The organism is Amycolatopsis melonis (assembly GCF_040064235.1).
GTDB classification, from domain to species: domain Bacteria; phylum Actinomycetota; class Actinomycetes; order Mycobacteriales; family Pseudonocardiaceae; genus Amycolatopsis; species Amycolatopsis melonis.
Genome location: NZ_JBDZYD010000013.1, coordinates 329,170 through 370,546, shown reverse-complemented (window position 1 = coordinate 370,546; position 41,377 = coordinate 329,170). Strand labels below are relative to the sequence as shown.

Sequence of the window (41,377 nt, the reverse complement as noted above, 5' to 3'; positions counted from 1 at the left end):
CACGACGGGGTTCTTGGCGGCCAGGGCCAGCAGGGGGACTGCCGCGGCCGCGTCGGTGATCAGCGTCGAGACCATGCCGGACCGGAGGACCGCGTCCACCGCGGCCGCCTTCGGGCGGCTGTAGCCGAGGGCGATCACCTCCGGGACCGCCATCAGCTCCTCGTGGCTGATCGCCAGGACGTGGTGGGCCAGGCCGGTCGAAAGCGCGTTCCCGGCCGCGTCGAACAGCCGGGCCGCGACCTCCGCCGTCGCCCCGCGGGCCGCGATCGCCGCGCGCTCGGCTTCGTCCAGCGCGTCGTAGACCGTCGACTCGCCCGGCTGCCACGCGCCGATGCTGACCACCGCCTTGGTCAGGTTGCGGAACTGGCCGAAGGTCTCCGCGATGCCCGGCTGCCGCCGCAGCGTCTCGGTCGTGCGGCGGTCGGGCAGCACCAGCGGGCCGAAGATCGGGTACGCGTCACCGCCGGACACCGACGTCACGCGGCTGACCGTCTCGACCGAGCGGCCGCGCATGTCCATCCCCGCCTGCACCCCGCACAGCTGGACGATCGGGCAGCGCGGCAGCGACCGGATCGCCTCGGTCATCGCGTTCACCGACCGCGCCCACGACAGCCCGATGACGTCCGACGGCGTCGCGATCTCCTCCAGCAGCCGGGCCGCGACCGCGCCGATCTTGCCGCGGACGACCTCCTTCGGCTCCCGCTCGGTTGAGCGGTCGAGCACCAGGGCGCGCTCCAGGCCGTACGCCGAGCGCACCTCGTCCGACAGCGCGAGGTCGACCGGCACCGGCAGCGAGAACTCGACCCTGACCAGGCCGGACTCCATGGCGGTGTCGAGCATCCGCGCCACCTTGAACCGGCTGACGCCGAACTCGTCGGCGATCTCCAGCTTGGAGCGTCCCTGCACGTAGAAGCGCCGGGCGACGGTGGCGAGCAGCATCGCTTCAGTGAGCGAAACAGCCTTACGAGAAGCGCTCATTTGAGCATAATAGCGCGAAATCCAGCCGAAAGGTTGACGTAACACCGACGTCAGACCTGTAATGCCTCCACATGTTCTCGACGCGATAGGTCAACGTTGCTCATATGAGCGCGAGGAAGGGGCAAGGCATGCGTGCCGCCATCGTCGACCGGCCCGGTGAGATCAGGGTCGGCGAGGTGCCCGATCCGAAACCCGCGGAACGCCAGGTCGTCGTCAAGGTCGGAGCGTGCGGCATCTGCGGCACCGACCTGCACATCGCGGACGGGCACTTCCCGCCCACCCCGTACCCGATCGTCCCCGGCCACGAGTTCGCCGGCGAGATCGTCGAGCTCGGCGCGGACGTGCCGGGCGAGTGGCAGGTCGGCGACCGCGTCGCCGTCGACCCGTCCCTGTTCTGCGGCTACTGCGGCCCGTGCCGCTCCGGCCACGGCAACCTCTGTGCCAACTGGAACGCGACCGGCGACACCGTCGACGGCGCCTTCGCCGAGTACGTCGCCGTGCCCTCGGCCAACTGCTACCGCATGCCCGACACGATGACCTGGGAGCAGGGCGCGCTGGTCGAACCCGTTTCCTGCGCGGTCCACGGCGTTCGGCGCGTCGGCGTCGAAGCCGGAGAGCGCTTCCTGGTCGTCGGCGCCGGGACGATGGGCCTGATCATGCAGCAGCTGCTGCAGCGCTCAGGCGCGCAGGTCACCGTGGTCGACCGCAACGAAACCCGGCTGCCGCGCGCGAAAACCCTCGGTGCCGTCGCGACCGCGCAAGACGTCGGCGAGCTGGACGGCGAGAAGTTCGACGTCGCCGTCGACTGCACCGGCGCCGCGCCCGCCATCGAAGCGGCCTTCGACTCGATCCGCCGCGGCGGCCGCCTGCTCGTCTTCGGCGTCGCCCCCGCCGAAGCGCGCGTCGCGCTTTCGCCGTTCCGCATCTACAACGACGAGATCACCGTCGTCGGCTCGATGGCCGTGCTGAACAGCTTCGGCGCCGCGCTCGACCTCGTGGCCGCCGGCGCGATCGACACGGACACGCTGCTCACGGACACGCTGCCGCTCGAGCAGTACCCCGAGGCGCTCGCGAAGATGCGCAGCGGCGCCGGGCTGAAGGTGCAAGTCCTCCCGGGAGGTGGCCGTGCGTAAGCTGCTGACACTGCTGGCGGCGACGTCCCTGCTGGTCACCGGCTGCGCGGGCGCCGGCTCGCTCGGCACCGGGACCAGCACGCTGGTCATCGCCATCGTGGCCAACCCGCAGATGAAGGACGCGATCGCGCTCGCGCCGGAGTTCGAGAAGGCCACCGGCATCAACCTGAAGTTCGTGTCGCTGCCGGAAAACCAGGTCCGCGCGAAGATCACGGCGTCGACCGCCACCGAGGGCGGCGAGTTCGACGTCGTCATGATCAGCAACTACGAGGCACCGCAGTGGGCGGCCAACGGCTGGCTCGAGAACCTCGAACCGCACATGGCCGCCACCCCCGGCTACGACGAAGGCGACTTCATCCCCAGCATCAAGCAGTCGCTGTCGTACCGGAACGAGATGTACGCGGTGCCGTTCTACGGCGAGTCGTCGTTCCTGGCCTACCGCAAGGACCTCTTCGAGAAGGCCGGGCTGACCATGCCCGCCAGGCCGACCTGGCCGCAGATCGCGGACTTCGCCGCGAAGCTCGACGACAAGGTCCACGGCGTCGCCGGAATCTGCCTGCGCGGCAAGCCGGGCTGGGGCGAGAGCCTCGCGCCGTTCACGACCGTGGCCAACACCTTCGGCGCGCAGTGGTTCGACAAGGACTGGAACGCCAAGCTGACGTCGCCGGAGTTCGCCGAAGCCGCGAAGTTCTATGTCAACCTGATCCGCGAGCACGGCGAAGTCGGCGCCTCCAGCGCCGGGTTCTCCGAGTGCGGCACGCGCTACACCCAGGGCCAGGCCGCGATGTGGTACGACGCGACGGTCATGGCGGGCACCAACGAGGACCCGGCGAGCAGCAAGATCGTCGGCAAGTCCGGCTACGCGCCCGCGCCGGTCGTGCGGACCGAGGCCAGCGGCTGGCTCTACACCTGGGCGCTCGGCATTCCCAAGGTCGCCAAGGACAAGGACGCGGCCTGGAAGTTCATGGCCTGGATGACCGACAAGGCGTACGTGCAGAAGGTCGGGCACACCTACGGCTGGAACCGCGTCCCGCCGGGCGTCCGCCAGTCGACGTACGCGATCCCCGAGTACGCCGAGGCGGCGAAGGCCTACGCGAAGCCCACCCTGGACGGCATCGCGGCCGCGAACCAGCAGAAGACCATGGCGAACCCGGTGCCCTACCCCGGCATCCAGTTCGTCGGCATCCCCGAGTTCCAGGACCTGGGCACGCGGGTGAGCCAGCAGCTGTCGGCGGCGATCGCCGGCCGTGAATCCGTCGAAGACGCGCTGAAGCAGTCCCAGGACTACGCGCAAACCGTGGGCGATTCGTACAAGGCGGTGCAGTGATGTCCACGCTGTCGGTCTCCACCCCCACGTCCGCTTCGCAGGTGAAGGTCGCGGAGAAACGCGGCCTGAGCACGGCGGCGAAGCGCCGGCTGCCGCTGCTGCCCGCGCTGGTCTTCGTCATCGCGGTGACGCAGCTGCCGTTCCTGCTCACCGTGTTCTACTCGTTCCAGTCGTGGAACCTGGTCCGGCCGGGCTCGCGGCACTTCGTCGGCCTGGACAACTACGTCGACGTCTTCAGCGACACGACGTTCCTGGTCGCGCTGCTCAACACGGTCGTGCTGACCGTGGTGTGCGTGTTCGTCGCGCTGCTGCTCGGCCTCGGCCTGGCGATCCTGCTCGACCGGAAGTTCTTCGGCCGCGGCGTCGTCCGGACGCTGCTGATCACGCCGTTCCTCATCCTGCCCGCGGCCGGCGCGCTGCTGTGGAAGACGACGATGTTCGACCCGACCTACGGGCTGCTGCACTTCGTCTTCGGCACCGACGTCGACTGGCTCTCGGAGTTCCCGCTGGCCGCGGTGATGGCGCAGGTCGTCTGGCAGTGGACGCCGTTCATGATGCTGCTCATCCTGGCTGGCCTGCAGAGCCAGTCCAAAGAGGTCCTCGAAGCGGCCAATGTGGACGGTGCGGGCCGCTGGCGGACGTTCGTCTCCATCACGCTGCCGCACCTGTCCCGGTTCCTGCAGCTGGCCACGCTGCTGGGCGCGATCTACATCGTGAACAGCTTCGACGCGATCTTCCTGATGACACAGGGCGGCCCGGGCACGGCGAGCACCAACCTGCCGTACTACATCTACCAGCGCGCGTTCGAGGGCTTCGACGTCGGCCAGTCCTCGGCGATGGGCGTGATCGTGGTGATCCTGACGATGATCGTCGCGACGTTCGCGCTGCGCCTGATGTTCCGCACGTTCTCGGTGAGCGGAGGAATCAAGTGACCACGGTTGCTCCCCGGAAAAGGCAGTACGGCAAGGGATCGCTGACCGTCGCGACCTGGGTGCTCGCGATCCTGTTCGTGTTCCCGCTGCTGTGGATGATCCTCACGGCGTTCAAGCAGGAGGCGGACGCCTACACCGACCCGCCGAAGCTGCTGTTCAGCCCGACGCTGCACCAGATCGGCAACGTCCTCGGCGGCAGCTTCCTGCCCTACCTCGCGAACTCGGCGTTCGTCACGGTGCTGTCGACGCTGCTGGTGCTGCTCCTCGGCGTCCCCGCGGCGTACGCGCTGTCCCTGGCGCCGGTGAAGGGGACGTCCAACGCACTCGGGTTCTTCCTGTCGACGAAGATGCTGCCGATCGTGGCGGCGATCATCCCGCTGTACGTGATCTCGCAGAACACCGAGCTGCTGGACACGGTGTGGGCGCTGGTCATCCTGTACACGTCGATGAACCTGCCGCTGGCGATCTGGATGATGCGGTCGTTCTTCCTGGAGGTCCCGCACGAGATGATCGAGGCGGGTCGCATCGACGGCGCCAACCTGCCGACACTGCTACGCAAGATCATCATGCCGGTGGTCGCCCCCGGCATCGCGGCAACGGCACTGATCTGCGTGATCTTCTCCTGGACGGAGTTCTTCTACGCGGTCAACCTGACGGCGGCCCGAGCGGGAACGGTCCCGGTGTTCCTGGTCGGCTTCATCACGAGCGAAGGCCTGTACTGGGCCCAGCTCTCGGCGGCGGCCCTGCTGGCCTCCCTGCCGGTGATGATCGTCGGCTGGATCGCCCAGAACCACCTGGTCCGCGGCCTCTCCATGGGCGCGGTCAAGTAACAGCCGTGGGGGGGGGGGGGGGGGGGGTTTACACCACGTCAAAACCAACACCCGCGCGGGGGGGCCCCCCCCCCGTGAGTGAGTAACAGTGTTAGAACACTGTTACTCACTCACGACAGGTGCGGCAGACCGGCTCCCGGGCGCCGGTGGGATCCCAGCCTTCGCGGATCAGGACTGTCCGGACCTCCGCCGCGACAGCGCACGGCGAGACGTGGACGTCTCGCCAGCCGTAGACAAGGCGGGCGCGACCAGCCAGTTCGGCCGCGTTGTCCCGGCGTCGGTCGCGGAAGGCAACGCCTCCGGTCGCGTGAGTGGCGCGACCGTCGAGCCGCACGGTGACTGCAGCTCCGTGGATGTCGTAGGTGACGTCCTCCCAGAGGGTCTTTCCATCCACGACGAACGGCGTCTGCCGGTCGCCTCGAGGTAGTCCGTGCTGCTCTTCGACCAGCTCCAGGTACTCAACCTCGAGGGCGGACATCAAGCCGTTGCCCACCAGGTCGAGTCCTCGGCGGATCGCCGTTCGGTACCGGTATGGAGGTCTCAGCCGGACACAATCCAGCACCGCCTGAAGCGGAATGGGACTACGGCTCACCAGGTCGACGATGAGCAACGTCGCGTCACGTGCGGTCTGCTGCGACACTGCCAGGTCGAGAATGGTGTCCGGGCCACGGGTACGTGGAAGCGTGGTGCCCACCGTCGTGTGTTGCAGTGCGCGTGAACGATGGACTATGACCAATGGGCGTTGCGAAACGGCCGAGCTGGTGTAGGGAACAGTGATCTCGACCGGCCGGTCGGTGACCGGGAGAAGCTGCCACTCCTCCGCGGCAGTGTGATGGCTGAGCACTGCGTGAGGGCCCCCGTAGAGCAGAGCGGCCCACAACATCGCAGACCGCGCGGGTGGCCCGGTGAAGGTCGCGTAGACACGAGGCAGCACGCGTTGCCAGCGTCCGGCCGCCAAGTTGGCCGAAACGGCGTCCGCGCTGTGGCCGTATGCACGGAGTTGCTGCAGGCTGATGATTCCGTGTTGTTCGGCCAGCAACGTCAGCCAGCCGGGTTGTGCTGCGCTGGGAATCTGGGTTGCCGACCAGCGGCAGTTCCGAGGCATGCACCCGACGATGCTGGCTCACAGCGTCGTGAAGCCTCCGTTCGCAGAATCTGTGGATAACCGAAGCCGATGTGGATAACTCGTCGACCGCGGTCCCAGGCTTGTCGTGAGTGAGAAACAGGGTTAGAACACTGTTTCTCACTCACGACAACCCGCGGGCGACCCACACCTGCCGGGAAAAGGCCGGGCGGGTGGTTGGGGGGGCCCCCACTGTGTTGAACACCAGGCCCCCCCCCCCCCCACACGCGGCGGCAGACCTACTCCTGCAGGGAAAGGGCCTGGCTGGGGCAGACGTGCACCGCTTCGCGGGCCTTCTCGACCAGCTCGCCCTGTGGCTCGTCGTCGAGCACGATGACCGTGCCGTCCTCGTCGCTCTGGTCGAACAGCGCGGGCTCGGTGAGCACGCACTGACCGGCGCCGACGCACTTGCCGGTGTCCGCGATGATCTTCATGGTCCTTCTTTCCTGTGGTGGGATGGCAGTCCGATCTCTACCAGGTCACCGGCAGCCGGTACAGGCCGTAAATATTCGCGTCGTCCTTGAACGGCAGGTCGGCCACCGCAGTGGCCAGCTTCAGCGTCGGAATCCGGCGGAACAGCGTGTCGAAGACGATCTGCAGCTCCATCCGGGCGAGGTTCTGGCCGAGGCACTGGTGCGGGCCGAAGCCGAAGGCGACGTGGTGGCGTGCGCCGCGCTCGATGTCCAGATCGTCCGGGTTCTCGAACGCCCGCGGGTCGCGGTTGGCCGCGTAGCCCAGCGCCAGCACGCCTTCGCCTGCCCGGATCAGCTGCCCGCCGATCTCCGCGTCCTCGACGCACAGCCGGGCCGTGGCGGCGTCGACGATGGTGAAGTACCGCAGCAGCTCTTCGACGGCGTCGAGCGTCTTGCCCGGGTCCGCGGTGATCTGCGCCAGCTGGTCCGGGTGCTCCAGGAGGGCGACCGTGCCGAGCGAGATCATGTTCGCCGTGGTCTCGTGCCCGGCCACCAGCAGCAGGAACCCGGTCGCGGCCAGCGCCGCCCGCCGGTAGGTGCCCTCTTCGCGCAGCTTGACGATCTGCCTGCCGAGCAGGTCGTCCGGCGGGTTGTCCTCCTTCGCGGCGATGAGGTCGCTCATGTACTCGCGCACGGCGTCGACCGCCGCCCGGCGCTCCGCGGGCGGGGTCGCCCGCTTGATCACCTTCGCCGTCTGGACCTGGAAGAAGCCGTGGTCGGCGTACGGCACGCCGAGCATCTCGCAGATCACCAGCGACGGCACCGGCAGCGACAGCGTCTCGACCAGGTCACCCGGCCGCGGACCGGCCAGGAGCGCGTCGATCCGCTCGTCGACGATCTCCTGGATCCGCGGCCGCAGCGCCTCCATCCGGCGCACGGTGAACTCGCCGAGCACGGCCTTGCGGGCGGGCCCGTGCTCGGGCGCGTCCATGGTGATCATGGTGCGCTCGTCGTCCGGCCGCCGCAGTCCCGGCACCAGCTGCGGGAAGTCCGGGTGCTGCCGGTCGGCGCTGAACCGCCGGTCGTTCAGCACGGCCCGGACGTCTTCGTGCCTGCTGACCACCCACGCCTGCTTGCCGTCGGGCAGCCGCACCCGGGTGACCGGGTCCTCCTCGCGGATCTCGGCGTACGCCTCCGGCGGCGCGAACGGGCACGTCCGGGTCATCGGGAACTCGTGTACCGCGGTCATGACGTCCCCCTCACCAGGTCACCGGCAGGCAGTAGAGACCGAAGACCGACGAATCGTGCTTGAACGGCAGCTGCTCGACCGGCGCGGCCAGCTTCAGCCCCGGGATGCGGCGGAAAAGCGTGTCGAAGACGATCTGCAGTTCCATCCGGGCGAGGTTCTGGCCGAGGCACTGGTGCGGACCGAAGCCGAAGGCGACGTGGTGCCGCGCGCCGCGCTCGATGTCCAGCTCGTCCGGGTTCTCGAACGCGGCTTCGTCGCGGTTGCCGGAGTAGCTCAGGCCCAGCACGCCCTCGCCTTCGCGGATCAGCTGCCCGGCGATCTCGACGTCCTCGGTGGCGACGCGCGAGGTCGCGAACTCAGCGATGGTGAAGTACCGCAGCAGCTCCTCGACGGCGTCGAGGGTCTTGCCGGGGTCGTTCTTGATGATCGCCAGCTGGCCGGGGTTCTCCAGCAGCGCGACCGTGCCGAGGGAGATCATGTTCGCCGTCGTCTCGTGCCCGGCGATGAGCAGCAGGAACGCCAGCGAGACCAGCGAGTCGTGGTCGGCCTTGCCGTGCTCTTCGCGCTGCTTGAGGATCTGGCGGCCGAGCAGGTCGTCGGCGGGCTCGGCCTCCTTCTCCGAGACCAGCCGGTCGAGGTACTCCTGCAGCTCGTCGACGGCCTTGGTCCGGGTCTCCTGGTCGATCTCCCGGTTGAGCATGGCCGAGCTGCGGGCCTGGAAGAAGTCGTGGTCGGCGTACGGGACGCCGAGCAGCTCGCAGATGACCAGCGACGGCACCGGCAGCGCCAGCGCGGAGACGAGGTCGGCGGGCTTCGGGCCGGCCAGGATCGCGTCGATGTGCTCGTCGACGATCTGCTGGATCCGCGGCTGCAGGGCCTTCATGCGCTTGACGGTGAACTCGCCGACGACCTCGCGCCGCGCCGCGCCGTGCTCCGGCGGGTCCATGTTGATCAGCGACGGCGTGAAGCCGCCCCGCCGGACCGGCCGTCCCTGCTTGGTGAGGATGGGGAAGCCGGGGTTGAACCGGTCGGAGCTGAACCGCGGGTCGGTGAGCATCTGCCGGACGTCCTCCAGCCGCGTCAGCGCCCACGCCTCGCTGCCGGACTGCAGCTTGACGCGGTGGACCGGGCCGGCTTCGCGCAGCTTCTCGTAGGCGGGCGGCGGCGCGAAGGGGCAGCTGCGCAGCAGCGGGAAGACGTCGTTCGTCGTGGTGGGTTCGGCCACTTCGGTCATTTCGGACCCCCTGAGTCAGGACGGAAAGTATGTGGAGGATTACATTCCGGTTCCCTGCCCACGGTACCGAAGCGGAAGGACATCGTCCACTAGCCAATGGGTGACTGCTTCCGGACCGAGTGGGTGGGCGCCTGGCCGTGCGAGAATCAGGCGCGCGATTCAGCGGAAGGCGAACGGCATGACGGCAGACCCCGAGACCACCCTGCGGGCGGACGCGCGGCGCAACCGCGACCAGATCCTGGCCGCCGCGAAGAGCATCTTCGCCGTCTCCGGGCCCGAGGTGCCGATGGAGGAGATCGCCCGCGCGGCCGGCGTCGGCGTGGGCACGCTGTACCGCCGGTTCCCCGACCGGGACGCGCTGATCCGCGCGGTCGCGATGGACAACTTCGAGCGCGTGCTGGTCGACGCGAAGAAGATCGCCGCGGAGGAGACGTCGTCGTGGCGCGCGCTGGAGCGGCTGCTGCGGCAGTCGGTGGAGCTGCAGCTGAGTGTCCAGCTGTCGATGGTGTCGCACCGGGCGCTGGTGATCCTCAAGAACGACCCGCAGGTCCGCGGCCTCCGCGACGAGATCCTGGAGGTCCTCGACGGTTTCGTCGCGGGCGCACAGGCCGAGGGCAGGCTCCGCATGGACGTCGCGGCGGGCGACATCGCGATCCTGTTCGCGACGCTGCTGCGCCAGATGCGCGCGAAGTCGGCGGACGTGGCGGAAATGGCGGCACGCCGCTGCGTCGGAATCATGATCGACGGCCTCAGCGCACAGCCGGGCAGCGAGCTGCCCGGGCGTCCGATCACTTCTCGTGACCTCGACCCGGACTGATTTCCCGGTTTTCCGTGTTAGGGTCCGCCTCGTTCTGCCGGAACGGTGGCCGCGGGCGGGAAAATGCGACGAAGTTCGGCGTTGTTGGTCATTCCCTTTCTCTGCCTCGCCGGCTGCGGTCCCGGCGTCGCCCCAGTAGGCGTGGTGGCGCCGATTCTCCAGGTCACGCCGACGGTCCCGGACCCGCCGCCGGTGTCGCTGATCCGTAGTTGTGGCACGCCCGAGTTCACGACAAGTGATCGTGACGGCGGCCGCGCGGACGGCGGATACTACGTCGACAACAACGTGTGGAATGCCGAAGAAGCGGGTCCGCAGACTTTGCGTGGGTGCGCGTACGACAACTGGTACGTCGATTCGGTGCAGCCGGAGACTTCGTCGGTGAAAACCTATCCGAATGTACACAAGGACATTGCCGGACAGAAAGGAAGGCCGTTCGACGATTTCACGGTGATCACGTCGTCTTTTGCGGGCCGCGGGCCGGGCATCGGGGTGTACGACGTGGCCTACGACGTCTGGCTCAACGGGGTGGGCAACCGCCCGGGGGTCAGCGAGCTGATGGTGTGGACGGAGAACCGCAAGCAGATCCCCGCGGGCAAGAAGCTGACGACGTACGCGGCTTCAGGCTTCATGTACGACGTGTGGGCCGACGACGACGGCCGGTACGTGGCGTTCGTTTCGCGGACCCCGCAGTACTCCGGGGTGGTGGACCTGAAGGCGATGATCGCGTGGGCGACCGGGAAGGGCCTGCTCCCGCCCAATCCGACGGTGAACCAGATCGGCTATGGGATCGAGTTCTGCTCCACGGGTGGGGGGAAGGCACGGTTCACGCTGACGGGGTTCTCGGTGACGATGAGTTAGCGCTGGTAGCGGTGGAACGTCCGCGGGGAGGGGCGCAGGAGCGGCCAGCCGACGAGGAGGTCGACGACGCCGAGCGCGAAGGCGACCAGGGGCAGCAGCAGGTAGACCAGAATGCCGGAGGTGATCGGGATGGAGCCGTCCGGACCGGGGGCCGACCAGGTCAGCGACCCGGTGGAGAAGAAGTAGAAGAACGGGAAGGTGAGCAGGGAACAGCTCCCGGCGCAGAGTGGCCCGGCCGACAGGTAGGCGGGACGGAGCCGCAGGATGTACCCGGTTCCCGAAGCGTGGTGACCGGTCTCCACCCAGGCGGGTGCGAACAGCAGCGTGACGCCCGAGATGAGCAGGAACACGGCACAGAAAACGCCGAGCATCACGCCGATGCCGTTGGCGGCATTGTGGCTGATCGGCAGGCTGTACCCCATGACGAGGGCGGCGGTGCCGATGGCCAGGGCGGCGACCGTGCTGAGCGCACCGAGCAGCGGCAGAGTGCGGCGGATCTTGACCGCCATGCGGGGCGGGATCCAGGCGTAGGCCCGCGGATCCATCGGGAAGCCGGTCATGGTCAGTCGTTGACCCGCCAGTCACCCCGGTGCGACATCGTCGTGGTGTCGGTCCGCTCCCACTGGTCGCCCAGGTCGTCGATCTTGGCCTGGATGGAGTTCTGCTCGGTTTCGATCACGTCGAGCAGTGCCTCGATGGCGACGATCGTGCCCGTTATCGCAGCCACGGCCGCGGCGATCGCCGCGGAAAGGATGCCCAGTGCCAAGGGCAGGCCGACGACCGTGGCCGCGCTCAGGATGGCGGACACGATGGCTGCGAGCAGGCCACCGACGATGATCTTCATTGCGAGCCAGAAGGATTCGATGCCGTTGGCGAGGCTGGTGAGCGAGTCGCGCAGCTGTTCACCGAGATCCTTCATCGAGTCCAGATGATCGATCTGCGCGGGAACGGCGGACTTGTAGGTCTCGGCCGCCCGGCCTTGCCAGTAGATCTGGGTCTTCAGCTTGTCCAGGTGCAGCGTGCTCGCGATTTCGTCGACGGTGTGCGAAAACTCCTCGATCCATTGCCGCCCCACCTGCTTGAGCTTGTCCGGATCGCCTTGGTCGTCCTTGAAGCGCTCGAGCGCCCGGACGTATTCGGCGAACTTCTCCTTGACGTAGTTCGCCAGGTCGATGATCGGCCGGACCAGCGACTCCAGGGCGCCCGGCACCCAATCGAGCAGGTCACGCACCTTGTCCATGAACTCCCGGAACTTCTCCTCGATGGCGCGGATGTCCTCGAGCGTCCGGTTGATGATCTCGTTGCCGGCCGGTGCCGTCATGGCCGTCCCCTCAGTGCCCGTCGAGCTTGCCGAAGCGACTGGCGTGCTCCGCTTCGGCGCGTTCGTAGATGGCAGCACCGTTCAGCAAGCTGCCAGCGATACCGCGGAAGTTGTCCGCGCCCTGGGCCAGCAGGAGATCCAGTTTCGCGCGCATGTCGTTGTAGCGGCGATCGAAGCCCCTGGCGGCCGCGAAGCTCATGACGTCCCGGGGAGTCAGTTCCAGCGGCGCCACGATGCCGCGCGCCTGGTTGAGATTGTCAGCTGCGATATCCCAGGTCCGGGCGTCCGAGCGGAGGGCTTCCAGTGCCACTTCCATGTCATTCATCAGCGGGTGCCTCCTTTGGGGTCGGCGAAGCTGGAGGGCGGCGGGTTGAGACCGACTCGTCTCAGAAGCCGGGCGGGATCGAACAGCAAGCCCATCAACTCGGCGTAGGCCGGCCCTGAGGGTTGTGGGGCAAAGCCCGCAGGCGCCGACATGCGCTGGAGTGTGCGCAGCACGTCCAGCAACTCACTCTCGACCTCGGCATTCCGGGCGATCGACGCCCAGGTCGGGTCGAGCTCCAGGCTGAGGTAACGCCCTCCTTGGGCGGTGCCGCTGACGTGGCCGCCGCTGCTTTCTCCGGAGACGATGCCGGTGCCGACTGCGGACACCTGGGCGGCGAATTCTTCGAGTTCGGCGTTCACCGCGTCGGTCAGCCGCAGGACGTCCTGGGCGTTGAGCGGTGTCTCGTCCTGGTCGGCCCTCGGCGGCGGGGGCGGATTCTCCCGGATCTCCCGGGCTTGCCGGCTCGACGCCTCGATGGTCGCGGCGTTGGCCGCGGCCAGCACGTTCGTGTCGAGGCCGCGGGGGTCGACGCGGCTCTTCCAGTCGTCCGCGAGACGGACCCGTTCGACGGCACCCTCGGGAGAGACGGTCACCGTCACCACCGCGTCCGGGTCGCGGCCCGTGGGGCCTGCCGGTTCGGGTTCGTCCTCGGCTTTCGGCGCCGGGCGTTCTCCGTCATCCCAGAGGTCGGTTTCCGCCTCGAAGGCCCAGCTGTCGTCGTCCGGCACTGCACCCTCCCCGATGCATCACGTTCCGTACTCATCTGCACTGTAGCGGTAATCGCCGCTGGATGGGGCGAAGGCCACCGCCCGGCCGGGTGGTGGCCTTCGCTTTCCGAACTCAGACGCCCAGTGGGTGCCAGACCGTCTTTGCCTCCAGGTACCTGCGCAGCCGGGTCAGGTCCGGGGCTTCCGTCCAGTCCGGCTCGGTCTCCGGGACCGTCAGGACCCGCTTCACCGTGTTCGCCGCTTCGCGGGCCAGGCCCGGGCGGTCGGCCGGGGTCGCTCCCGTGGGGTCCAGGGCGTTGACGTCTGCGTGGGAGGCCAGCCAGGGGCCCAGCTCGGCCGCGTTGCCCGTCAGGATGTTTGCCACGCCGCCCGGGACGTCCGACGTCGCGAGGACCTCCGACAGCGTGATTGCCGGGAGGGGCCGGTCCGTGCTCGACACCACCACCGCCGTCGAGCCCGTTGCCAGGACCGGGGCCAGCACGCTCACCAGGCCCAGCAGCGACGACTGCTGGGGCGCCAGGACGCCCACCACGCCCGTCGGTTCCGGGACCGTGAACGAGAAGTACGGGCCCGCCACCGGGTTCGCCGCGCCGAGGACCGTGGCGATCTTGTCCGTCCAGCCCGCGTACCAGACCCAGCGGTCGATCGACAGGTCCACAATGGACTCCGCCTTCTTCGCCGCCAGGCCCTCCGACGCCGACACCTCGGCGACGAACTGGTCGCGGCGGCCCTCCATCACCTCGGCCACCCGGTAGAGCACCTGGCCGCGGTTGTACGCCGTGGCCGCCGACCAGCCGGGGAAGGCCTTGCGGGCCGCCACCACCGCGTCGCGGACGTCCTTGCGGGACGCGTGTGCCGCGTTCGCCAGGAACTTGCCCTTGCCGTCGGTCACCGGGTACACCCGGCCGGACTCCGAACGGGGGAACTTGCCGCCGACGTACAGCTTGTACGTCTTCGCGACGGAAATACGGTCAGACATTCAGGTACGCCTCCAGCCCGGTGCGGCCGCCTTCGCGCCCGAAGCCGGATTCCTGGTAGCCGCCGAACGGGGCGGCGGGGTCGAAGCGGTTGAAGGTGTTGGCCCAGACCACGCCCGCGCGCAGCTGGTTGGCCATCCACAGGATCCGGGAGCCCTTTTCGGTCCAGATACCGGCCGAAAGCCCGTACGGCGTGTTGTTCGCCTTCGCCACCGCCTCGTCCGGCGTGCGGAACGTCAGCACCGACAGGACCGGGCCGAAAATCTCCTCGCGCGCGATGCGCATCGACTGGTGGACGTTCGCGAACACCGTCGGCGCGAAGAAGAACCCGCGGTCCGGCACCGGGCACGGGCTGGTCCAGCGCTGCGCGCCCTCGGCGTCGCCCGACTCCACCAGGCCGCGGATCTTGGCCAGCTGCTCGGCCGAGTTGATCGCGCCGATGTCGGTGTTCTTGTCCAGCGGGTCGCCGAGGCGCAGCGTCGAGACGCGGTAGCGCAGCTTCTCCAGCACCTCGTCCGCGATGGACTCCTGGACCAGCAGCCGCGAACCCGCGCAGCAGACGTGCCCCTGGTTGAAGAAGATGCCGTTGACGATGCCTTCGACGGCCTGGTCGAGCGGGGCGTCTTCGAACACGATGTTCGCCGCCTTGCCGCCGAGTTCCAGCGTCAGCTTCTTCGGCGTGCCCGCGACCTGGCGCTGGATGGCCTTGCCGACCTCGGTCGAGCCGGTGAAGGCGATCTTGTCGATGCCCGCGTGGTCCACAATGGACGCACCGATGTCGCCGGCGCCGGGCAGGATGTTCACCACGCCCGGCGGCAGCTCCGCCTGCTGGCAGATCTCGGCGAACACCAGCGCGGTCAGCGGCGTCGTCTCCGCGGGCTTGAGCACCACCGTGTTGCCCGTGGCCAGCGCCGGGGCGATCTTCCAGGCCAGCATCAGCAGCGGGAAGTTCCACGGGATGATCTGCCCGGCGACCCCGAGCGGCTTCGGTGAGGGCCCGTAGCCCGCGTACTCCAGCTTGTCGGCCCAGCCCGCGTGGTAGAAGAAGTGCGCCGCCGCGGTCGGGACGTCGGAGTCGCGCGACTCCTTGATCGGCTTGCCGTTGTCCAGGCTCTCCAGCACCGCCAGCTCGCGCGAGCGCTCCTGGATCAGCCGCGCGAGGCGGAACAGGTACTTCGCGCGCTCGGTGCCCGGCATCTTCGACCACACCGAGTCGTACGCCTTGCGCGCGGCCTTCACCGCAGTGTCCACATCGGACTTCGACGCCGTGCCGACCTCGGCGAGGACCTCTTCGGTCGCGGGGTTGATCGTCTTGAGCGGCTCGCCCGAGCCGTCGACGAACTCGCCGTTGACGAACGGCTTGTAGGAGTCCTTGAGGTTCGCGATGGCGCGCGACTCCGGCGCCGGTGCGTACTCGAAAACAGGCATCAGTCCACCGTCACGTAGTCGGGGCCGCTGTAGTGGCCGTCCACCTGAGTGCGGCGCTGCAGCAGCAGGTCGTTGAGCAGGCTGGACGCGCCGAAGCGGAACAGGTCCGGGGTCAGCCACTGCTCGCCGGCGACCTCGTGCACCGCGACCAGGTACTTGATCGCGTCCTTGGTCGTCCGGATGCCGCCCGCGGGCTTGACGCCGCGCAGCTCGCCGGTCTGCCGGTGCCAGTCGTGCACGGCCTGCAGCATGATGTGGGTGACCGGCAGCGTCGCGGCGGGGGAGACCTTCCCGGTGGAGGTCTTGATGAAGTCGCCGCCGGCGAGCAGCGCCAGCCACGACGCGCGCCGCACGTTGTCGTAGGTCGCCAGCTCGCCGGTCTCGAGGATGACCTTGAGGTGGGCGTCGCCGCAGGCTTCCTTGACGGCCCGGATCTCCTCGAAGACGTCCATGTACCGGCCTTCGAGGAAGGCGCCGCGGTCGATCACCATGTCGACTTCGTGCGCGCCCGCGTCGACGGCGATCCGGGTGTCGGCCAGCTTGATCTCGCGGCTCGTGCGTCCGGCGGGGAAGCCGGTGGCGACGCTGGCGACGTGCACGCCGCTGCCCGCGAGCGCTTCGACGGCGGTGGCGACCAGGTCGGGGTACACGCAGACGGCGGCGACGCGCGGAGTGTCCGCACGCTCGGGATCGGGCCGGACGGCCTTCGCGGCGAGCGCGCGGACCTTGCCGTGGGTGTCGGCGCCCTCCAGGGTGGTCAGGTCGACCATGGAGATGGCGGTGTCGATGGCCCACCGCTTGGCGTCCTTCTTGATGCTGCGCGTGCCGAGGCCCGCCGCGCGCTGCTCGACGCCGACCTGGTCGACACCGGGCAGCCCGAGCAGGAACCGGCGCAGGCTCGCGTCGTCGCGAGTCGCGTCCGCCAGCGGTGCCGGGGTGGCCGGCGCCGCTGACGTGCTGGTCGTGGCTGTCATGCGCCTGAGTCTAGGCGGCGGGTCCGACAGTTCGCGGGGTCCGGAGCCGGATCACTCGGTGTGACGACGCGACTTCCCGTGTCACCTGCGGCGGGTCAGGCCCCTTCGATCTGCGGTGGTTCCGACCGCTGCGCCGGCTTGCGGTACACGACGACTCCGCCCCAGAAGCCCAGCCCGTTGATCTTCACCGTCGGCGCGGTGGGCGGGGCCGGCGGTGCTCCCGACTTGTCCTCCAGCACGAAGCCGCCCATGAAGCCGATGCCTGTCACGTCGACGTTGATGTCGTCCGGGACCGTGATCTGGATGCCGCCCATGATGGCGACCGCCGTGATCGTGCAGTTCTTGTCCGCGAAGCGGGCCTGCCTGAGGTCGATCTCTGTGCCGCCCCAGAACGCGAAGCTGTTGTGCTGCGGGGGCAGGACCCAGCTGCCCTTGCGGACCGCGCCCGACATGACGCCGATCGACACCGGGGAGCCCGGGTGGCCGCCGATCCGCTGGTCGGGGTAGCCCAGTGCCTGCGACGGCGCCGGCTGGACCGCCGTGCTGGACACCGGCAGGTCCGCCGTCACCGGTTTGAGTTCGCCCAGCGTCTTCGCCGCATACACCGTCGAGAGCCGCTCTTCCAGCTCGTTCACCGTGATCCGCCCTTCCGAGAGGGCGTTGTGCAGCACCTGGGCGACGCGCTCGCGGTCGGCGTCGGAGGCCCGCATCTGGTCGGGCGTCAGTTCGCTCACCCGGGGCAGCTTATCGGCGAAAACCACCCTGCGTGTCCGTCTTCCGGAGGACACTGGGCCGATGGGATCAACCACGGTCGAGTTCCCCGACGGCATCCGGGTCCGCGGGCGGGGGCTGGGGCGCCCGCGGCCCGCCGAACCCGAGCCCGATTTCGGCCTCTACCTGGGGACGAGCAAGCTGCGGCGCAAGCACGGCGGCGGCCTCACCTGGCCGCACGAGTGGATCACCTGGCCCGACTTCCTGCTGCCCCGCGACTCCGAAGCCGCCCGGCGGCAGATCCGGAACCTGCACGAACGGGCGAAGAGCGAGACGGTCGAGGTCGCCTGTTACGGCGGTGCCGGCCGCACCGGCACGGTGATGGCCTGCCTGGCCGTCCTGTCCGGCGTTCCCGCGGACGAAGCCGTCGCGTGGACGAGGCGGCACTACCACGAGCGGGCCGTCGAAACGCCCTGGCAGCGCGGCTGGGTGAAGAAGTTCGCGAGGCAGCTAGATTGACCCGCATGGATGTGCACGTCGTCGACCACCCCCTCGCGAAGGCCCGGCTCTCCACGATGCGCGACGCGCGCACCGACAGCGCCGCGTTCCGGGCCGCGCTGCACGAGCTGACCGTCATGCTGGTCTACGAAGCCACGCGCGACGTGCCGGTGAAGACCGAGCGGATCCACACGCCGGTCGCCCGCACCGAGGGGTACACCCTCGCCAAGCCGCCGCTGCTGGTGCCGGTGCTGCGGGCCGGGCTCGGCATGGCCGACCAGGCGCACAAGCTGATCCCGGACGCGCAGATGGGCTTCGTCGGCCTGGCGCGCGACGAGGAGACGCTGAAGCCGACGCCGTACCTGGAGTCGCTGCCGGAGTCGCTCGCCGACCGCCCGGTCCTGGTGCTCGACCCGATGCTCGCCACCGGCGGTTCGATGGAGTACACGATCCGCCTGCTCACCGGCCGCGGCGCGGACGACGTCACGGCCATCTGCGCGCTGGCCGCCCCGGAGGGCCTGGCGCACCTGGAGAAGACCGGCCTGCCGGTCCGCGTGGTGACCGCGAGCATCGACGAGCGCCTCAACGACTCGGGCTTCATCGTCCCGGGCCTCGGCGACGCGGGTGACCGCCAGTACGGCGCCGTCTAGCGGCTCGAGCGCGCCCTGGGTGGTCTGCCGCGCTTTCGTCAGGACGGCACCAGGTAGAGCTCCTGCTTCCCCAGCGTCGGCGCGTCGAGCGTCCAGTGCGCGAGCGCGTCCGGCGGTGGGGACGGCAACCGGCGCAGGACCAGGTCCGGCCGCCGCGGGTGGACGTCGAAGTCGAAGAATGCGTAGTCCACTCGCAGGGCCGCGCGCAGCCAGCGGTTTCCGGCGCCGCGGGCCTCGATGGCCGCCGGGAGCAGGCCGCGGTCGGCGAACACGTCGACGATGGCGCACTCGCACGTGTACGCCAGCACGCCGATCTCACCGGCGCTGCCGATCACCTTCGACCCGGCCAGCGCCCGCAGGTCGCGGCCGATCTCGGTGTACTTCGCCGTCGACGCGTAGTTGGACGTCAGCGGCGCGAACTCGCGCGGCAACCCGGGAGCCGCGTACGCGATCACGGAAGCGGCTACCAGCGCGACAACACAACCGGTCGCGAAGCGGCGAGAAGACGCCCAGGCGCAGAGAAACACCGTCGCCGTCGTGATTCCCGGGCCGTAGTACCAGTGGTACGGCGGGACCGTCAGCAGCACGTACATCCCGTGGTACAGCACTCCGCCCAGCGCCAGCAGCGCGAAGGGCCGCAACGCCGGAGTGTGCCGGAGCGCCAACGGCACGGCGATGAGCGGCAGGAAGGCGAGGGCCGTCGTCCAGGGAGCTGACTGGGCGTAGAAGAGCGGGCCGTTGCCGAAGGTCCATTGGCCCCACGTGCGCTGCGTGCCCTGCAGCGTCTTGATCACGAACGTGTCGGGCAGTGCCGCGCCGAGCGCGACCCAGCTGAACGCGAACCACGGCAGCGCGACGAGCGCCGCGCCGAGGAGTGCGCGGCCGGACCGCACCGCGAAACCCAGGACCAGCGCGAAGATCAGCAGGTCCAGCCGTACGAGGGCGAGGGCGCCCGCCGTCAGGCCGAACGCGAGCGGGCGGCGCGCGACCGCGAACACCGTCAGCCAGGCCAGGACCGCGGCGCCCAGCGCGACCTCCAGCCCGATCGAGGACAGCAGCAGCGGGTTCGCCGTCAGCGCCGCGAACGCCAGCCCGGGAAACCAGCGCGGCAACGCGGTGCCGAGCCGTCGCAGGGCCAGGACCAGCGCCACCTGGCTCAGCACGTACAGCACGCCTGCCGCGGCGACCGCGTCCCGCAGCACGAACGTCAGGACGGCCAGGGCGAGGACGTTCGCCGGGGACGTCGCGGAGTTCGACGTCGCGTCGGCCAGCAGGCCCCAGTGGCCGTGGAACGCCAGGTTCCGCGCGTAGGCCAGCGTGATGTACGTGTCGTCGACGAGGTGGGGCCGGGCCGGCAGGAACACCGCCGCCGACACGCCCGCGGCCGCGACCGGCAGCCGCCACGCCCTCGTCCGGTTGTCCGTGGTCCGGACCTGCTCCATGATCACGACCGGAAGTGGCCGCCAGTGCCACGGAAGTTGCGCGCAACATTTGTCCGGGTGCCGGCCACTGAGGAGTGTGACCAGCCATGCGACGGGGGTACCGGTGGGTGACCGGGCGCTCTGGGACCGCGTTTCCGAAGGCGACGAAGCCGCCTTCGCCGCGCTGTTCGAGCGGCACGCCGAGGCCGTCTGGAACCACGCCTACCGGCTGACCGGCTCGTGGTCCGCCGCCGAGGACCTCACCTCCAGCACGTTCCTCACCGCGTGGCGGCGGCGCCGGGACGTCCGGCTGGTCCGGGACAGCGCCCTGCCGTGGCTCTACACCGTGGCCGGCAACGCCGCCCGCGACGAGCATCGCGGCGCGAAACGGCGGTTGCGGCTGCTCAAGAAGATCCCGGACCTGCCGGTGGTGTCCGACCACGCCGACGCGGTCGCCGCCCGGCTCGACGGGGAGCAGCGGCTGCGCGAGATCGTCGAAGCCGTGCGGTCGCTGCCGAAGGCGCAGCGGGCCGTCGTCGAGCTGTGCCTGCTCGGCGACCTCAGCGTCGCCGACGCCGCCGAGCTGCTGACCGTCGCCGAGGTCACCGTCCGCGCCCACCTGTCCCGCGCCCGCACCCGGCTGCGCACGCTGCTGGAGGAGAAATGAGCAACGATCTCGGCCTGCCGCCGCGCCGCGAGCTGCCGGACGACGTCCGCGCGCGCCTGCGTGCCGAAGTCCGCCGCGGCATGGCGTCGCGACGGCCGTCCCGTGCCTGGTACGCCGCCGCGGCGGCCGCCGTCGTCCTGCTGGCCGCGGGTGCGGTCGTCGCGACGCAGGTGATCCGGCAGCCGGTCGCGACCCCGGGACCGGCTCCGGCGCCCGACCCGGGCCCCGGAGACCTCACCCTCGACACGCAGGTGGCGACGACGGCGCTCGACCGCTGCTGGGCGGCCGTGCAGTCGGCGGGCAAGGCGGACCGCGTGCCGCCGCGCGCCGAGTGGGTGCCGCTGTTCACGGAGGTCCTGCAGACAGATGCCGTGGTGGCGGCGACCGCGGCGGGCAAGCCGCTGTTCTGCGAGACCACCGAGACGACCGTGACGCTGTCGGACCCGGGTGCCACGCCCGCGCGCACCCCGGGCACCGGGATCGGGCTGCTGCTGCACAGCCCGACCGGGACGGTCGGCGGGGTCACCGACCGGGGAGCGGAGAACGCCTATCTCACCGCCCGCACCCTGAGCGGCGAATCCGTGCCGGGGTCGGTCCGCTCGTCCCCGGTCACCGGCCAGTTCGTGACCATGATGCGGACGGATCCGGCGCGGACGACGATGACTCTCGAACGCGCCCCGTTCCAGGCCTCGACCGTGCTGGCCGCGGCGCCGCCGCCGCTGCTTTCGGTCACCGACCGGCCGCTGACCGCCGACCGGACGTCCCCCGCGGGACGGGCGCTGGGCGACTGCCTGGCCGCCGCGGAGGAGGAAGTCGTCCCGGACGCCGCGGCCTTCGCACCGGGGCCGCTGCTGCAGAACGACCGCTACCAGGTGGTCACCGGCCGCCGGGACGGCCGGGTCGTGGTGTGCGCGACCCAGCCCGACTACGGGCGGGCGGGGAAGACGAGGTCACGGGCCTACCCGGAGATGGTCGGGCCGCAGACGCCGCCGGTGCGCGTCGTGCCGGCGGAGACCCTGGGGATGGCCGAGGCGGGCGGTGACCGGGAGAAGTGGCAGACGCCGTTCGTCCTGGCCCTGCCCCTGACCGCGGCGAAGGCGACCATCGACTTCGGCATCGGCACGAGCGCCGAGGTCGGCGTCGTCGACGGCATGGCACTGACCTGGCTCCCGAAGAACATCGCGCGCCAGCCGGAGACGAAGGTGCACGTCGTGGTGCGCGACGCGCAGGACAGGACGCTCTACGACGGGTTGCTGTCGCTGTTTTGAGGCCGCAGCCAGCCTTCGGCGTTCGCGCGCAGGGCCCGCTCGTAGGACTCGGTGACGTCGAACTCCTCCGGCAGGTTGCCGGTCAGTTCCAGGGACACCAGGCCGTGCACGATGCCCCAGCAGCCGACCGCGACGGTCTCCGGCGGGACGTCGGCGAAGACGCCGTCCTCGATCGCGCGGCGGATGATCCGTTCCAGCGGCTTGAGGGTTTCGCGGGCGAGCTGTTCGGCGTCCTCGTTGGGCTCGAAACCCGGGATCGACCGGGTGAACATGATCCCGTACAGGTGCGGGTCGGCCAGCGCGCTCGCGCGGTAGGCGCGGCCGAGCGCGACGAGGTCCTCGACGGCGTCCCCGGTCAGCGGGGTGCGGGCCATCCGGGCGCCGAAGCGGCGGAACCCCTCGGTGTAGAGGGCGTTGACCAGGTCGGGTTTGCTGCCGAAGAGGGAGTACACGGCGGTGGTCGACGTCCCGGCGTCGGCGGCCAGCTTGCGCAGGGACAGCGCCTTCGGCCCGTCGGCGGCGATGAGTTCGCCTGCCCGGTCGAGGAGCTTCAGCCGGAGCGCTTCGTCGTGCGTGCGGGGTCGCGCCATGCACCCAGCGTATCGCAACGGTGTTATTTTTGGCAGGGAAGAGGAGTTGACCTGGAGTGCACTCCAGGTCGTACTGTCGGGCCATGAGCTACTCGATAGCGGAAGCCGCTCGACGTAGCGGACTGTCCATCGACACCCTCCGGTACTACGAGCGCATCAAACTGCTCGACCCGCCCGCCCGCGACGCCGCAGGCCGCCGGTCCTACTCCGACGACGACCTCAACTGGCTGGGCTTCCTGACCAAGCTGCGCACCACCGGGATGCCCATCAAGAGCATGCGCGAGTACGCCGCGCTGCGCCGCCACGGCGTCGCGAGCGCGGGCCGCCGCAAGGCCCTGCTGGTGGAGCAGCGCCGGTCGGTCGCCGAGCGGATCGCCGAGCTGCAGGGCTGCCTCGACATCCTCGACTACAAGATCGACAACTACGCCCAGGTCGAGCGGCACGTGCTCGGCGTGGAACCCGGTATGGAGGAGATTTCCGCGTGAAGACCAGGAAGCTCGGTGGCCTGGAGGTCAGTGCCCAGGGGCTCGGCTGCATGGGCATGAGCCACGGCTACGGCGTCCGCGACGACGACCAGGAGTCGATCGCGACGATCCACCGGGCCCTCGACCTCGGCGTCACGCTGCTGGACACGGCGAACGTCTACGGCGGCGGCGTCAACGAGGAGCTGGTCGGCCGCGCGATCGCCGGCCGCCGCGACGAGGTCGTCCTCGCGACGAAGTTCGGCATCGTGTGGACCGACGGCGTGATGGGTGCCCGCGGCGACGCCGAGTACGTCCGGCAGTGCTGTGACGAGTCGCTGCGGCGGCTCGGCGTCGACCACATCGACCTGTACTACCAGCACCGCGTCGACCCGGACACGCCGATCGAAGAGACGTGGGGTGCGCTGGCCTCCCTGGTCGAGGCGGGGAAGATCCGGTACGCGGGGATTTCCGAGGCCAGTGCCGCGACGATCCGGGCCGCGCACGCCGTGCACCCGGTGACGGCGCTGCAGAGCGAGTGGTCGCTGTGGACCCGCGGCCTCGAAGGCGAAATCCTGGACACGTGCCGGGAGCTGGGCATCGGCGTCGTGCCGTTCTCGCCGCTGGGCCGGGGTTTCCTCACCGGCGCGGTGACGTCGGTGCGCGACCTGCCCGCCGACGACATGCGCCGCACGCTGCCGCGCTTCGCCGACGGCAACTTCGAGCGCAACATGGCGATCGTCGACGCGCTGCGGAAGCTGGCGGAGGAGAAGGGCGTCACGGCCGGGCAGCTGGCGCTGGCCTGGGTGCAGGCCCGCGGCGAGGACGTGGTGCCGATCCCGGGCACCAAGCGCCGCAAGTACCTGGAGGAGAACGTGGCGGCGGCTTCGCTGGAGCTGACGGCCGATGACCTGGCGGCGATCGAGGCGGCCGCGCCCACCGACGCCGTCGCGGGAGAGCGCTACCCCGAGCAGCTGGCCCGCGCCGCCGGGCGGTAGGAGTCGCGGGTTTGGGTCTTCTGCCGCGGCCCCGCACGGTGCGTCCGGGGTGGGCTGAAAGGGACTTTCGTCTCACCTGGTGCAGTGAAAGGGACTTTCCTCGCATCGGATGCCAGGAAAGCGCCTTTCAGCTCGCGCCCGCCGGCACCGTCGCGGGAGAGCGCTACCCGGAGCAGCTGGCCCGCGCCGCCGGCCGCTGAAGCGCCACTTTCACGTGAAAGTGGCGCTCTGAGCCTTTTCTGAGATCTCCGGGGCAGGCTCGGCGCCGATCATGCGGTCGGTGCCGAGTCCCGGGAGGTCGTCGTGGCGGAGGATGTGCTCGATTATCTGGTGGTCGGGGCCGGGCCTGCCGGGTTGCAGCTGGGGCAGTTTCTCGGCCGTGCCGGGTACCGGTACCTCGTGCTGGAGGCCGGGTCCGCGCCCGGGCACTTCTTCGAGACCTTCCCGCGGCACCGGACGCTCATCTCCGTCAACAAGAAGCACACCGGCTACGCCGACCCGGAGCTGAACCTCCGGATGGACTGGAACTCGCTCCTCGCCGACGGCGACGACGATCCCCTCCTGTTCACCGCCTACAGCGACAAGCTCTTCCCGCCCGCCGAAGCCCTGCTTCGCTACCTCGCCGACTACGCGGCGAAGCACGACGTCCAGGTCCGCTACGACACCCGCGTGACGCGCATCCGCCGCGAAAGCGCTGTCTTCGTTCTCACGGCCGGGGACACCGAGTTCGCGGCGCACCGGCTGATCATGGCCACCGGCGTCACGAAGCCGTACATTCCGGACTTCCCCGGCGCCGACCTGATCGACCAGTACGTCGACGTCGACGTCGATCCGGAGCACTTCGCCGATCAGCGGGTCCTCGTCCTCGGCAAGGGCAACTCCGCCTTCGAGACCGCGGACAACCTCATGGAACGGGCCGCGGTCGTGCACGTCGGCGGGCCGCGGCCGGTGAAGCTGGCCTGGCGCACGCACTTCGTCGGGCACCTGCGGGCCTTCAACGCGGGCATCCTCGACATGTACCAGCTGAAACTGCAGCACGCGATCCTCGACGGCGACGTGCGCGAAATCCGCAGGGACGCCGACGGCTACCACGTCAAGTTCGCCTTCGCCCGCGCCGACGAGGTGGTCAAGGAGATCCGCTACGACCGGGTCATCTGCTGCACCGGCTTCCGGTTCGACGCGGACGTCTTCGACGAGGACTGCCGTCCGGAGCTGGTGATCAACGGCCGGTTCCCGGCGCAGACGCCGGACTGGGAGTCGGTCACCGTGCCCGGCCTGTACTTCGCGGGCACGATCACCCAGGTCCGCGACTTCAAGAAGGCCACCAGCGCGTTCATCCACGGCTTCCGCTACGGCGCCCGCGCGCTGGTCAAGGTGCTGGGCGAGCGTCATCACGGCAGGCCGTGGCCGCACACCGAACTGGCCGCCAAGCCGGACGCGCTGACCGAGGCCGTGATCACCCGGATCAACCGGACTTCCGGGCTGTACCAGCAGTTCGGCTTCCTCGGTGACGTCGTCGTGGTCGACGGCGACACGGCCCGCTACCTCGAAGAGGTGCCGGTCGACCGGCTGCTGGGCGACCCGCCGGACGACGCCTTCGTCGTCACCCTCGACTACGGGCCGGACCACGACAAGGTCGATCCCTTCGACTTCGTCGCGCGTGCCAGCCAGGACAAGGCGAACGACCACGGCGAAGGTCACTACCTGCACCCGATCGTGCGGCACTACCGCCGCGGCGAGCTGGTCGCGACCCACCACGTCACCGAGAACCTCGAGAACGAGTGGGACCGGGAAGTCCACATCGGACCGCTGGCCGCCTTCTTCGCGCGGGAGCTGTGATGCGCTCGATCGCGGAGTTCGAGGCGGCCGCCCGCGAGCGCCTCGATCCGGCACACTACGACTACTTCGCGGGCGGCGCGCAGGACGAGATCACCTTGCGGGAGAACGAAAGCGCGTACAAACGGCTGCGGCTGATCCCGCGCGTACTGCGTGGCAGCGACAAGCGCGACCTGAGCCTGACGCTGCTCGGGACGCCGTCCTCGATGCCGATCCTCGTCGCGCCCACGGCGTTCCACCGGCTCGCCCACCCCGACGGGGAACTGGCCACGGCGAAGGCCGCGGCGCGGGCGGGCACGATCCTGATCGTCAGCATGGCCGCCACCACGGCGATCGAGGACATCGCCGCGGCCGCCCGCGAGGCCGCTCCCGACCCTGGCCTGTGGTTCCAGCTCTACCTGCAGCCCGACCTGGAGTTCAGCGAGGCGATCGTGCGGCGCGCGGAAGCCGCGGGGGTCAAGGCGTTCGTCGTCACCGTCGACTCGCCCGTGCTCGGCCGCCGCGAGCGCGACGACCGCAACGCCTTCCACGACCTCCCTCCCGGGCTGGCCGTCGAGAACCTCCGCAACCTCGGCGAGAACCGCAGTGGCGGCAACGCCAGTCACGTCCGCGAGATCGTCATGTCGGCCGGGCTGAACTGGGACCACATCGCCTGGCTGCGGGGCAAGACCAAGCTGCCGGTGCTGATCAAGGGCGTGCTGCACGCCGAGGACGCGCGGCTGGCCGTGCACCACGGCGTCGCCGGGATCGTCGTGTCCAACCACGGCGGCCGCCAGCTCGACACCGTCCCGGCGACCATCGACGTCCTGCCCGAGATCGCGGCGGCCGTCGGCGGGGCGCTGCCGGTGCTGCTGGACGGCGGGATCCGGCGCGGCACCGACGCCGTCAAGGCGCTCGCCCTGGGCGCGGACGCCGTCGCCGTCGGCCGACCGGTGGTGTGGGGCCTGGCCGCGGGCGGCCGCGAAGGCGTCTCCGAGGTCCTCGAACTGCTGCGGGCCGACTTCGACCAGGCGCTGGCCCTGTGCGGCGGGCGGCACCCGGCCGACCTCACGCCGGACCAGGTGCGGCGATGATCGGCAAGGTGCTGGTGGCGGCCGCGGTGGCGTCCGCGCCCGCCTGGCTGCCCGGCCGGGTCGTGGCCCTGCGGATGAAGATCTTCGCGCTGGTCAACGGCCAGGACGTCGTGACGGTCCCGGGCGAGCAGGTCGGCGCCGCCGACTTCCGGCGCGTCTACGCCGACCCGGCGGCCAACGGCCGCAGCCGCGGCGCCGCGCTGTCGGACCTGTTCTGGTACTGGCTTTCCCCGGGGCCCGAGGTGCACCAGGAGCACCTCGAAGCCGGGCCGCGCTACGACGAGGTCGCCAAGTGCACCCGGCACATCCTCGTCAAGTCCAAAAAGGACGCCGAGGAGCTGGCTCGGCGTGTCGCCACGCGTGTCCTGGACGACGTCGGCCCCGGGCTGGTCCGGCTGCGGGACACGATGATGCCGATCTGGGCCGAGCTGTACCACGAGCTGGTCCTCGACGAGCCGTGCCCGCCGGAAGCCCGCGACCTGATCGTGGCGCACGCCGACGACGTCGTCTCGGCGCTGAAGTGCGTGCGGCCCCGGAACATGCGCCGCCGCGCCCGGCTGACGCGGTACCTGCGGCGGCGCCTCGCCGACGTCCCGCATCCGCTGCCGGAATCTCTGACGCCCGAGGAACAGGTCTACTACCTGCAGGGCACGTTCTTCACCACCGCCGTCGTCCAGATGTCCGAGGCGATGGCGCACCTGCTGATGATCCTCGCGCAGCGTCCCGGCCTCCAGCAGCGGCTCGCCGAGCACCCGGAGGACATCGATCGCGTCATCGACGACGGCCTGCGCGAGTACCCGCTGTTCGGCATCGCGCACCGGATCACCACGGCCGACATCGAGCTGGCGCACCTGACGATCCCGGCCGGGACGGTGCTGTGCTTCAGCTATCCGGACTTCGCCGCGCAGGCGCCCAAGGAGGACTTCGTCCCCTTCGGGGTCGCGCAGAACCGCGCGTGCCCGGCCCGTGGAGTCGCCCCGCCTGCCATGCGGGTCGTGACGCAGGAAGTGCTGCGGCGCTTCAGCCTCGCCTCGACCGCCGGGCACACCCGCTCGATCCCGAACCGCGGCCCGGCGCTGCTCACCCCGCGGGGCGCGCCGCGCAAGCGCCTGCCGCTGGCCTGGCTCGCGGTGCGCGACCGCTGGGAGGACGTCTGGCGCAGCCTCGCCCAGCTCGTCTTCGGCACGTACATGGTCCTCGACGCCCGCCGCCAAGCGCTCTGCAGCACCTACTTCGCCGGAGGCAACCGATGAGCCCGTCCGAAGCGGCACCGCTGTTCTTCCTCGCCGTCGTGGTGATCCTCGTGGTGGTCCGGCTGGTCTGCCTGGCCGCGGTCCGGCTCGGCCAGCCGCCGGTGGTCGGGGAGATGATCGCCGGGGTGCTGCTCGGCCCGTCGCTGTTCGGGCTGCTGCTGCCGGACGTCCAGGCCGCGCTGTTCCCCGCCGAAGTCCGTTCGCTGCTCTACGTCGGCGGCCAGATCGGCCTGGTCATCTACATGTTCGGCGCGGGCTACGAGTTCAACCTGCGCAGCATCGCGCGGTCGCGAAAGTCGGTCGCGGCGATCTCCTCGGCCGGGACGCTGGTGCCGCTGCTGCTCGGCATCGGCGTCGCGGTCGCCGGGACGTCGTGGGCCGGCCTCGGCAAGCCGGGCGTTTCGCCGGTGACGTCGGCCGCGTTCGTCGGCGTGGCCGTGGCGATCACGGCGTTCCCGATGATGGTCCGGATCATCACCGAACGCGGGATCGCCTCGACGAGGTTCGGGTCGCTGGCCCTGGCCTGCGGCGCGCTCGACGACGTCCTCGCGTGGCTGCTGCTGGCGGTCGTGCTGGGCATGCACGCCGGGTCCGCCGGTCCGGTCGCGCTGGCGCTCGGCGGCGGGCTGCTGTTCGCGCTGCTGGTCTTCCTCGTCGGACGGCGGCTGCTGAAGCGGCTGATGGGCAGCGACCGGGTGAGTGTCGACCAGCGCGTGCTCGTCACCGCGATGACGTTGTTCGCGGCCGCGTGGTTCACCGACACCATCGGGCTCTACGCGGTGTTCGGCGCGTTCACCGTCGGCGTGGCGTTCCCGCGCGGCGAAGCCTCCGACGCGGTGCTGGCGAAGATCATGCCGATCGGGCGCATCGTGTTCGTCCCGCTGTTCTTCACCTATTCCGGGCTGAACACGCGGTTCGCGCTGCTGGCCGACCCGAAGCTGCTCGCCTTCGCGCTCGTGGCGGTCCTCGTCGCGATTGCCGGCAAGCTGGGTGCCTCCTGGGGCGCGGCGCGGCTGGCCGGGGAGCCGCCGGAGATCGCGACGCGTGTCGGCGTCCTCGTCAACGCGCGGGGGCTGATGCAGCTGATCGCGCTCAACATCGGGCTCGCCGCCGGGATCGTGTCGCCGGCGTTGTTCACGGTGCTGGTGCTCGTCGCGCTGGTGACCACGGTCATGACGGCGCCGCTGCTCGGGTGGCTCGACCGCCGGGATGCCCGCCGGGGGAGTACCGCGGTGCTCCTGACGGCGGAACCGGTCCCGGTGACCGGGAAAAGTTGAGGGTTCAGTTCCGGAAAATCACTGTCAGTATGGATCTGTGCGCGATGGGGCGGCAAAACCGAGGGTGCTGCTGGTCGAGGACGACCGGGAACTGGCGGGCATGCTCGCCGAACTGCTGGCGGACGAAGGCTACGAAACCGAGGCGGCTCACGACGGCCAGCGCGGGCTGCACCTCGGCCTCACCGGGCGGTACGACGTCATGGTGATCGACCGCAGGCTGCCGGTGCTGGACGGGCTCGAGCTGCTCCGGCGGCTGCGGGCCAGGGCGGTGACCACGCGGGTGCTGGTGCTCTCGGCGCTGGGCGAGCTGGCTGACCGCGTCGGCGGCCTGGACGCCGGCGCCGACGACTACCTCGTCAAGCCGTTCGAGGCCGAGGAACTGCTGGCGCGGCTGCGCGCGCTGGGCCGCCGTGACCTCGACGGCGCGGAGTGCCTCCCGCTCGGCACGGCGGCGCTGGACCTGCAGCGGCACGAGGTCGTGCTGCCGCGCGGGGAGCGGATCCGGTTGTCCGGGCGGGAGTTCGAGCTGCTGCGGACGCTCGCCCAGCGGCCGAAGGCGATCCACCCGCGGTCGGCGCTGCGCACGCGCGTGTTCGCCGAGTCCACCGGCGAGTCCATTGTGGACACCTATGTCTACTACCTGCGGTGCAAGCTCGGCCGCAACATCGTCCGGACCGTGCACGGCCTCGGGTACCAGATCGGCGCGGTGTGAACCCCGGCCCCGAGGACCGGGCGCTGCGGCGGGCGCGGTGGGCGATCACCGCGCAGATCGCCGTGGTCGTGTCGCTGCTGGTGGCCGTCGCCGGCGCCATCGCCTACGGCACGCTGCTGTCGCGCCAGCACGCCGAGGCCGACCGGGCGCTGGCCAGGACGATCCAGCTCGGCACGGGCGCGACGCCGCCCGGCTGCGTCTGGCTGTTCACGCCGTTCGCGCACGCGCCCGCGGGCCCGCCGCCGTCCGGGATGCCGCTGCCGTCGCTGGCCGCCGCGGTGCCTTCGCCCGGCGACGTCCACACGGAACGGCAGCCGATCGGCGGGATGACGTACACGATCCGCGTGGAGAACCGCGGCGGCGTCGTCTCGCAGGCGTTCTTCGAGGAGCGGTACCAGATCCAGGACCGTTCGTCGCTGCTGTTCGGGCTCGGCGTCGCGGAGGTGCTGGCGCTGCTGGCGTCCGTGGGCTGCGGGCGGCTGCTGGCGTGCCGGGCGATCCGGCCACTGGCCGACGCGCTGCGGCGGCAGCGGACGTTCGTCGCGGACGCGTCCCACGAGCTGCGCGCTCCGCTGACCCGCCTGCACACGCGCGCGCAGCTGCTGGCCCGGCGGGCCACCGGCCGCGACGCGGAGGACCTCGCGCACCTGGTCCGCGGCACGCGGGAACTCGGCGAAGTGGTCGAGGACCTGCTGCTGTCCGCCCAGGCGTGCGAACGTCCTTCGCTGGAACCGGTGGAACTGGGGTTGCTCGCGGAAGAAGCCGTCGCGGCCGAGGCGGTGCGCGCGGGCCAGGGCCAGGTCCGCCTGGCGGTGACGCGGGAACGGCGGCCGTACGTCGTCCAGGGCGTGCCGACGGCGTTGCGCCGGGTGTTGTCGGCATTGCTGGACAACGCGCTGGGCCACACCCCGCCGGGCGGCTCGATCGAGGTGTGCCTGGGCCTGCCGGACGACCGGCACGTGGAGCTGCGCATCCGCGACACGGGCGTGGGTTTCCCGGCGGCGGACGCGGAGCGCATCTTCGAGCGCTTCGCCCGCGGCAGCGAGGGCGACGGCCGCCGTTTCGGCCTCGGCCTGGCCTTGGTCCGCGAGGTGGTGACGGGCCACGGCGGAACGATCGCGGCTGCCGCCCGCCCGGGTGCGGGAGCCACCTTCACCTTGCGGCTTCTCCGAGCCGACCCCACGTGATCAGAGCCGGAACTGGTGTGATCGGACCCGTAACTCGCGTGATTGAAGCCGGAACTCGCGAGTTACGGCTTCAATCACGCCGGTCACGGGTCCAATCACGCGAGTTACGGCATTGCGGTCAGTTCGTGAAGCCGAGAGCGAACCGCAGCTCGCGGGCCAGTGCAGGGTCGAGGTGGCCGAGGGCGGCCTCCATGTCCGCCCGCCAGCCTTCCGGGGGTTTCGTGTACAGGCCGGTCGCGGTGCCCAGCCAGGCGCGGATGTCCTGCTCGGCGCCGGGGGACAGGTCCGGGTCGCGCAGCAGGACGAGATCCGTGTGCAGCCGCGTCCAGCCGTCCCGTGCGCGCAGCAACGCGGCCGCCGCGCGTCGCGTGTGGACCGGGTTGCCCGGGTGCAGCAAGGACTGCAGCGCGGGGACGTCGACCAGTGCGGGCTTGCCGCGCAGGAAGTCCACCACCTGGCGGGTCACCGCGGGCGACGGGTCCGTCAGCAGCGGCCGGACCGCCGCCGACTCCGGGGCCACCCGGCGCAGGCCGCGGACCGCCGCGCGGCGGATGCGGGGACGCTCGTCCGTGAGGTGCCGCTCCAGCCGGGCCGCGTCGGCGGCCGTGCCGGTTTCGCCGAGCCCGGCGAGCGCGCCGAACGAGACCGGCATTGCGCGGTAGTGCGCCGCCGGGTCGTCGCCCGCTTTGAGGACCAGGGCCTGTGCCATCGACCGCACCGCCGCCGACCGGTCCGCCAGGTACGCCACTGCGGCGTCGGGTCCCAGCAGCGTCAACGCCCGCACCCGCACCTTCGGCGCTCCGGCCGCCGCCAGCTCCGCGACGCACTCGCCGCGGTCGAGCAGGGCGTTGCCGCAGATCGCCCGGACGACGAAGTCGGCGTCCCGCATCGCGATGTCCAGCAGCCGCTCGCGGGACAGGAGCCCGGTCGCCTCGCCGTGGACCCAGCGGCGGGTTTCCCGGTCGTCCAGCGCCAGCGCGTCGTCGATCAGCCCGGGCGTCAGCGCCTGCCGGAAGAGCGTGGTCATCCACTCGTCGACCCGACGCCGTCGCAGGACGCCGATCAGCGGGAGCATCGCGCGCAACGCCGGTTCGTCCAGTTTGGACAGCACCAGCGTCCGCGCGAGGTCCCGGACCGGGCGGACCCAGTCGACGCAGCGGATCAGCAGCAGCGGCAGGACTTCGGGACCGGTGCCGGCGGCCAGCCGCTCGACGGCCGCTTCCCGCAGCCGTCCGTTGGCGTGGCACGCGGCCTCGGCCACCTCTTCCCGCGACGGACGGCGGCTCAGCCGCGCATCGCGGTAGTAGCCCGACATCCGCCGCACGGCCACGTCGAACTCGGCCCACCGCCGCACGTCACCGGCGGCGAGTGAGCCGAGATCGGGGAATTCCGTTCCGTACACGCTCTCCAGCGTGCCAGCGCTGTCGAACCGATTACGCCAGCAGCGCCTGGACCGCGGCCGGCGCGTCGGCGACGGCGACGGGGTTCTGCTCCCGCGTCGCGAGGCTGCGGACCGTGACGTTGCCCGCCGCCCAGTCCTCCTGGCCGACGATCACCACCGCCGCCGCGCCCGCCTTGTCCGCGCGCGTCAGCTCCTTGCCCAGCTTGCGGTGCTCGATCGGGGTCGACGTCCGCAGCCCGGCCGCCCGCAGCGAGCGGGCCACCGAACGGGCCGCGTCCGCCAGGTCCTCGGTCACCGGGATCACCATCACGTCGACCTCGCTGCGCGGGGCCGGGGTGAGGCCGTGCGTGTCGAGGAAGTCGATCAGCGTGACGTCGCCCATGCCGAACCCGATGCCCGGGATCTGCTGCGGCGTGAACATCGACGCGAGGTCGGCGTAGCGGCCGCCGCCGAACAGGGCGCGGCGGTTCTCCGGCGAGGTGTCGAAGACCTCGAACACCGTCGACGTGTAGTACGCCAGCCCGCGCACGATCATCGGCTCGTACTTCACCAGGCTGCCCGCGCTGCTGTTGAGGACGCGGACCAGGTTCGACTGCTCCCGCACCTCGCCGGGCAGCTCGTCGAGCAGCGCCTCGCCCGCACCGAGCGTCTCGGCCAGCTTCTCGAACTGCTTGTCCGACAGCCCGATCTCGGCGGCGTTCTCGGCCAGCTTCTCGCGCGGGTACTTCTCCCAGCGGTCGACCAGCGCGAACACCTGGGCCAGGTGGTCCGGCGAGACCCCGGCGACGTCGATGAGCGCCGACGTCAGCAGGTTCCGGTCGTTGACGCGCAGCACGAACATGTCCGGCGTCGCGCCGAGCGCGGCCATCATGTCGTGCACCAGCTCGAAGATCTCGATCTCGCAGTTGACGCTGTCCGAGCCGAAGATGTCCGCGTTGATCTGCCAGTGCTCGCGCACGCGGCCGCGCTGCGGCGCCTCGTACCGGTGGCAGTTCGGGTGGCTGTACCAGCGGACCGGGAACGACAGCGACTTCGCGCTCCCGGCGATCATCCGCGCCACCGACGGCGTCATCTCCGGCCGCAGCGCCAGCCGCCGCCCGCCCTTGTCGGTGAGGGTGTACAGCTGCTTGTCCGCGATCTCCTGGCCGGACTTGCGCTCGTAGATCTCGGCCGACTCGAGGATCGGCCCGTCGTAGCGCAGGAAGCCGCGGCGCTCGAGGACGTCGTAGAGATGACCGAACACCTGGGTACGCACGGACATTTCGGCGGGCAGGAAGTCCCGGGTCCCCTTGTAGGGCGCGGTCGGCAGGTATTCAGGCACGTCACCAGCTTAACGACCGGCCGCATCCGGGTTTTCAGGGGAAGGCGACGCCGTACGCGGTGAGCAGCGTCGCGGCGGCCAGGAGCACCGCGCCGGCGGACGTCACGCGCCCGCCGAGCCTGGCTCCCTTGCCGTCGGGCAGCAGGTGGAGGAAGAACCCGCCGGACTGGGCGAGGACGCCGAACAGCAGCAGGAAGCAGGCAATCCACAACGCCGGGTCCGGCAGCGTCGTCCGGCTGAGGATCTGCAGCGCGACCAGGGCGAGGATCAGCAGGACACCGGCGTGGGCGTGCCCGGCGCGGAACATCGCGCGCTGGTGCTCGGTCAGCTTGCGCTCGCGCATGACGCCCATCAGCGCGTAGCCGCCGTACATGACGGTCGGCAGCGAGACCAGGGCGATCACGGTGAACAGCTGGATCGGTCCGTGCATCGGGGGAACTCCTTCGGGGTGGGTGCGGCTACTGTAACACTGTTTTAAAACACTGTCACGCAACCAGGCATTCCCCCATCGGGGAAGCCTCAGAGGCCTTGTGCCCCGCTGGCCAGCACCAGCAGCGGGTGGCGGAGGGCGGAGAGAGACGCCAGCGGGTCGCCGTCGACGACGAGGACGTCGGCCGCCAGGCCGGGTTCGAGGCGGCCGGTCACCGCGGCGAGGCCGAGCCCGGCCGCGCTGTCCTCGGTGGCGATCTCCAGGATCCGGCGGCGCGGGAAGCCGAGCCATTCGTACAGCTCCAGCGCGCCTGCCGGGTCGTCGAACACCGAGCCGGGCAGGCCCGCGTCGGTCCCGGACAGCAGCCGGACGCCGTGTTCCTCCAGCCACGGCAGCCGCCCGTACATCGCCTGTGCGACGTCGTCGCCGAGCTTTTCGACGATCGTCCGCCAGTTGCGGCTGCTCGTCGAGCACGCCGAGATGCCCTCGGCCGCCATCCGCTTCGCCACGTGCTCCCGGCGGTCGAAGGAGCGCGGCCCGGTCAGGAAGCTGCAGTGCTCGACCGTCGACACCCCGGCGTCGACGGCGGCCTCGGTCGCGTCCGCGCCGTGGGCGTGCGCGGCGACCGGCAGCCCGTGTGCCGCCGCCCGCGCGACGACCACCGCCAGCTGCCGGGCGTCGAACTGCGACTCCCACATGTCCGCGCCGCCTTCGGTGAGCTGGCCGCCGCTGGCCATCACCTTGATCACGTCCGCGCCCGCCGCCGCGTTCGCGTCGACCAGGGCCCGGATGTCGTCGTCGGACGCCGTCTCGCCGCCGAAGAAGTGGCAGTGCCCGCCCGGCACGGTGACCGGCGGGCCCGAAACGAGCAGCCGCGGCGCCACCTCGCCCTCGAACGAACGGCGGACCGCGGCGCCGAGATGCCCGCGGTCCCCGAGGTCCCGCACGGTCGTCACGCCGCTGCGCAGCATCGCCGTGAGCCGCGCGCGAGCCCCGTCCAGCGGGCTTTCGTCGGCGGCGAAGTGCGCCAGCGTCTCGCGTGAGGCGTCGAAGGCCAGGTGGACGTGGACGTTGCACAGCCCGGCCATCGCGGTGCCCGTGGGGAAGTCGTGCCGGACGGCGTCCGGCGCGGCCTGCGCGACGACGTCCGCGCGCGGGCCCGCGGCCACGATCACGCCGTCGCGCACCAGCACGGCGCCGTCGCGCACCGGCGCCGACGGCCGCGGCAGCACCCGGCAGGCGGTGATCAGGGTGTCCACGTCAGGCCTCCTCGAGCGCGGCCGACAGCGCCAGCAGCGGCCGGACGTCGGATTCGAGGTCGTCGGCCGGCGCGGGCAGGACCTGCTTCGCGTGGCCGTCGCTCTCCTCGCCCGCCGCGTGCCGCTCCAGTGCCGCCTTCAGCGCGGCCGCCGCGGCGGCGGGATCGGCGGCGACGACCTCGCCGAAGTTCGCGTCCAGGTACGGCGACAGCTGCACCAGCCCGTCCCGGATCTCGATCACCCGGCGGTAGTACACGCGGTGCCCCCGGCGGTCGCCCCGCCGCCGCGGGGGAGTGCGCAGCACGATGCTGGGGAACGCCTGCACGAGAGCCGTCCACAGTGGACCGAGAGCCGCGTGCTCGCGCCGGTGCCGGCGGCGGCGGCGCAACGCCGCGAGCCGCGCCCGCACGCCGGGGTAGGTCACGCCGGTGAGGAACAGCATCCCGCCCGCGACCACGAACGGCACCCCGAGCAGCAGCAGGATCTTCACGACCGGGCCGAACACCCACGCCACCACGATGTACAGCGCGCGGAAGATGCTCCCGACCGCCGCGCTGGTCATGCCCGCGGCGCCGAGCTTCAGGCCGATCCTCAGGTTGCGGTCGGCCACCCGCAGGTACCGCACGATCCACGCCGTGCACGCGATGAGGCCGTAGATGAGGTACAGCCCGGCGCCGAGGTAGAACACCGCGACACCGCTGTCGTGGACCGTCGAGGGCCCCAGCGGCAGTCCCCGCAGCGCGGGTGGGGTCGCCGCCATCGCGACGACCATCAGCGTGATCGCCGTGGCGAGCGGCACCAGCTCCAGCGCGACCCGGCGGTACCGCGGCCCGAGTGCCGAGCCGAGGAAGAAGATGACCAGCGCGCAGATCCCGCACGCGAGCAGCGCGTTGTTCGCCACGCGGGCCGCGCCCCGGCCCAGGACGGCGTCCACCTCGTCGGCGATCGACGGCTGCTGGAGCAGGAACGCCGCGGCGAACCCGGCCACGCACGCCGTGACGGCCCAGTTGGGCACCGTCGGTGCGCGCGTGACCTGGTAGACCCGCCACGCGAGCGCGGCGGCGAAGAGCACCATCGCGATCAGGTTGACCGGGCTGGAAAGTGTGCTCACAACCACCCTTGGTGATCGCCGAGCGCGCCCTGGATCCGGCGGAGATCCCGGTCAGCGGCGCGCCGGGGGATCGTGTAGTTCAGGACCGACGCCCATTCGAGGATGATCGTCGCGACCGTCTCGGCTTCCCACTCGTGCGCGTCATCGTAGGCCGAGCGGCGCAGCGCGCGGTGGACGGCGTCCGGGTCGAGGCCTGCCGCGGGACCGCGCAGGAAGTCCGCGGGCTCGGCGTCGCCGTGCGGGTGGTGGTCGGCCAGCATGTGCCCGAGCTCGTGCAGGATGATGTGGTCCTGGTGCGGTTTCGTCGTCTCGGCCTGGTAGAAGATGTAGTCCGCGGACGACGTCGCGATCCAGCAGCCGAACGGTCCCGGCACTTCCAGCGGGTACGCCAGCAGCCGGATCGGCTTCCCGCGCTGCTCGCCCAGGCGTGCGCACAGCAGCCCGACGTCCAGCGGCGGCCCGATGTCGAGGTCCTTGAGCAGCTTCCGGCAGCGGCGGCGCAGCTCGCGCTCCTTCATTGCGCGGTGCCCCGGCCCTCGCCGTCCTCCGGGTTCCGGCCCTCGCGCTCGGCCCGCTCGTAGCGCTCGACGAGTTCCAGCAGGTCCATCACCTGACGGCGGCCCTGCGGGGACAGCTCCTGCGCCCGCAGCGCCATCAGCTGCGCCTCGCCCGCCGGCGGTGCGGCGACCTCTTCGTCGAAGAAGTACGTCACCGGCACGCCGAACAGCTTCGCCAGCGCCTCGACGTAGTGGATCTTCGGGTTGACCCGCTTGCCCGCCGCCAGCTGCTGGATGTACGCGGGCGACATCTGCGGGCCGCCCGCGCGCTCGATGGCGGCCGAGATCTCCCGGTAGCTGTGCGGTGCGCGCCCGTCCACCCGGGCCGCCTCGATCAGGGCACTCAGGCGTTCCGCGAAGGTGCGTTCCCGTGCCATACCGCCCCCTTGGAATCCGGCCGCGAAAAGTCTAGCCGCGAAGCCACTGTACGCACATGTTGACAGCCAGCGTATGCAGTGGTTTACAGTGGGCACGCCTCTCGCCGTGGCGTTCCGTGCCCTGGGGGTGCACGGAACCGCCAAGGCGAGAGGTTGTTGTGCCTTCGACTCGTCATGATCGGCCGTCTGTAGTACGCTTCAGAGGTCAAGGTCGATCGCCCTCGCGGCGAACCCTTGACCACGGCCTGTTGCCGGAGGTCGACCCCCAGGGCTTCCGGTGACAGGCCCCTTTATTTCCGCCGATTCCGCGGTTTCCGGCCTGCTGCCAGGCTGATTCGCCCGGTTCAGGCCATCAGCGTCGCGGCGAGCGTGCCGCCCAGTTCCGTGCAGGCAGCCAGGATTTCCCGGCCGGGATCGCCCGTGTAGATGACCGGTTCGGCCGCTTTGGTCCAGGACAAGCCCTTTGTGATGGCCAGCAACTGGCGTTCCGTGCCCGAAGTGTCGCTGTTTCCGTGAATCCAGTACCCGAACGGGCGACCCTGCGTCGCGTCGAGGCACGGGTAATAGACCGTGTCGAAGAAGTGCTTGAGGGCGCCGCTCATGCTGCCCAGGTTCGCCGGCGTGCCCAGCAGGTAGCCGTCCGCGTCGAGGACGTCGGGGATGGTGGCCGCCAGCGCCGGACGGCGGACCACCTCCACCCCTTCGATGTCCGGGTGTGTCGCTCCCGCCACCACCGCCTCGAACAACGCCTGCGTCGACGGAGACGGCGTGTGGTGCACGATCAGGAGCTTCGCCATCAGCTGAGCAGCTCCTCGACGTCGGCCCGCAACGCCGTCAACCGTTCCTGCGCCGCCTCGCGCGCGTCGGCCAAGGAGTCCGTCACCGGCGCCACGACCTGCAGGTAGGCCTTGAGCTTCGGCTCGGTCCCGGACGGCCGCACGACCACCCGGACGCCTTCGCCGGTGAGCCGCACGACGTCGGCGTCCGGCAGGAGGTCTTCGAGCGTGACCTCGACCCCGCCGAGGCGCGACGGCGGCGTCGTGCGCACCTTCGTCATCAGCCGCCCGCGGACGGCCAGGTCGGTGACCCGCAGCGAAACCTGGTCGGTCAGGTGGACGCCGTGGCGCTGCGCCAGCTCGTCGAGCACGTCCAGCGGCGTGCGGCCCTGCGCCTTGAGCTGCGCGGCGAAGCCGGCGGCCAGCGTCGCGGCGGCGATGCCGTCCTTGTCGCGCACGAAGCCGGGGTTCACGCACAGCCCGAGCGCCTCTTCGTAGGCGAACACCAGTCCTTCGCCCGCCCGCACCAGCCACTTGAAGCCGGTCAGCGTCTCGGCGTAGCGGGCGCCCTCGGCCTTCGCGATCTCGCCCAGCATCGACGACGACACGATCGTCGTGGCCACCAGGGGGTCCGGCAGCACCGTGCGATCCACAGTGGACAAAACGTACGATCCGAGCAGCACGCCGGTCTCGTCGCCGCGCAGCATGCGCCACCGCCCGTCGCGCTCGCGCACGCCCAGCGCGCACCGGTCGGCGTCCGGGTCGAGCGCGATCGCCAGGTTGGCGTCCACATCGGACGCCAGGGCCAGCAGCAGGTCGGTCGCGCCCGGTTCCTCCGGGTTCGGGAACGCGACGGTCGGGAAGTCCGGATCCGGCGCGGCCTGGGCCTCGACCAGGTGCAGGTCGGTGAACCCGGCCCGCTCGAACGCCGCCCGCAGCGTGTCCGCGCCGACGCCGTGCAACGCCGTCGCGGCCACGCGCACCGCGCGGTCGTGGCCCATCGGCAGGGTTGCGACCTCGTCGAGGTAGCGCGGCAGCAGGTCGGCCACCTCGGCGCCGGACGCACGTGGCACGTTCACCGCGGCGGGCGCGGCCTCGATGGCGCGTTCGATCTCGCCGTCGGACGGCGGCACGATCTGCCCGCCGGTCGCGTCGTAGAGCTTGTACCCGTTGTCCGCCGGGGGATTGTGCGACGCGGTGATCTGGATCCCGGCCACCGCACCCAGCCGTCCGACGGCGAACGCGAGCACCGGCGTCGGCAGCGGGCGGGGGAACACCTTGACGTCGAATCCGGCCGCGGTGAGCACTTCCGCGGCCGCGGCCGCGAAGGCCTCCGAGCCGTGACGTGCGTCACGGCCCACGACGACCAGCTTGCCCGCGTGCCCGTGCGCCGTCAGCCATTCCGCCACCCCGGCGGTGGTGCGGGTGACGACGGCGACGTTCATCCCGTTCGGGCCGGCACGCACCGGTCCGCGCAGGCCGGCGGTGCCGAACTCCAGCGGCCCCGCCATCCGGTCGGCCAGCTCGGCTTCGGCACCGGGCTCGCCGCCCATGGCGCGGGCGAGCACGTCCTGCAGTTCGGCTCGGGTCGCGTCGTCCGGGTCGTCGGCGATCCAGCGGAACGCGGCTTCACGCAAGGAGGAATTCACTGCCACCGGGTCAGCCTACGGGCTATGGTCGGGTGAGTGCGCTTACTCTTCACCTCACTGGGGTCCTTCGGCCACGCTTTCCCGCTCGTCCCGCTGGCGGTCGCCGCGCGCGACGCGGGCCACGACGTCGTCTTCGCCACCACGGAAGACTTCCTGCCCCGGCTGACGAAAGCCGGACTCGAAACGGCTGCCGCCGGATTCGCCATCAAGGACGCGTTCGGCCAGGCGTTCGGCGAAGCGGGCCCGCCCGGCCCGCCGGGTGACATCCCGCAGGACGTGCTGCTCCCGATCATCGCGAAGGTGTTCGGCGAGGTCATGCCGAAGCGGTTCGCCGCCGACCTGCCGCCGGTGTTCGAGCACGTCCGGCCCGACCTGGTCGTCAGCGAATCCGGCAACGCGGGCGGGACGTTCGCCGCGCGGAAAGCCGGGATTCCCGTGGTGGCCCACACCTTCGGCCGGGTTTCGACGGGCGACCCGATGTCGACGATGATCCGGGAGAAGATCCGCGAGACCGGGGAGTCGCTGGGCATCGACGTCGGCGAAGGGATGTTCGGCACCGCGTTCGTCGACATCTGCCCGGATTCGGTGCAGAATCCCGAATTCCTCGCCCAGGCCCGCCGCGTGCCGCTGCGCCCGGTCGGCTGGAGCGACCCGGGCGAGCTGCCGCCGGGTGTGCTCGACCGGTCGCGGCCGCTGGTCTACCTGACGCTCGGCACGGCGATGGGGCACGCGGGCGTGCTCACCGAAGCAATCGCCGGTCTGTCCGGTTTGGACGTCAACGTCCTGGTCGCCACCGGCCCGTCCCTGCCCGAGGACGCGCTGGGCGACGTCCCGGGCAACGTCCGCCTGGAGGCGTGGGTCCCGCAGTCGGAGCTGCTCCCGCACGTCGACCTGGTGGTCCACCACGGCGGCAGCGGCACGACGCTCGGCGCGTTCGGCGCGGCCCTCCCGCAGCTGCTGCTCCCGCAGGGCGCGGACCAGTTCACCAACGCCGAAGCGGTCGTGGCGGCGGGCGTGGGCGACCGCCTGCTCGGCGCCGAGGTCACGGCCGAAGCGGTCGCCGAGAAGGCCCGTCGCCTCCTTGCCGATTCCGCGGTCCGCGACGCGGCCCGCACCCTGGCGGCCGAAGTCGCGGCAATGCCGTCCCCGGCCGAGGTGGCCGCCCAGCTCCCCACCCTGGCCTGACCGCGGTCGTGGGGGTGCAACAACGGGTTAACACACGTTATACAGCCACACCACCCCCCGC

At 70.8% G+C, this 41,377-nt stretch carries 43 protein-coding genes; 19 read left to right on the top strand and 24 right to left on the bottom strand.

All coding sequences use genetic code 11. The features are described from left to right. Positions 1-978: sugar-binding transcriptional regulator (locus ABJI51_RS33165; RefSeq protein WP_348955002.1), on the bottom strand; the 978-nt coding region annotated here is incomplete at its 3' end. Positions 979-1,106: 128 nt separating this feature from the next. Between ABJI51_RS33165 and ABJI51_RS33160 the strand changes: the two genes are divergently transcribed. From ABJI51_RS33160 to ABJI51_RS33145, 4 genes are read left to right on the top strand one after another with little or no spacing between them, the layout of a single operon-like run. Continuing rightward, positions 1,107-2,111 (top strand): zinc-dependent alcohol dehydrogenase family protein, encoded by a 1,005-nt coding sequence (locus ABJI51_RS33160; protein ID WP_348955001.1) that lies wholly within the window; start codon positions 1,107-1,109, stop codon positions 2,109-2,111. Further along, positions 2,098-3,438: an ABC transporter substrate-binding protein gene (locus tag ABJI51_RS33155; protein ID WP_348955000.1), complete on the top strand. Its 1,341-nt coding sequence runs from the start codon at positions 2,098-2,100 to the stop codon at positions 3,436-3,438. The genes ABJI51_RS33160 and ABJI51_RS33155 overlap by 14 nt, the downstream gene beginning before the upstream one ends. Next, a complete protein-coding gene (locus tag ABJI51_RS33150; protein ID WP_348954999.1) occupies positions 3,438-4,370 on the top strand; it encodes a carbohydrate ABC transporter permease in 933 nt (310 codons plus the stop codon). The genes ABJI51_RS33155 and ABJI51_RS33150 overlap by 1 nt, the downstream gene beginning before the upstream one ends. Further along, positions 4,367-5,200: a carbohydrate ABC transporter permease gene (locus ABJI51_RS33145; protein WP_348954998.1), complete on the top strand. Its 834-nt coding sequence runs from the start codon at positions 4,367-4,369 to the stop codon at positions 5,198-5,200. The genes ABJI51_RS33150 and ABJI51_RS33145 overlap by 4 nt, the downstream gene beginning before the upstream one ends. A gap of 106 nt (positions 5,201-5,306) precedes the next feature. On the opposite strand, the gene ABJI51_RS33140 is transcribed toward ABJI51_RS33145, so the two are convergent. The 4 genes from ABJI51_RS33140 to ABJI51_RS33125 all read right to left on the bottom strand — a co-directional run bounded on the left by ABJI51_RS33140 (position 5,307) and on the right by ABJI51_RS33125 (position 9,219). Beyond that, positions 5,307-6,305 carry a hypothetical protein gene (locus tag ABJI51_RS33140; RefSeq protein ID WP_348954997.1) on the bottom strand — a complete coding sequence of 333 codons (999 nt, stop codon included), beginning with the start codon at positions 6,303-6,305 and terminating at the stop codon, positions 5,307-5,309. Between the two features lie 257 nt (positions 6,306-6,562). Further along, positions 6,563-6,757 carry a ferredoxin gene (locus ABJI51_RS33135; protein WP_348954996.1) on the bottom strand — a complete coding sequence of 65 codons (195 nt, stop codon included), beginning with the start codon at positions 6,755-6,757 and terminating at the stop codon, positions 6,563-6,565. A gap of 37 nt (positions 6,758-6,794) precedes the next feature. Next, positions 6,795-7,985 carry a cytochrome P450 gene (locus ABJI51_RS33130; RefSeq protein ID WP_348954995.1) on the bottom strand — a complete coding sequence of 397 codons (1,191 nt, stop codon included), beginning with the start codon at positions 7,983-7,985 and terminating at the stop codon, positions 6,795-6,797. A gap of 10 nt (positions 7,986-7,995) precedes the next feature. Beyond that, complete coding sequence (locus ABJI51_RS33125) at positions 7,996-9,219, bottom strand: cytochrome P450 (RefSeq protein WP_348954994.1); 1,224 nt, start codon at positions 9,217-9,219, stop codon at positions 7,996-7,998. 178 nt (positions 9,220-9,397) lie between these two features. On the opposite strand from ABJI51_RS33125, the gene ABJI51_RS33120 reads away from it, so the two are divergent. Both ABJI51_RS33120 and ABJI51_RS33115 read left to right on the top strand, forming a co-directional pair. Further along, positions 9,398-10,036 (top strand): TetR/AcrR family transcriptional regulator, encoded by a 639-nt coding sequence (locus tag ABJI51_RS33120; RefSeq protein WP_348954993.1) that lies wholly within the window; start codon positions 9,398-9,400, stop codon positions 10,034-10,036. A 45-nt stretch (positions 10,037-10,081) separates the two neighbouring features. Continuing rightward, entirely contained in the window at positions 10,082-10,894 is an 813-nt protein-coding gene (locus ABJI51_RS33115) for a GH12 family glycosyl hydrolase domain-containing protein (protein WP_348954992.1), read from the top strand. Here ABJI51_RS33115 and ABJI51_RS33110 read toward each other — a convergent pair. From ABJI51_RS33110 to ABJI51_RS33075, 8 genes are all read right to left on the bottom strand, one after another. Continuing rightward, positions 10,891-11,454, bottom strand: a complete 564-nt coding sequence (locus ABJI51_RS33110; protein ID WP_348954991.1) for a hypothetical protein — start codon at positions 11,452-11,454, stop codon at positions 10,891-10,893. The genes ABJI51_RS33115 and ABJI51_RS33110 overlap by 4 nt on opposite strands. 2 nt (positions 11,455-11,456) lie before the next feature. Further along, complete coding sequence (locus ABJI51_RS33105; protein ID WP_348954990.1) at positions 11,457-12,215, bottom strand: hypothetical protein; 759 nt, start codon at positions 12,213-12,215, stop codon at positions 11,457-11,459. A 10-nt stretch (positions 12,216-12,225) separates the two neighbouring features. Continuing rightward, positions 12,226-12,540: a hypothetical protein gene (locus ABJI51_RS33100; RefSeq protein ID WP_348954989.1), complete on the bottom strand. Its 315-nt coding sequence runs from the start codon at positions 12,538-12,540 to the stop codon at positions 12,226-12,228. Then, positions 12,540-13,268, bottom strand: coding sequence for a hypothetical protein (locus tag ABJI51_RS33095; RefSeq protein WP_348954988.1), 729 nt, complete (start codon positions 13,266-13,268; stop codon positions 12,540-12,542). The genes ABJI51_RS33100 and ABJI51_RS33095 overlap by 1 nt, the downstream gene beginning before the upstream one ends. A gap of 112 nt (positions 13,269-13,380) precedes the next feature. Further along, positions 13,381-14,247 carry an aldehyde dehydrogenase family protein gene (locus ABJI51_RS33090; protein ID WP_348954987.1) on the bottom strand — a complete coding sequence of 289 codons (867 nt, stop codon included), beginning with the start codon at positions 14,245-14,247 and terminating at the stop codon, positions 13,381-13,383. Beyond that, the gene (locus ABJI51_RS33085; RefSeq protein WP_348954986.1) at positions 14,240-15,673 is read right to left on the bottom strand and encodes an aldehyde dehydrogenase family protein; all 1,434 of its coding nucleotides are present in this window, start codon (positions 15,671-15,673) and stop codon (positions 14,240-14,242) included. The genes ABJI51_RS33090 and ABJI51_RS33085 overlap by 8 nt, the downstream gene beginning before the upstream one ends. Then, a complete protein-coding gene (gene deoC / locus ABJI51_RS33080; protein ID WP_348954985.1) occupies positions 15,673-16,647 on the bottom strand; it encodes a deoxyribose-phosphate aldolase in 975 nt (324 codons plus the stop codon). The genes ABJI51_RS33085 and deoC overlap by 1 nt, the downstream gene beginning before the upstream one ends. Before the next feature lie 95 nt (positions 16,648-16,742). Then, positions 16,743-17,357: a DUF1707 SHOCT-like domain-containing protein gene (locus ABJI51_RS33075; protein ID WP_348955020.1), complete on the bottom strand. Its 615-nt coding sequence runs from the start codon at positions 17,355-17,357 to the stop codon at positions 16,743-16,745. Between the two features lie 85 nt (positions 17,358-17,442). On the opposite strand from ABJI51_RS33075, the gene ABJI51_RS33070 reads away from it, so the two are divergent. Further along, positions 17,443-17,877, top strand: coding sequence for a protein-tyrosine phosphatase family protein (locus ABJI51_RS33070; protein WP_348954984.1), 435 nt, complete (start codon positions 17,443-17,445; stop codon positions 17,875-17,877). Positions 17,878-17,882: 5 nt separating this feature from the next. Then, positions 17,883-18,506, top strand: coding sequence for a uracil phosphoribosyltransferase (upp, locus tag ABJI51_RS33065; protein ID WP_348954983.1), 624 nt, complete (start codon positions 17,883-17,885; stop codon positions 18,504-18,506). 38 nt (positions 18,507-18,544) lie between these two features. Here the strand turns inward: upp and ABJI51_RS33060 are convergent, their stop codons facing one another. Further along, entirely contained in the window at positions 18,545-19,948 is a 1,404-nt protein-coding gene (locus ABJI51_RS33060) for a hypothetical protein (RefSeq protein WP_348954982.1), read from the bottom strand. 76 nt (positions 19,949-20,024) lie between these two features. Between ABJI51_RS33060 and ABJI51_RS33055 the strand changes: the two genes are divergently transcribed. Both ABJI51_RS33055 and ABJI51_RS33050 read left to right on the top strand, forming a co-directional pair. Further along, a complete protein-coding gene (locus tag ABJI51_RS33055) occupies positions 20,025-20,594 on the top strand; it encodes an RNA polymerase sigma factor (RefSeq protein ID WP_431605684.1) in 570 nt (189 codons plus the stop codon). Further along, positions 20,591-21,862: a hypothetical protein gene (locus ABJI51_RS33050; protein WP_348954980.1), complete on the top strand. Its 1,272-nt coding sequence runs from the start codon at positions 20,591-20,593 to the stop codon at positions 21,860-21,862. Before ABJI51_RS33055 ends, ABJI51_RS33050 begins: the two co-directional genes overlap by 4 nt. Here ABJI51_RS33050 and ABJI51_RS33045 read toward each other — a convergent pair. After that, a complete protein-coding gene (locus ABJI51_RS33045; RefSeq protein WP_348954979.1) occupies positions 21,835-22,452 on the bottom strand; it encodes a TetR/AcrR family transcriptional regulator in 618 nt (205 codons plus the stop codon). The two genes, ABJI51_RS33050 and ABJI51_RS33045, sit on opposite strands and share 28 nt — an antisense overlap. An 83-nt stretch (positions 22,453-22,535) precedes the next feature. On the opposite strand from ABJI51_RS33045, the gene ABJI51_RS33040 reads away from it, so the two are divergent. The 8 genes from ABJI51_RS33040 to ABJI51_RS33005 all read left to right on the top strand — a co-directional run bounded on the left by ABJI51_RS33040 (position 22,536) and on the right by ABJI51_RS33005 (position 31,249). Then, positions 22,536-22,937 carry a MerR family transcriptional regulator gene (locus ABJI51_RS33040; RefSeq protein WP_348954978.1) on the top strand — a complete coding sequence of 134 codons (402 nt, stop codon included), beginning with the start codon at positions 22,536-22,538 and terminating at the stop codon, positions 22,935-22,937. Between the two features lie 50 nt (positions 22,938-22,987). After that, complete coding sequence (locus ABJI51_RS33035; RefSeq protein ID WP_348955019.1) at positions 22,988-23,911, top strand: aldo/keto reductase; 924 nt, start codon at positions 22,988-22,990, stop codon at positions 23,909-23,911. A 303-nt stretch (positions 23,912-24,214) separates the two neighbouring features. Continuing rightward, the gene (locus tag ABJI51_RS33030; protein WP_348954977.1) at positions 24,215-25,750 is read left to right on the top strand and encodes an NAD(P)-binding domain-containing protein; all 1,536 of its coding nucleotides are present in this window, start codon (positions 24,215-24,217) and stop codon (positions 25,748-25,750) included. Then, positions 25,750-26,820, top strand: coding sequence for an alpha-hydroxy acid oxidase (locus ABJI51_RS33025; protein WP_348954976.1), 1,071 nt, complete (start codon positions 25,750-25,752; stop codon positions 26,818-26,820). The genes ABJI51_RS33030 and ABJI51_RS33025 overlap by 1 nt, the downstream gene beginning before the upstream one ends. Next, positions 26,817-28,073: a cytochrome P450 gene (locus tag ABJI51_RS33020; protein ID WP_348954975.1), complete on the top strand. Its 1,257-nt coding sequence runs from the start codon at positions 26,817-26,819 to the stop codon at positions 28,071-28,073. The genes ABJI51_RS33025 and ABJI51_RS33020 overlap by 4 nt, the downstream gene beginning before the upstream one ends. Continuing rightward, the gene (locus ABJI51_RS33015; RefSeq protein ID WP_348954974.1) at positions 28,070-29,350 is read left to right on the top strand and encodes a cation:proton antiporter; all 1,281 of its coding nucleotides are present in this window, start codon (positions 28,070-28,072) and stop codon (positions 29,348-29,350) included. Before ABJI51_RS33020 ends, ABJI51_RS33015 begins: the two co-directional genes overlap by 4 nt. 64 nt (positions 29,351-29,414) lie before the next feature. Continuing rightward, entirely contained in the window at positions 29,415-30,062 is a 648-nt protein-coding gene (locus ABJI51_RS33010; protein ID WP_348955018.1) for a response regulator transcription factor, read from the top strand. Then, positions 30,059-31,249, top strand: coding sequence for a sensor histidine kinase (locus ABJI51_RS33005; RefSeq protein WP_348954973.1), 1,191 nt, complete (start codon positions 30,059-30,061; stop codon positions 31,247-31,249). The genes ABJI51_RS33010 and ABJI51_RS33005 overlap by 4 nt, the downstream gene beginning before the upstream one ends. A gap of 118 nt (positions 31,250-31,367) precedes the next feature. Here ABJI51_RS33005 and ABJI51_RS33000 read toward each other — a convergent pair whose 3' ends face one another. The 9 genes from ABJI51_RS33000 to ABJI51_RS32960 form a co-directional block, all read right to left on the bottom strand. Beyond that, a complete protein-coding gene (locus ABJI51_RS33000; protein ID WP_348954972.1) occupies positions 31,368-32,651 on the bottom strand; it encodes a hypothetical protein in 1,284 nt (427 codons plus the stop codon). A 31-nt stretch (positions 32,652-32,682) separates the two neighbouring features. Then, complete coding sequence (gene hisS, locus ABJI51_RS32995) at positions 32,683-33,972, bottom strand: histidine--tRNA ligase (protein WP_348954971.1); 1,290 nt, start codon at positions 33,970-33,972, stop codon at positions 32,683-32,685. Positions 33,973-34,006: 34 nt separating this feature from the next. Next, a complete protein-coding gene (locus tag ABJI51_RS32990) occupies positions 34,007-34,402 on the bottom strand; it encodes a hypothetical protein (protein ID WP_348954970.1) in 396 nt (131 codons plus the stop codon). 89 nt (positions 34,403-34,491) lie between these two features. Continuing rightward, positions 34,492-35,661 (bottom strand): amidohydrolase family protein, encoded by a 1,170-nt coding sequence (locus tag ABJI51_RS32985; RefSeq protein ID WP_348954969.1) that lies wholly within the window; start codon positions 35,659-35,661, stop codon positions 34,492-34,494. 1 nt (position 35,662) lies between these two features. After that, positions 35,663-36,772: an MAB_1171c family putative transporter gene (locus ABJI51_RS32980; RefSeq protein WP_348954968.1), complete on the bottom strand. Its 1,110-nt coding sequence runs from the start codon at positions 36,770-36,772 to the stop codon at positions 35,663-35,665. Beyond that, positions 36,769-37,290, bottom strand: coding sequence for a hypothetical protein (locus ABJI51_RS32975; RefSeq protein ID WP_348954967.1), 522 nt, complete (start codon positions 37,288-37,290; stop codon positions 36,769-36,771). Before ABJI51_RS32975 ends, ABJI51_RS32980 begins: the two co-directional genes overlap by 4 nt. Further along, positions 37,287-37,706: an XRE family transcriptional regulator gene (locus ABJI51_RS32970; RefSeq protein ID WP_348954966.1), complete on the bottom strand. Its 420-nt coding sequence runs from the start codon at positions 37,704-37,706 to the stop codon at positions 37,287-37,289. Before ABJI51_RS32970 ends, ABJI51_RS32975 begins: the two co-directional genes overlap by 4 nt. Before the next feature lie 344 nt (positions 37,707-38,050). Further along, complete coding sequence (locus ABJI51_RS32965; RefSeq protein WP_348954964.1) at positions 38,051-38,503, bottom strand: flavodoxin family protein; 453 nt, start codon at positions 38,501-38,503, stop codon at positions 38,051-38,053. Next, on the bottom strand, positions 38,503-40,131 hold the full coding sequence (locus tag ABJI51_RS32960) for a phospho-sugar mutase (RefSeq protein WP_431605686.1): 1,629 nt from the start codon (positions 40,129-40,131) through the stop codon (positions 38,503-38,505). Before ABJI51_RS32960 ends, ABJI51_RS32965 begins: the two co-directional genes overlap by 1 nt. 36 nt (positions 40,132-40,167) lie before the next feature. Between ABJI51_RS32960 and ABJI51_RS32955 the strand changes: the two genes are divergently transcribed. Further along, the gene (locus ABJI51_RS32955; RefSeq protein ID WP_348954962.1) at positions 40,168-41,316 is read left to right on the top strand and encodes a glycosyltransferase; all 1,149 of its coding nucleotides are present in this window, start codon (positions 40,168-40,170) and stop codon (positions 41,314-41,316) included. The last annotated feature ends 61 nt before the right edge of the window (positions 41,317-41,377 follow it).

Excerpts from the sequence above, each read along its gene's own strand:
- ABJI51_RS33045 (WP_348954979.1), bottom strand. The coding sequence starts at position 22,452 with ATGGCGCGACCCCGCACGCACGACGAAGCGCTCCGGCTGAAGCTCCTC.
- ABJI51_RS33060 (WP_348954982.1), bottom strand. The coding sequence starts at position 19,948 with ATGGAGCAGGTCCGGACCACGGACAACCGGACGAGGGCGTGGCGGCTG.
- ABJI51_RS33020 (WP_348954975.1), top strand. The coding sequence starts at position 26,817 with ATGATCGGCAAGGTGCTGGTGGCGGCCGCGGTGGCGTCCGCGCCCGCC.
- ABJI51_RS32965 (WP_348954964.1), bottom strand. The coding sequence starts at position 38,503 with ATGGCGAAGCTCCTGATCGTGCACCACACGCCGTCTCCGTCGACGCAG.
- ABJI51_RS33090 (WP_348954987.1), bottom strand. The coding sequence starts at position 14,247 with ATGTCTGACCGTATTTCCGTCGCGAAGACGTACAAGCTGTACGTCGGC.
- upp (WP_348954983.1), top strand. The coding sequence starts at position 17,883 with ATGGATGTGCACGTCGTCGACCACCCCCTCGCGAAGGCCCGGCTCTCC.
- ABJI51_RS33025 (WP_348954976.1), top strand. The coding sequence starts at position 25,750 with ATGCGCTCGATCGCGGAGTTCGAGGCGGCCGCCCGCGAGCGCCTCGAT.
- ABJI51_RS33150 (WP_348954999.1), top strand. The coding sequence starts at position 3,438 with ATGTCCACGCTGTCGGTCTCCACCCCCACGTCCGCTTCGCAGGTGAAG.
- ABJI51_RS33085 (WP_348954986.1), bottom strand. The coding sequence starts at position 15,673 with ATGCCTGTTTTCGAGTACGCACCGGCGCCGGAGTCGCGCGCCATCGCG.
- ABJI51_RS32975 (WP_348954967.1), bottom strand. The coding sequence starts at position 37,290 with ATGAAGGAGCGCGAGCTGCGCCGCCGCTGCCGGAAGCTGCTCAAGGAC.
- ABJI51_RS33015 (WP_348954974.1), top strand. The coding sequence starts at position 28,070 with ATGAGCCCGTCCGAAGCGGCACCGCTGTTCTTCCTCGCCGTCGTGGTG.
- ABJI51_RS33040 (WP_348954978.1), top strand. The coding sequence starts at position 22,536 with ATGAGCTACTCGATAGCGGAAGCCGCTCGACGTAGCGGACTGTCCATC.
- ABJI51_RS33035 (WP_348955019.1), top strand. The coding sequence starts at position 22,988 with ATGGGCATGAGCCACGGCTACGGCGTCCGCGACGACGACCAGGAGTCG.
- ABJI51_RS33160 (WP_348955001.1), top strand. The coding sequence starts at position 1,107 with ATGCGTGCCGCCATCGTCGACCGGCCCGGTGAGATCAGGGTCGGCGAG.
- ABJI51_RS33125 (WP_348954994.1), bottom strand. The coding sequence starts at position 9,219 with ATGACCGAAGTGGCCGAACCCACCACGACGAACGACGTCTTCCCGCTG.
- ABJI51_RS33070 (WP_348954984.1), top strand. The coding sequence starts at position 17,443 with ATGGGATCAACCACGGTCGAGTTCCCCGACGGCATCCGGGTCCGCGGG.
- ABJI51_RS33075 (WP_348955020.1), bottom strand. The coding sequence starts at position 17,357 with ATGCGGGCCTCCGACGCCGACCGCGAGCGCGTCGCCCAGGTGCTGCAC.
- ABJI51_RS33120 (WP_348954993.1), top strand. The coding sequence starts at position 9,398 with ATGACGGCAGACCCCGAGACCACCCTGCGGGCGGACGCGCGGCGCAAC.
- ABJI51_RS33100 (WP_348954989.1), bottom strand. The coding sequence starts at position 12,540 with ATGAATGACATGGAAGTGGCACTGGAAGCCCTCCGCTCGGACGCCCGG.
- deoC (WP_348954985.1), bottom strand. The coding sequence starts at position 16,647 with ATGACAGCCACGACCAGCACGTCAGCGGCGCCGGCCACCCCGGCACCG.
- ABJI51_RS33140 (WP_348954997.1), bottom strand. The coding sequence starts at position 6,305 with ATGCCTCGGAACTGCCGCTGGTCGGCAACCCAGATTCCCAGCGCAGCA.
- ABJI51_RS33105 (WP_348954990.1), bottom strand. The coding sequence starts at position 12,215 with ATGACGGCACCGGCCGGCAACGAGATCATCAACCGGACGCTCGAGGAC.
- ABJI51_RS33110 (WP_348954991.1), bottom strand. The coding sequence starts at position 11,454 with ATGACCGGCTTCCCGATGGATCCGCGGGCCTACGCCTGGATCCCGCCC.
- ABJI51_RS33130 (WP_348954995.1), bottom strand. The coding sequence starts at position 7,985 with ATGACCGCGGTACACGAGTTCCCGATGACCCGGACGTGCCCGTTCGCG.
- ABJI51_RS32970 (WP_348954966.1), bottom strand. The coding sequence starts at position 37,706 with ATGGCACGGGAACGCACCTTCGCGGAACGCCTGAGTGCCCTGATCGAG.
- ABJI51_RS32990 (WP_348954970.1), bottom strand. The coding sequence starts at position 34,402 with ATGCACGGACCGATCCAGCTGTTCACCGTGATCGCCCTGGTCTCGCTG.
- ABJI51_RS33050 (WP_348954980.1), top strand. The coding sequence starts at position 20,591 with ATGAGCAACGATCTCGGCCTGCCGCCGCGCCGCGAGCTGCCGGACGAC.
- ABJI51_RS33135 (WP_348954996.1), bottom strand. The coding sequence starts at position 6,757 with ATGAAGATCATCGCGGACACCGGCAAGTGCGTCGGCGCCGGTCAGTGC.